Annotated in this window: 36 protein-coding genes and 2 rRNA genes (1 of these 38 running past the window's edge); 25 read left to right on the top strand and 13 right to left on the bottom strand. The window is 71.1% G+C overall.

The window, feature by feature from the left end; genetic code table 11:
• Both N553_RS0118315 and rrf read left to right on the top strand, forming a co-directional pair.
• Positions 1 to 190 (top strand): 23S ribosomal RNA (locus tag N553_RS0118315); the annotation flags it as partial.
• A gap of 82 nt (positions 191 to 272) precedes the next feature.
• Positions 273 to 389: ribosomal RNA gene (rrf, locus tag N553_RS0118310) — 5S ribosomal RNA — on the top strand.
• A gap of 525 nt (positions 390 to 914) precedes the next feature.
• Here the strand turns inward: rrf and glgB are convergent.
• The 6 genes from glgB to glgX all read right to left on the bottom strand — a co-directional run bounded on the left by glgB (position 915) and on the right by glgX (position 12,597).
• A complete protein-coding gene (gene glgB, locus N553_RS0118305; protein WP_028047743.1) occupies positions 915 to 3,098 on the bottom strand; it encodes a 1,4-alpha-glucan branching protein GlgB in 2,184 nt (727 codons plus the stop codon).
• 559 nt (positions 3,099 to 3,657) lie between these two features.
• Positions 3,658 to 4,887, bottom strand: a complete 1,230-nt coding sequence (locus N553_RS0118300; protein WP_028047742.1) for an aminoglycoside phosphotransferase — start codon at positions 4,885 to 4,887, stop codon at positions 3,658 to 3,660.
• Positions 4,884 to 6,635: a maltose alpha-D-glucosyltransferase gene (gene treS, locus N553_RS0118295; protein WP_028047741.1), complete on the bottom strand. Its 1,752-nt coding sequence runs from the start codon at positions 6,633 to 6,635 to the stop codon at positions 4,884 to 4,886. Before treS ends, N553_RS0118300 begins: the two co-directional genes overlap by 4 nt.
• Entirely contained in the window at positions 6,632 to 8,641 is a 2,010-nt protein-coding gene (locus tag N553_RS0118290) for an alpha-1,4-glucan--maltose-1-phosphate maltosyltransferase (RefSeq protein WP_028047740.1), read from the bottom strand. Before N553_RS0118290 ends, treS begins: the two co-directional genes overlap by 4 nt.
• A 73-nt stretch (positions 8,642 to 8,714) precedes the next feature.
• Positions 8,715 to 10,361 (bottom strand): FAD-binding dehydrogenase, encoded by a 1,647-nt coding sequence (locus tag N553_RS0118285; RefSeq protein ID WP_028047739.1) that lies wholly within the window; start codon positions 10,359 to 10,361, stop codon positions 8,715 to 8,717.
• A gap of 49 nt (positions 10,362 to 10,410) precedes the next feature.
• Positions 10,411 to 12,597 carry a glycogen debranching protein GlgX gene (gene glgX / locus N553_RS0118280; protein WP_028047738.1) on the bottom strand — a complete coding sequence of 729 codons (2,187 nt, stop codon included), beginning with the start codon at positions 12,595 to 12,597 and terminating at the stop codon, positions 10,411 to 10,413.
• 103 nt (positions 12,598 to 12,700) lie between these two features.
• On the opposite strand from glgX, the gene N553_RS0118275 reads away from it, so the two are divergent.
• The 3 genes from N553_RS0118275 (at position 12,701) to N553_RS0118265 (ending at position 15,076) form a co-directional block, all read left to right on the top strand.
• Positions 12,701 to 13,495: an electron transfer flavoprotein subunit beta/FixA family protein gene (locus N553_RS0118275; protein WP_028047737.1), complete on the top strand. Its 795-nt coding sequence runs from the start codon at positions 12,701 to 12,703 to the stop codon at positions 13,493 to 13,495.
• A gap of 18 nt (positions 13,496 to 13,513) precedes the next feature.
• Complete coding sequence (locus tag N553_RS0118270) at positions 13,514 to 14,500, top strand: electron transfer flavoprotein subunit alpha/FixB family protein (protein WP_028047736.1); 987 nt, start codon at positions 13,514 to 13,516, stop codon at positions 14,498 to 14,500.
• Between the two features lie 180 nt (positions 14,501 to 14,680).
• Complete coding sequence (locus tag N553_RS0118265) at positions 14,681 to 15,076, top strand: PLD nuclease N-terminal domain-containing protein (RefSeq protein WP_028047735.1); 396 nt, start codon at positions 14,681 to 14,683, stop codon at positions 15,074 to 15,076.
• 46 nt (positions 15,077 to 15,122) lie between these two features.
• Here the strand turns inward: N553_RS0118265 and N553_RS0118260 are convergent, their stop codons facing one another.
• On the bottom strand, positions 15,123 to 16,124 hold the full coding sequence (locus tag N553_RS0118260) for a phosphotransferase family protein (RefSeq protein WP_231505315.1): 1,002 nt from the start codon (positions 16,122 to 16,124) through the stop codon (positions 15,123 to 15,125).
• 84 nt (positions 16,125 to 16,208) lie between these two features.
• On the opposite strand from N553_RS0118260, the gene N553_RS0118255 reads away from it, so the two are divergent.
• The 6 genes from N553_RS0118255 to N553_RS0118230 are packed head-to-tail and all read left to right on the top strand — an operon-like array spanning position 16,209 to position 23,461.
• Positions 16,209 to 17,384 (top strand): cysteine desulfurase family protein, encoded by a 1,176-nt coding sequence (locus tag N553_RS0118255; protein WP_028047733.1) that lies wholly within the window; start codon positions 16,209 to 16,211, stop codon positions 17,382 to 17,384.
• Entirely contained in the window at positions 17,384 to 18,502 is a 1,119-nt protein-coding gene (gene mnmA, locus N553_RS0118250) for a tRNA 2-thiouridine(34) synthase MnmA (RefSeq protein WP_028047732.1), read from the top strand. Before N553_RS0118255 ends, mnmA begins: the two co-directional genes overlap by 1 nt.
• Positions 18,499 to 19,524 (top strand): hypothetical protein, encoded by a 1,026-nt coding sequence (locus N553_RS0118245; protein ID WP_028047731.1) that lies wholly within the window; start codon positions 18,499 to 18,501, stop codon positions 19,522 to 19,524. Before mnmA ends, N553_RS0118245 begins: the two co-directional genes overlap by 4 nt.
• Positions 19,524 to 19,868, top strand: coding sequence for a hypothetical protein (locus tag N553_RS0118240; RefSeq protein WP_028047730.1), 345 nt, complete (start codon positions 19,524 to 19,526; stop codon positions 19,866 to 19,868). The genes N553_RS0118245 and N553_RS0118240 overlap by 1 nt, the downstream gene beginning before the upstream one ends.
• A 55-nt stretch (positions 19,869 to 19,923) precedes the next feature.
• The gene (gene ligA / locus N553_RS23550) at positions 19,924 to 22,137 is read left to right on the top strand and encodes an NAD-dependent DNA ligase LigA (RefSeq protein ID WP_051640335.1); all 2,214 of its coding nucleotides are present in this window, start codon (positions 19,924 to 19,926) and stop codon (positions 22,135 to 22,137) included.
• A 43-nt stretch (positions 22,138 to 22,180) separates the two neighbouring features.
• A complete protein-coding gene (locus tag N553_RS0118230) occupies positions 22,181 to 23,461 on the top strand; it encodes a GNAT family N-acetyltransferase (protein ID WP_028047729.1) in 1,281 nt (426 codons plus the stop codon).
• Between the two features lie 46 nt (positions 23,462 to 23,507).
• Here N553_RS0118230 and N553_RS0118225 read toward each other — a convergent pair whose 3' ends face one another.
• Together N553_RS0118225 and N553_RS0118220 are read right to left on the bottom strand one after the other, a co-directional pair.
• Positions 23,508 to 24,179: a ThuA domain-containing protein gene (locus N553_RS0118225; protein WP_028047728.1), complete on the bottom strand. Its 672-nt coding sequence runs from the start codon at positions 24,177 to 24,179 to the stop codon at positions 23,508 to 23,510.
• 10 nt (positions 24,180 to 24,189) lie between these two features.
• Positions 24,190 to 25,374 carry an ROK family protein gene (locus tag N553_RS0118220; RefSeq protein ID WP_028047727.1) on the bottom strand — a complete coding sequence of 395 codons (1,185 nt, stop codon included), beginning with the start codon at positions 25,372 to 25,374 and terminating at the stop codon, positions 24,190 to 24,192.
• Positions 25,375 to 25,483: 109 nt separating this feature from the next.
• On the opposite strand from N553_RS0118220, the gene N553_RS0118215 reads away from it, so the two are divergent.
• The 5 genes from N553_RS0118215 (at position 25,484) to N553_RS0118195 (ending at position 31,442) form a co-directional block, all read left to right on the top strand.
• Entirely contained in the window at positions 25,484 to 27,013 is a 1,530-nt protein-coding gene (locus N553_RS0118215; RefSeq protein WP_051640334.1) for a sugar ABC transporter ATP-binding protein, read from the top strand.
• A complete protein-coding gene (locus N553_RS0118210; RefSeq protein ID WP_028047725.1) occupies positions 27,010 to 28,080 on the top strand; it encodes an ABC transporter permease in 1,071 nt (356 codons plus the stop codon). The genes N553_RS0118215 and N553_RS0118210 overlap by 4 nt, the downstream gene beginning before the upstream one ends.
• A gap of 62 nt (positions 28,081 to 28,142) precedes the next feature.
• On the top strand, positions 28,143 to 29,192 hold the full coding sequence (locus tag N553_RS0118205; protein WP_028047724.1) for a substrate-binding domain-containing protein: 1,050 nt from the start codon (positions 28,143 to 28,145) through the stop codon (positions 29,190 to 29,192).
• A 70-nt stretch (positions 29,193 to 29,262) separates the two neighbouring features.
• Positions 29,263 to 30,438, top strand: coding sequence for a Gfo/Idh/MocA family protein (locus tag N553_RS0118200; protein ID WP_028047723.1), 1,176 nt, complete (start codon positions 29,263 to 29,265; stop codon positions 30,436 to 30,438).
• A 2-nt stretch (positions 30,439 to 30,440) separates the two neighbouring features.
• Positions 30,441 to 31,442 carry a sugar phosphate isomerase/epimerase gene (locus N553_RS0118195; RefSeq protein ID WP_028047722.1) on the top strand — a complete coding sequence of 334 codons (1,002 nt, stop codon included), beginning with the start codon at positions 30,441 to 30,443 and terminating at the stop codon, positions 31,440 to 31,442.
• A 143-nt stretch (positions 31,443 to 31,585) separates the two neighbouring features.
• Here the strand turns inward: N553_RS0118195 and N553_RS0118190 are convergent, their stop codons facing one another.
• Positions 31,586 to 32,557, bottom strand: a complete 972-nt coding sequence (locus N553_RS0118190; RefSeq protein WP_028047721.1) for a glycoside hydrolase family 16 protein — start codon at positions 32,555 to 32,557, stop codon at positions 31,586 to 31,588.
• A 252-nt stretch (positions 32,558 to 32,809) separates the two neighbouring features.
• Between N553_RS0118190 and N553_RS0118185 the strand changes: the two genes are divergently transcribed.
• From N553_RS0118185 to N553_RS0118155, 7 genes are all read left to right on the top strand, one after another.
• The gene (locus N553_RS0118185; protein ID WP_028047720.1) at positions 32,810 to 33,220 is read left to right on the top strand and encodes a hypothetical protein; all 411 of its coding nucleotides are present in this window, start codon (positions 32,810 to 32,812) and stop codon (positions 33,218 to 33,220) included.
• 115 nt (positions 33,221 to 33,335) lie between these two features.
• On the top strand, positions 33,336 to 33,851 hold the full coding sequence (locus tag N553_RS23545; protein WP_051640347.1) for a VOC family protein: 516 nt from the start codon (positions 33,336 to 33,338) through the stop codon (positions 33,849 to 33,851).
• 40 nt (positions 33,852 to 33,891) lie between these two features.
• Positions 33,892 to 34,191 (top strand): Asp-tRNA(Asn)/Glu-tRNA(Gln) amidotransferase subunit GatC, encoded by a 300-nt coding sequence (gatC, locus tag N553_RS0118175; RefSeq protein WP_028047719.1) that lies wholly within the window; start codon positions 33,892 to 33,894, stop codon positions 34,189 to 34,191.
• Positions 34,188 to 35,699: an Asp-tRNA(Asn)/Glu-tRNA(Gln) amidotransferase subunit GatA gene (gene gatA, locus N553_RS0118170; RefSeq protein ID WP_028047718.1), complete on the top strand. Its 1,512-nt coding sequence runs from the start codon at positions 34,188 to 34,190 to the stop codon at positions 35,697 to 35,699. Before gatC ends, gatA begins: the two co-directional genes overlap by 4 nt.
• Positions 35,696 to 37,192 carry an Asp-tRNA(Asn)/Glu-tRNA(Gln) amidotransferase subunit GatB gene (gene gatB, locus N553_RS0118165; protein WP_028047717.1) on the top strand — a complete coding sequence of 499 codons (1,497 nt, stop codon included), beginning with the start codon at positions 35,696 to 35,698 and terminating at the stop codon, positions 37,190 to 37,192. Before gatA ends, gatB begins: the two co-directional genes overlap by 4 nt.
• Positions 37,193 to 37,244: 52 nt before the next feature.
• Positions 37,245 to 37,790, top strand: coding sequence for a GNAT family N-acetyltransferase (locus N553_RS0118160; protein ID WP_028047716.1), 546 nt, complete (start codon positions 37,245 to 37,247; stop codon positions 37,788 to 37,790).
• 28 nt (positions 37,791 to 37,818) lie between these two features.
• Positions 37,819 to 38,169: a hypothetical protein gene (locus tag N553_RS0118155; RefSeq protein WP_028047715.1), complete on the top strand. Its 351-nt coding sequence runs from the start codon at positions 37,819 to 37,821 to the stop codon at positions 38,167 to 38,169.
• Between the two features lie 30 nt (positions 38,170 to 38,199).
• Here N553_RS0118155 and N553_RS0118150 read toward each other — a convergent pair whose 3' ends face one another.
• Positions 38,200 to 39,525: a deoxyribodipyrimidine photo-lyase gene (locus N553_RS0118150; RefSeq protein ID WP_028047714.1), complete on the bottom strand. Its 1,326-nt coding sequence runs from the start codon at positions 39,523 to 39,525 to the stop codon at positions 38,200 to 38,202.
• An 85-nt stretch (positions 39,526 to 39,610) separates the two neighbouring features.
• Between N553_RS0118150 and N553_RS23540 the strand changes: the two genes are divergently transcribed.
• Positions 39,611 to 41,131, top strand: coding sequence for a peptide MFS transporter (locus N553_RS23540; protein WP_034623295.1), 1,521 nt, complete (start codon positions 39,611 to 39,613; stop codon positions 41,129 to 41,131).
• A gap of 37 nt (positions 41,132 to 41,168) precedes the next feature.
• Complete coding sequence (locus tag N553_RS0118140; RefSeq protein WP_028047713.1) at positions 41,169 to 41,834, top strand: 4a-hydroxytetrahydrobiopterin dehydratase; 666 nt, start codon at positions 41,169 to 41,171, stop codon at positions 41,832 to 41,834.
• 58 nt (positions 41,835 to 41,892) lie between these two features.
• Here the strand turns inward: N553_RS0118140 and N553_RS0118135 are convergent, their stop codons facing one another.
• Together N553_RS0118135 and N553_RS0118130 are read right to left on the bottom strand one after the other, a co-directional pair.
• On the bottom strand, positions 41,893 to 42,498 hold the full coding sequence (locus tag N553_RS0118135) for a polysaccharide deacetylase family protein (RefSeq protein ID WP_028047712.1): 606 nt from the start codon (positions 42,496 to 42,498) through the stop codon (positions 41,893 to 41,895).
• A protein-coding gene (locus N553_RS0118130; RefSeq protein ID WP_034623294.1) for a LacI family DNA-binding transcriptional regulator crosses the window boundary here: on the bottom strand, positions 42,495 to 43,467 show its 3' portion. It continues 53 nt past the right edge of the window; only the last 973 of its 1,026 coding nucleotides appear in the window; its start codon lies beyond the right edge, outside the window; the stop codon is at positions 42,495 to 42,497. The genes N553_RS0118135 and N553_RS0118130 overlap by 4 nt, the downstream gene beginning before the upstream one ends.

The raw sequence follows: 43,467 nt of genomic DNA, 5'->3' as shown, positions 1-43,467 counted from the left end.
TTGGCTACGTTCGGAAGGGATAACCGCTGAAAGCATCTAAGCGGGAAGCCTGCTTCAAGATGAGGTTTCCATGGGGACTTGATCCCCGAGAGGCTCCCAGCTAGACCACTGGGTAGATAGGCCGGATGTGGAAGAGGGGACTAACGACCCTCGCAGCTGACCGGTACTAATAAGCCGACAACTTCATCACATTCATTCAAGTCAATGTGCTACGCGTCCACTGTGCCGTTCCCGAGAGACGAACGGGAACCCGTTTGACAACTCGACAACGTTACGGCGGTCATAGCGAGGGGGAAACGCCCGGTCCCATTCCGAACCCGGAAGCTAAGCCCCTCAGCGCCGATGGTACTGCACTCGCCAGGGTGTGGGAGAGTAGGACGCCGCCGGACATCATTCAGGAAAGCCACCCCTCCGGGGGTGGCTTTTCCTGTTTCTGGACGCATCGTTCCGTGGCCTTGGCGGCAGGGGCCAGCCCTGTCCGCGCGGTCGGAGACCTCGTTGTTCTCGGTCGGGTGGGCCTCGCCAGATGCTGGCTGCAGCGACGCGATTCTCAGCTGCCGGCCGCAAGGACGACGCGGTCGTCAGATGCCGGCCGGAGGGACGCAGGCGGTCCTCGAGCGTCGGTTGTTGCGATGAAGCGGTCCGCGGTCGTCGGCTGTGATGATGACCTGATCGTCATATGGTCAGCGGCGATTCGGTCTTATGGCCCCGGAGGCTCGCAACGACTATGCCCTGCACGTGGGGGAGGGCCTGCGACGCGCGGGGGTTGATCCTGGGTCGCCGGACACGCGCAGCCGTGATTGCTGTCTACGGCGCGGCGTTGCCGGTGACAGCAATTCACGGTTGCGAGCGGCGTTGCCCTTTCGCGTCGGACATGTGCCGAGGGCACGGTCGTGCGTGTGCGGGCGCGACGATCAGCTGGAGGCTTCGAAGACGACGATCCCCAGCGGGGGAACGCGGATCGATGCGGACGCGGGGCGACCGTAGTGCTCGACGTCCTCGGCCTGGATCTGACCGAGGTTGCCCACCCCGGAGCCACCGTAGGCGACGCTGTCTGAGTTGTAGATCTCGCGCCAGGTCCCGCTCTTGGGCAGGGCGAGCCGGTACTCCTCGTGCGGGACGCCGGCGAAGTTGACGACGACAGCCACGGGCGGGACGCCGACACCCTTGCGGAGATAGGCGAGGGTGTTGCGGAAGGCGTCGTCGGAGTCGATCCACTCGAAGCCGTCACCGCTGTGGTCGAGCTGCCAGAGAGCCGGCGTCGCACTGTAGATGCGGTTCAGGTCGGACACGGACCGCATGACGCCCTCGTGCGCCGGGTCGTTCAGGGCGTGCCAGTCGAGCGAGCGCGACTCGGCCCACTCGGTCTGCTGCGCGAACTCGCTGCCCATGAAGAGCAGCTGCTTGCCGGGATGTGTCCACTGGTAGCCGAACAGCAGCCGGACGCCCGCGAGCTTCTGCCAGTGGTCGCCGGGCATCCGCTCGTAGAGCGAGCCCTTGCCGTGCACCACCTCGTCGTGGCTGATGGGCAGGACGAACCGCTCGGAGTAGGCGTAGACCATCGAGAAGGTGATCTCGTTGTGGTGGTAGCGCCGGTGGACGGGCTGCTCCGCCAGGTACCGGAGGGTGTCGTTCATCCAGCCCATGTTCCACTTCAGGCCGAAGCCGAGACCGTTGGCGTCGGTGGGTGCCGTGACACCCGGCCACGCTGTCGACTCCTCGGCGATCATCATGATCCCCGGGGTGCGTCGGTAGGCCGTCGCGTTGGCTTCCTGCAGGAACGAGATGGCGTCCAGGTTCTCGCGGCCGCCGTACTGGTTGGGGCGCCACTGGCCGGCCTTGCGCGAGTAGTCCAAGTAGAGCATCGACGCGACGGCATCGACGCGCAGGCCGTCGACATGGAACTCCTCGAGCCAGAACGTCGCGTTCGCCACCAGGAAGTTCCGCACCTCGGCACGGCCGAAGTTGAAGACGTAGGTGCCCCAGTCGGGGTGCTCCCCGAGCAGGGGATCGGGGTGCTCGTAGAGGGCGGTCCCGTCGAACTGGGCCAGCGACCACTCGTCCTTCGGGAAGTGCGCAGGCACCCAGTCGACGATGACGCCGATGCCGGCGCGGTGCAGGGTGTCGACGAGGTACCGGAAGTCGTCCGGATGGCCGAACCGCGACGTCGGGGCGAAGTAGGACGACACCTGATAGCCCCACGAGCCGCCGAACGGGTGCTCGGCGACCGGCATCAGCTCGACGTGCGTGAACCCGAGCGCGAGGACGTGCTCGGTGAGCTGGTGCGCCAGGTCGCGGTACGACAAGCCGATGCGCCAGGAGCCGAGGTGGACCTCGTAGACGCTCATCGCTGACGTGTGCGGATCGCGGGTGGCGCGGGCGGTGAGCCAGTCCGCGTCACCCCACTCGAAGCCCTCCTCGACGACCACCGAGGCGGTGGCGGGCGGGATCTCTGTGCCGCGGGCGAGGGGGTCTGCCTTCTGCCGCCACGAACCGTCCTGACCCAGGATCTCGAACTTGTAGCGCGCGCCCGCCCGGACTCCCGGGGCGAAGATCTCCCAGACGCCGCTTTCGCCCAGCGAGCGCATGGCGTGCGACGCACCCTGCCAGTAGTTGAAGTCGCCGACCACGCGCACGGCGCGGGCGTTCGGGGCCCAGACGGCGAAGGACGTTCCGCTGACCTCGCCGAGCTGACCGGGATAGGTGCGCACGTTGGCGCCCAGCACGGTCCACAGCTGTTCGTGGCGTCCCTCGCGCACGAGGTGGCGGTCGAGCTCCTGCACGGTCGGCAGGAACCGGTACGGGTCGTCGACCGTCGTGGTCAGCGCGTCGTACGTGACCTCGAGGCGGTAGTCGGGCACCTCCGCGACAGGCAGGACCGCGACCCAGATGCCGTCCTGCTCGTGCCGGGCGGGAATCCGACCGGTCGCCGTGACGACGACGACGGCGTCCGCGAGCGGCCGCAGCGTACGGATCGTGATTCCGCTGCCGCCTGGGTGCGGACCCAGGACGTCATGGGGCGCGTAGGACACCCCGTAGGCGACGCTTCGCAGCACGTCGGTGTCGACGGGGACCGGGGAAGGGGCGGCCGGGCTCATCCCCCTACCCAACCACCCGCGCGGTGTTTGCGCAGGTACGCCGCGTAAGTGACCTGTGCCATCTGCGGGTTCGCACCTGTGCGCAGGGCCTTTCGCGGGTCGGCGCGGGGATGACGCGGCGGGCATGGCCCAGCCGTGGTGCTGGTCGCCGATCGCCGCCGGACCAGCGAGCAGCGTCGGTCAGACGCCTGGCTCGTGCTCGACAACCGGACGGCACCTAGGGCGAGAGGGGCACGTGAGGGCGGACGACGCGGTGAGAGAGACCGGAGACGCCGGACTGGCGCTCGACGACTGGTCGGCACCTGGGGCGAGAGAGGTGGACGTGAGGGCGGACGACGCGGCTGGAGAGGCCGGAGACGCCGGACTGGCGTTCGACGACCGGGCGGCGCCTGGGGCGAGAGGGGCACTGAGGGCGGACGACGCGGTTAAGGAGACCGGAGCGGCGCCATGGATGCAGCCAGGGGCCTGCCGGCTGGCAGGTTCAGAACTCAGTCGGCCACCTGCATCGCGGCCGGGCGGCGACTCGTCTCCGACAAGCGTCTACCCGGCGGCCCCTGGGCTAATCGGACGTCAGGCGTTCGAGCCCGGCCAACGGGATGGGCAGCCAGGTGGGCCGGTTGCGGGACTCGTAGACCGCCTCGTACAGGGTCTTGTCCAGCTCGAGCGCCCGGACCAGCGTCGCGTGCTCGTCCAAGCCATAGCCGGCGAGCAGTCCGTCGCGCGCCTCGGAGGTCCACTCGCGCGCCGACGGCCCGGTGAGTCCGCCGACTGCGGCGGCGTAGTCGATGGAGCGCAGCAGCCCCGCGACGTCCCGGACGGCGAGGTCGGGCCGGGTCCTCTGGGCGAGCGGAGCCAGCGGCTCACCCTCGAAGTCCGTGATGAACCAGGTCCCGTGCGAACGGAGGACCTGGCCGAGGTGCAGGTCGCCGTGCACGCGCTGCCTGGCAGGCACGTCGGGCAGCGCGCGGACGTCGGCGACGACGGCTGCCACGCCGGGGGCGAACCGCGTCAGCGACGGCACGGCGGACAAGGCCCACGCGAACCGGTTCTCGACGGCCCGGGCCACCTCCTCGACGCTCGACGACGAGACCCCGTACGACTCGACCATGGCCTCGTGCATCCCCAGCGTCACGCGGCCGAGGTCGGTGGCGGGTCCCACGAAGGACGATCCGATGCGTGCGAGGTCGCAGGCAAGCTCGAAGCCGTCCTCGGCGTCGTCGACGAAGGCGCTCAGCACACCGAGATACCCAGGCTCGTCGGCACCCGGCCAGGTCGCCTGCAACCAGGCCAGCGGCGTCGGGACGTTCGGCCACCCGACCGAGACCAGGTGGCGGGGGACGTCGACGTCCGGGTTCTCGCCGGGGGCGACCGCCCGCAGGACCTTCAGGATGCCGCCGCCGAGGATCACCGACGTGTTCGACTGCTCCCCGCTGACCACGCGCGCCGTGGCCGGGTCAGCCGTGATCCCCGGGCCGTCAGCGGCAGCGAGCCAGGCTCGTAGGAACATCGGGTGCGCGGCACCGTCGCAGACGGGCCGTCCGTCGAGCGATCCGATGACCTCACCCTCGGACGAGCCGAGGACCAGCGGCACCTGCAGCACCGCGTCGATCGAGCCGGCGTGCACGCGCACCAGGAGGATGCGCACGCCCTCACCCAGATCGATCCCTGCGACGGCGGACAGCTCCGCGCGCACGCCCTTGGCCGGGAACCAGCGCTGCGCCGGCAGCCAACCCTGCACCACCTCGAGGAGGCGGTCGTCGTCGGGCGTGGTGCGGGCGGTCAGGATCACGGAGAGGTCAGCTCCAGCCAGTAGAAGTCGCGCGAACCGAGCGTGAACGTGCAGGTGCCGTCCGCGCGGATCGACGGGAAGTCGGCGCCGCCGAACACGTCGTGCATGCTCCACCCCGCGCGTTCCGGCAGGTGGATCGTGGCGGCTCGTGCGGTCGCGGCCATGTTCGCGACGATCAGCAGGGTCTCGGTCTGTGTGTGCCGACAGAATGCCAAGATCGAGTCGTTGTCGCACGTCAGGACCTCGAACTCACCGGCGCCGAGTGCCGGGTGCTGGCGCCGCACGGTGAGCATCCCGCGCACCCAGTGCAGCAGCGACGTCGGCTGGGCGAGCTGGGCCTCGACGTTGGTGTGGCCGTAGTGGTGCACCAGCGACTGGACCAGCGGCAGGTAGAGCTTGCCCGGGTCGGCCGTCGAGAAGCCCGCGTTCCGGTCCGGGGTCCACTGCATCGGGGTACGGACCGCATCCCGGTCGGGGAGCCAGATGTTGTCGCCCATGCCGATCTCGTCGCCGTAGTACAGGCACGGGCTGCCCGGCAGGGACAGCAGGAGGGCGTGCGCGAGCTCGATCTCCTTGCGCGAGTTGTCGAGGAGGGGAGCCAGCCGTCTGCGGATTCCCACGTTGGCACGCATCCGCGAGTCCGGAGCGAACCAGCCGTACATCGACGCGCGCTCCTCCGTGGACACCATCTCGAGGGTCAGCTCGTCGTGGTTGCGCAGGAACGTGCTCCACTGCGCACCGTTCTTCGGGATCGGCGGGGTGTCGGCCAGGATGTCGACGATCTGCGTGGCCCGCTGGTCCCGGATGCTGTAGTAGATGCGCGGCATCACCGGGAAGTGGAAGCACATGTGGCACTCGGGCTCGTCCTCGGTGCCGAAGTAGTGCACCACGTCCTCGGGCCACTGGTTGGCCTCGGCCAGCATGATCCGGCCCGGGAACTCGTCGTCGATCATCCGACGGACCGACCGAAGGAACGCGTGCGTCTCGGGCAGGTTCTCGCAGTTGGTGCCCTCGGCCTCGAACAGGTATGGCACCGCGTCCAGGCGGAACCCGTCGACTCCGATGCCTAGCCAGAACCGTCCGACGTCGAGCATCGCCTCGACGACGCGCGGGTTCTCGAAGTTCAGATCGGGCTGGTGGCTGAAGAACCTGTGCCAGAAGAACTGCCGACGCACGGGGTCGAACGTCCAGTTCGACGTCTCGGTGTCGACGAAGATGATGCGCGCGTCCGGGTACCGCGTGTTGTCGTCGCTCCACACGTAGAAGTCGCCGTACGGCCCCTCCGGGTCGGAGCGCGACGCCTGGAACCACGGGTGCTGGTCGCTCGTGTGGTTCATGACGAGGTCCACCACGATGCGCATGCCGCGAGCGTGCACCTGCTCGATGAGCTCGGTGAAGTCGGCCATCGACCCGTACTGGGACGCGATCGCCGTGTAGTCGGCCACGTCGTAGCCGCCGTCGCGCAGTGGGCTCGGGTAGAAGGGCGGCAGCCAGAGGCAGTCGATGCCGAGCCACTGCAGGTAGTCGAGCCGGTCGATCAGGCCGCGCAGGTCACCGCTGCCCTGGCCGGAGGAGTCGGAGAACGTGCGCAGCATGACCTCGTAGAACACCGCCGTGCGGTACCACTCGGGGTCGTTGACGAGGCCGGGGGTCTCGGGGGAGGGGACGACGGGCTGGCGTCGGCCCGGCAGCGAGAGCTGGGCCGTGGTGGGAGCAGGCTCGCGAGGGTGCCGGCCGAGGGGTGTCATGTCGACACCAGGCGGATCACGTGCGCGACGCGCACCACGGGGTCCAGCCGGACGTAGGCCGGCGACGACCACTCGTAGGCGTCGTCGGACAGCACGTCGTGGGCGACGACCGGCCGGCCGTGCCCGAGGCCGAGCGCGTCGAGGTCCAGGTCCACCCACCCCTCGCGGGCGCTCGACGTGTCCAGGTTGACGATCACGAGGATGGTGTCGTCCCGACCGGTGGGCGAGTTCTCGGCGGACAGGTGCCGGGAGAACGCCACGAGCGCGTCGTCGGACGTCGGGTGCACGTGCAGGTTGCGCAGCTGCTGCAGAGCCGGGTGGTTGCGACGGATCTCGTTGAGACGGCCCAGCAGCAGGCTGATGCCGAGGCTGTCGGCGACCCCCCAGACGCGGGGCTTGAACTCGTACTTCTCGTTGTCGATCTGCTCCTCCACGCCCGGCCTGGGGACGTTCTCGACGAGCTCGTAGCCCGAGTAGATGCCCCAGGTCGGCGCGCCGCAGGCCGCGAGAACCGCCCGCACCGCGAAGCCCGGTACGCCGGTGGCCTGCAGGTACGGCGGGAGGATGTCGTGCGTCGTCGGCCAGAAGCTCGGCCGCATCCAGGAGCCCTGCTCGCCGGACACCTCGGCCAGGTACTCCGTCAGCTCGGCCTTGGTGTTGCGCCAGGTGAAGTACGTGTACGACTGGTGGAAGCCGATCTTGGCGAGCGTCTGCATCATGGCCGGGCGCGTGAACGCCTCGGACAGGAAGATCACCTCGGGGTGGTCGGCCCGGACCGAGGCCAGGATCCGCTCCCAGAAGTCGAGGGGCTTGGTGTGCGGGTTGTCCACGCGGAACAGCGTGACGCCGTGGTCGATCCACACCTGCAGGACCCGACGGATCTCGCGGTAGATGCCCTCGGGGTCGTTGTCGAAGTTCAGCGGGTAGATGTCCTGGTACTTCTTCGGCGGGTTCTCGGCGTAGGCGATGGTGCCGTCCGCACGAGTGGTGAACCACTCCGGGTGGGCGGTCACCCACGGGTGGTCCGGTGAGCACTGCAGAGCGACGTCGAGCGCGACCTCCATCCCGAGGGCGCGGCTCTGGGCGACGAAGTAGTCGAAGTCGTCGAACGTGCCGAGCGACGGCTCGATGGCGTCGTGCCCGCCGTCCTTCGACCCGATCGCGTAGGGCGACCCGGGGTCGCCCGGCTCCGCGTCGAGCGCGTTGTTGCGGCCCTTGCGGTGCGTGGTGCCGATCGGGTGGACGGGCGTCAGGTAGACGACGTCGAACCCCATCCCGGCGATCCGCGGCAGGTCGAGCGCCGCTGTGCGCAGCGTGCCGGACGTCCAGGTGCCGGTGTCGTAGTCGTAGGTGGCCCCGGCCGACCGCGGGAACAGCTCGTACCAGGAGCCTGCGAGTGCGAGCGGCCGGTCGACCACGAGCGGGTACGACGGCGAGCGCGTCACGGCCTCACGGAACGGGTGCGCGTCGAGCGCTGACCGCACGGCCGCCGACAGTCCCGCCGCGAGCCGGTCGGCGGGCGGCCGGGTGTGGTCGCGCAGGCCGACGACCGCGTCCAGCAGCACCGGCTGGATGCCCTTCGTGCCCTTGCGTCGGCTCGCCCGCTCGAGCAGCAGTGCGCCTTCGGTGAGCATGAGCTCGACGTCGACACCGGCCTCGACCTTGATCGACGCGTCGTGCGCCCAGGTGCCGTAAGGGTCCGACCAGCCCTCGACGCGGAAGGTCCACCTGCCGGTGCTGGTGGGGACCACGCGGGCCTCGAACCGGTCGAGCCCGGGCGCGATGTCGACCATGCGCACGCTCGCGCGGTCGACGCCGGAGGGGTCCGTGAGCACGGCCGTCGCACCGACCGCGTCGTGACCCTCGCGGAACACGGTCGCGCGGATCGGGACCGCTTCACCGACGACGGCCTTGGCCGGGAAGCGCCCCGCCTCGGCGACGGGGGAGACGTCCACGACAGGGATGCGGCCGATGTTCGGGCTGTTCTCGCCCGGGAGAGTCGTCACAGTCCCGAACCTATCCGTAGGTGCAGGTGGCAGGCATCTGGTAGCGGAATGTGGGACGGGCCACGAGCGCCTCTCAGCGCATGGTGGCCGCGAGCGCCCTGCCGGTCGTGCGGCCCGTGTACAGGCAACCTCCGAGGAACGTCCCCTCCAGGGCCCGGTGACCGTGCACGCCACCGCCGCCGAAGCCCGCGGCCTCGCCCACGGCCCACAGGCCGGGCAGCACCTGGCCGTCCGGCCGCAGCACCCGTCCCTCGAGGTCGGTATGCAGGCCGCCCAGTGTCTTGCGCGTGAGGACGGACAGCCGGACCGCGAGCAAGGGGCCGTGTGCAGGGTCGAGCAGCCGGTGCGGCTTGGCCACGCGGATGAGCTTGTCCACGACGAACCGGCGGGCCATGGCGGTCGCGACGACCTGCGGGTCCTTGCCGAGCCCGGTCGCGACCTGCTGGTCGCGCGCCTCGATCGTGCGGGTCAGCGCTGCCGCGTCGATCCGGGTGGTCCCGGACAGACCGTTCATCTTCGCGGCCAGCTCGGCGGGGGTGTCGGCCCACAGAAACTCGTCGGACTTCTGCGCGAACGTCTCCACCGGACCGACGGCCCCCGGCTTGACGCGCTCGAGGAGCAGGCGCAGGTCCTTGCCGGTGAGGTCAGGGTTCTGCTCGGAGCCCGACAGTGCGAACTCGGCGCCCAGGATCGTCTTGTCGAGGACGAACCACGAGTGGTCGTCACCGCGCTGGGTGATGTGGGTCAGTGCGCCGAGGGAGTCGAAGCCCGGGAACAGGGGTGTGGGCAGGCGGTTGCCGTCGGCGTCGAGCCACAGGCTGCTCGGGCCGGCGAGGATGCGGATGCCGTGCTCGCTCCAGACGGGTGAGTGGTTCGTGATGCCTTCGGGGTAGTGCCACATGCGGTCCTCGTGCACGACGGCGGCGCCGCTGTCCCGGGCGGCCTCGATGCCTGAGCCGTCCACGTGGTCGGGGACGCCGGAGAGCATGCGGGCGGGCAGGGCGCCGGCCGCGGAGGGCCATGTGGCGCGGACGCGGTCGTGGTTCGCGCCGATGCCGCCGCTCGCGACGACCACGGAGTCGGCGGCGAGCTCGAACGGGCGCACCACTGTGCGGCTGCTCGGGACTGCGCGGTCGACGCCGTCGGAGGCGAGCACCTCGCCGCGCACACCGGTCACGACGCCGTCCGTGAGGACCAGTCCGGTGACGCGGTGCCGGAAGCGCACGTCGACCCGGCCCGAGCGACGGGCGTCGAGCAGCGCGCGGACGAACGGCTCGAGGATCCCGGGGCCGGTGCCCCAGGTGACGTGGAACCGCGGGACCGAGTTGCCGTGGCCGCCTGCCTGGTAGCCGCCCCGCTCGGGCCACTGCACGAGCGGGAACCACTTCACACCCTGACCGGCCAGCCACGACCGCATCTCCCCGGCGGCGAAGGACACGAACCCCTCGGCCCAGGCGCGCCCCCAACGGTCGGCGTCGCCGAACTGCGCGGATCCCAGCCAGTCGGCCAGCGCGAGGTCGGCGGAGTCCTTGACGCCGAGGCGTCGCTGCTCGGGTGAGTCGACCAGGAAGAGGCCGCCGAACGACCAGAACGCCTGGCCGCCGAGGCTGGCTCCGTTCTCGGCGTCCAGCAGGGTCACGTGGTGTCCGGCGGCGAGCAGCTCTGCGGTGGCGACGAGCCCGGACAGGCCTGCGCCGATGACAACGACGGTGTTGGTCATGACACGTACCGTACGCCTTCTGGACGGTTGTTCAGAAGGCGTCGACGGCTCAGACGAGCACGTACACGCGCATGCTCATGGGCTCGATGACGGACGCCTCGCCCGGCTCCGCGTACAGGCCGCCTTCGATCGCGACCGCGGACTCCTCGTTCGGGTGCTCCCACACCGAGTCCCACGCCAGGCGCCAGCGTCCCCCGTGGTCGTCGGCCAGCACGAGGTGCATCGCGTCGAGAGAGCCGTTGATGACGATCATGACCGTGTCCTTCTCCGGCAGCGCGGCCGTGCGCACCATCTGGAGGGTCCGCACGGACGGGTCGTACCAGCGGTCGTGGTCGAACAGGTTGCCCAGCGCGTCGTACCAGGCCAGGTCCGGCCGGCGGCCCGGCCCTACCGGGCGCCCGGTGTAGAACTGCTCGGTCCGCAGCGCGGGGTGGTCTCGGCGCAGGGCCAGCAGCGACCGCGCCGTAGCGAGGAGGTCCTTGCGCCAGGGCACCAGGTCCCAGCGCATCCAGGAGATCTCGGAGTCCTGGCAGTACGCGTTGTTGTTGCCCTTCTGCGACCGGCCCATCTCGTCGCCCGCCGTGATCATGGGAACGCCCGCGGCAAGCACCAGGGTCGCGAACAGGTTGCGGATCGAGCGGCGACGCAGGGGGACGATGTCGGCCGCTGGGGAGTCCACGGTGACCTGCCCCTCGATGCCGTGGTTCCACGAGCGGTTGTCGTCGGACCCGTCCCGGTTCTGCTCGCCGTTGGCCGCGTTGTGCTTGTGGTCGTAGGCAACCAGGTCGGCCATCGTGAAGCCGTCGTGCGCGGTGATGTAGTTGACCGACGCGATGGGCCCGCGGACGAGCGGTGGGTCGCTGTGGCCGAACAGGTCCACAGAGCCGGACAGACGCGTCGCCAGGTCGCGCGCGCGGTGCCCGGGCAGCCCGTGCGCGGCGCGGGCCGGGTCGGCGAGCCAGAAGGAGCGCACGGCGTTGCGGAACCGGTCGTTCCACTCGCCGAACGGCGGCGGGAACTGGCCGGTGCGCCACCCGCCAGGTCCCACGTCCCACGGTTCGGCGATGAGCTTGAGGCCGTGCAGGCTCGGCTCGGTGGCCATCGCGACGATTGCGGGGTGGTCCGGGGAGTAGCCACCGCCGTCCCGCCCGAGGGTCACGGCCAGGTCGAACCGGAAGCCGTCGACCCCCACGACGTCCGCCCAGTAGCGCAGCGAGTCCAGGGTCATCCGGACCACCTCGGGGCGGCGGAAGTCGAGGGTGTTGCCCGTGCCCGTCACGTCGTCGAGGGCAGCCGGGGCGCCTCCGTTGTGCCGGTAGTAGGCGGCGTTGTCCAGACCGCGCCACGAGACGTGCTGGCCCGGGAGGCCGCCTTCGCACGTGTGGTTGTAGACCACGTCGAGAAGCACCTCGAGGCCGGCCTCGTGCAACGCGTGCACGGCGGTACGCAGCTCGTCGAGGATCGCCGCCGGACCGTCCTGGCGGGCCGCGGCCGTGGCGAACGCGGCGTGCGGGGCGAAGAACCCGAGCGAGCTGTAGCCCCAGTAGTTGGTCAGGCCCTTCTCGATCAGGTGCGGCTCGGAGGCGAACGTGTGGACCGGCAGCAGCTCGATCGCGGTGACGCCGAGGGAGAGCAGGTGGTCGACCACCGACGGGTGCGCCAAGCCGGCGTACGTACCGCGCAGCTCAGGCGGCAGATGGTCGTTCAGGAGCGTCAGACCGCGGACGTGGGCCTCGTAGATCACGGAGCGCGACCACGGCACCCACGGCCGGTTCGCCGTCGGGTCGGGACTGGTCAGGTTGCGGGTGTCGACGACGACCGAGTGCGGCACGGCGTGCGCAGAGTCGATCGAGCTGGCCGGACCGTACGGATCGCCGGTCAGGTCGGGACCCACGACGTGGCCGTAGGTCTCGGGGCCGTACCCAAGCTCGCCCACCAGCCCGCGGGCATAGGGGTCGACGAGCAGCTTGGCCGGGTTGTACCGGTAGCCCGCGCTCGGCTCCCAGGGGCCGTGCGCCCGGAACCCGTAGCGCTGGCCGGGCAGCACTCCCGCCACGCTCGCGCTGAACACCCCGTGCACCGGGCCGTCGAGGGAGACGCGTCGTTCCTTGGGACCGTCGAACAAGCACAAGTCGACGGCCGTGGCGTGCGCGGCGTACACCGCGACGTCCACCCCGAGATCGGTCACGTGCACGCCGAGGCGCGGTGGGCGACTGCGCGTAGGGCTGGAGGTCACCTCGACATTGTGGAGGAACACGCGCGCCGATGTGCGGCCGGCGCGTTCCCGGCAGGCGGAACGGGCGTCGGGCCGGACCGCCGCGGCGGGTAACCTTCCCCGCGTGAGGATCGTCGTGTGCGTGAAGCATGTCCCGGACATCCAGTCGGAGCGGGCCCTCGGCCCGGACCGCCGCGTGGTGCGCGACGGGGGTGACGGCACCATCAACGAGCTCGACGAGAACGCGCTCGAGGCGGCCATCGCGCTCGTCGAGGCGTCGGAGGGCTCCGTCGTGGCGCTGACCGTGGGACCCGCCGACGCGGCCGACGCCGTCCGTCGCGGACTGCAGCTCGGCGCTCAGGAAGCCGTGCACGTCCTCGACGACGCGATCGGTGGTTCCGACGCGATCGGCACCGCCCGAGTGCTCGCCGCCGCGATCAAGCACCTGGACGCCCAGGAGCCCGTGGACCTCGTGATCACGGGCATGGCCGGGCTCGATGCACTGACCTCGCTGCTGCCGACGGCGATCGCCGAGCTGCTCGACGTGCCCGCCCTGCCGCTCGCGGCCGAGCTGACCGTCGACGCCGACGCCCGCACGGTGCGGGTCCGGCGCAACCTCGACCACGCCTCGGAGGTGCTCGAGGCGGCGCTGCCCGCACTGGTCTCGGTCACCGACCAGGCCAACGAGCCGCGGTACCCCGGCTTCAAGGGGATCATGGCCGCCCGCAAGATCCCGATCACGACGCTGACGCTGGCGGACCTCGGCGTCGACGCCTCGCGCGTCGGCGCACCGGGGGCTCGCACCGAGGTCCTCGAGGCTGCCGCCCGACCGGCACGCGAGAACCGCGTGCTGATCAACGACACCGGTGACGCCGGCACCCGGCTCGCGGCGTACCTCGTCGACAACAAGCTCGTCTGAAGAACAGGACCTCTCGCCGTGACTGTCGCTGCACCCGTGCTCGTCCTGCTCGACCACACCGAGACCGGCGCCCTGCGCGCACCGGTCCGCGAGCTCCTCACGCTGGCGCGCGGCCTGGCGGGTTCCGCGCCCGTGCACGCGGCCTGGCCCCTCGACGGGATCGAGCCGTCGGCTTCCGTGATCGACGACGTGGCCTCCCTCGGTGCCACCCATATGCACCGGCTGTCCGCGGACGGCGACCTGCACCTGTCTGCGGTGCTCGCCGAGGCCCTGGCGTCGTTGCTGGACGCGACCGGCGCCGGGCTGCTGCTGCTCGAGTCGTCGTTCGAGAACAAGGAGGCCGCCGCGCGCCTCGCCGTCAGCACCGGCGCGGGTGTCATCACCGACGCCGACACCTTGTCGCTGGTGGACGGGCGCTTCGTCGCGGCCAAGACCGTGTTCGCCGGGACGTGGAACACGACGTGCGCCATCACCGCGCCGCTCGCGATCGTCACCGTGAAGCCGAACAGCGTCGTCGTCTCGACGATCGCCCCGACGACGCCCGTGGTCACGGACCACGCCGTCGCGGTCAGTGAGAAGGCGCGCCGCGTGACGCTCGTCGAGCGGGTCGTGCGCCCGGAGAGCGGGCGCCCGGACCTCGGGAGCGCTGCCGTGGTCGTCGCGGGCGGCCGGGGGACCGAGGGTGACTTCTCGCTCGTCGAGGAGCTGGCCGACGTCATCGGCGGCGCGGTCGGCGCGACCCGCGTGGCCACCGACGAGGGCTGGATCGGGCACGACGCGCAGATCGGCCAGACCGGCGTGACGATCGCTCCGAAGCTCTACGTGGGCGTCGGCGTCTCCGGGGCCGTCCACCACCGCGGCGGGATGCAGGCGTCCGGGACGATCGTCGCGATCAACTCCGACCCCGACGCCCCGATCTTCGAGATCGCGGACTTCGGCGTCGTCGGTGACCTGTTCACCGTCCTGCCGCAGGCCGTCGCGGAGCTGCGTCGACTGAAGGGCTGACGTCAGCCCGACGCCACACGACGGGACACGCGGGCGTTGCCCGACCGGGGTGCGTCGTCGGATGCGCCATCAGGGTGACACCGCCGCCGTCGGGCCCCAACCGCCGGTCGAGGTACCTGACGCTCCGCTAGCGTTCCGCTGACCGTCAGGTGACCGACCTGGCGTCGCCCAGGGGAGCCCATGCTGCGTTTTCTGCCTTACATCCTCGAGCTCGCACTGCTCGTCTACTGCCTGATCGAGTGCATCCAGACGGATTCGCTGCTGGTGCGGAACCTGCCCAAGACGCTGTGGGTCTTCCTGATCATCGTCGTGCCTATCGTCGGCTCGATCGCCTGGCTCGTCGCGGGTCGGCCGGAGTCCTCGACGCGCGGGCGCGCGGTGGCCTGGCCGTCGACGCAGACCGCTGGGTTCCCGGAGTACGAGCGGCCGCGCAACGGGTCGCCGGACGATGACCCGGAGTTCCTGGCGGGCATGCGCGCGTCCGACCGCAAGCACGAGGCGATGCTCGCGGAGTGGGAGCAGCAGCTGCGCGAGCGTGAGGCGAAGCTGCAGAAGAACGGCGAGACCGACCGCTGACGACGCGTCCCGGGACGTCGCTGACCACGCCTCCCGGGACGTCCTGCTAGGACAGGTCGCGCAGCCAGCGCAGGGTGGCCACGGCCTGGGCGGCCTGGAACCGTCGCAGGTTCGGGATGCCGAGCGGCGGCGGCTGGCGTGAGCTCCACGCGAAGTAGCCGGCGAGACCGGCCAGGCTCGAGCGCAGGTTGTCGTCGTGCACGCCGTCCGAGACGGCGTGGCTGCGGAAGTTCGTCGCGGCGTCACCGCCACCCTGCAGCGCGACGCTGGGGAGCATGAACGCGAGGTCGAGCCAGGGCGCGCCCACGCTGGCGTGCGGCCAGTCGATGAGCCAGACGCGGTGGTCGTGGTCGTGGTCGATCATCACGTTGTCGGCGCGCAGGTCGCCGTGCACGAGAGCGTCGCCCGAGCACACCCGGAGCGCTTCCTGCTCCCAGATCACGAGCTGCTCGCGGTTGTCCAACGCCCACCTGCCGAGGTCGCCGGCCACCTCGGCGTACTGCGCCTGGACGTGGTCCGGCAGCGCGGTCAGCTTGCGCCAGCCCGTGAAGTCGTCGGCGAGGAGGTCATCCGTGCGCGGCAGCTGGTGACCGGGCACGGGCTCGGCGTCCGCGAGCGCGCCGAGCGCGTCGGCGACCGCCTCCAGGTCTGTGCGCTTCCACGGGAGCTCCGGGGAGCGGCCGTGCACCACCTCGAAGCCCAGGATGACCCAGTCGTCGTCGTCCGAGAACCACAGGAGCTCGGGCGCGGGCACCTGCGGAGGGAGGCTGCGAGCCGCGCGGATCTCTGCGCGGGCGAGGTGCGGGGAGACGGGGTTCTGCTCACCGGAGACGGCCTTGACGAAGACGCCACGTCCGTCGGCCATCTCGAGGACCGCTGCGAAGCCCGGGCTGAACCCGCTCGTCGCGCTGATCTCGGCGGTGACCTGAGAGCCGGCGAGCTCGGTGATCCGGGCCCGGACGTGCCGCGGGAGGTCGCGCCAGTCCAGCCGCTGGCCACTGAAGGCAAGCGGCAGGGCGATGACGTCGTCGGCACTCACGCGGCACATCCTGCCAGGTCATGCCGCGCCGCTGACGCGTGGTCCACGCACCGGGAGGAAGGCGTGGGCCGGATCCGTTCGTAGACTGGTGCAGTGAGCGTGTATCTCGACCATGCGGCGACCACGCCCATGATCCCGGAGGCCACGCGGGTGCTCGCCGAGCAGCTCGCGCTCACCGGCAACCCCTCGTCGCTGCACGCGTCCGGTCGCGCCGCGCGACGCGTCGTCGAGGAGTCGCGCGAGCAGCTCGCCGCCGCCGTGGGCGCCCGGCCGAGCGAGGTCGTGTGGACCAGTGGCGGGACGGAGGCCGACAACCTCGCGGTCAAGGGCCTGTTCTGGGCCCGGCGGACGCACGACCTGCGGCGTCGCCGGATCCTGGTGTCCGCGGTCGAGCACCATGCGGTCCTCGACCCGGCGTTCTGGATGGCCGAGCACGCGGGCGCCGAGCTGGTGCTGCTGCCGGTGGACTCGGACGGGGTGCTCGTCGTCGATGCCCTCCACGAGGAGCTCTCCGCGCACGGCGACGAGGCTGCGCTGATCTCCGTCATGTGGGCGAACAACGAGGTGGGCGCCCTGCAGCCCTTGGACGAGGTCGTCGCGCTCGCGCGCCGGTTCGGGGTTCCTGTGCACGCCGACGCGGTACAGGCGGTCGGGCAGGTGCCCGTCGACTTCGGCGCCTCCGGGCTGGACGCGCTCACGCTCACCGGGCACAAGGTCGGCGGGCCGGGTGGAGCTGGTGCGCTGCTCGCGCGACGCGGGCTCGAGCTGACCCCCGTGCAGCACGGGGGCGGGCAGGAGCGCGGCGTGCGGTCGGGGACGCTCGACGCGGCCTTGGTGGCCTCGTTCGCGACAGCCGTGTCGTCCGCTGTCGCGTCACAGGAGTCGTTCGCCGCACGCGTCGGCGCGCTGCGCGACGCGCTGGTCACCGGGGTCCTCCAGTCCGTCCCCGGCGCGGTCCTGCGCGGCCCGCAGTCCGGTCGCCTGCCCGCGAACGCGCACTTCACGTTCGGCGGCTGCGAGGGCGACTCGTTGCTCTACCTGCTCGACTCGGCGGGCGTCGAGGCGTCCACCGGCTCCGCGTGCCAGGCGGGCGTGCCCCGTCCCAGCCACGTCCTGCTGGCCATGGGGGTCGACGAGCTGGAGGCGCGCGGAGCGCTGCGGTTCAGCCTCGGGCACACGTCTGTCGCCGCCGACGTGGCTGCCCTGCTGGACGTGCTCCCCGGTGCGGTCGACCGGGCCCGTGCCGCCGGACTGGCGGCGGTCTCCTGATGCGCGTCCTGGCAGCACTCTCCGGAGGGGTCGACTCGGCGGTCGCGGCGGCGCGCGCGGTCGACGCCGGTCATGACGTCGTCGGCGTGCACATGGCCCTGTCGCGAACGCGTGACCAGTTCCGCACCGGCTCTCGCGGCTGCTGCTCCATCGAGGACGCCGGCGACGCGCGACGCGCGGCCGACGTGCTCGGCATCCCGTACTACGTGTGGGACCTGTCGGAGAAGTTCGAGGACACCGTCGTGGCCGACTTCGTCAGCGAGTACGAGGCCGGGCGCACCCCGAACCCGTGCGTGCGCTGCAACGAGCACATCAAGTTCGCGACCCTGCTGGACAAGGCGGTCGCGCTCGGGTTCGACGCCGTCGCGACCGGGCACTACGCGCGCATCGAGCTCGGCGACGACGGCACACGCGAGCTGCACCGCGCCGCCGACGCTGCCAAGGACCAGTCCTACGTGCTCGCCGTGATGGGGCCCGAGCGCCTCGCCCGGTCGCTGTTCCCGCTCGGCGACGTCGCCTCGAAGGAGGAGACGCGGCGCGAGGCTGCGGCGCGGGGGCTCTCGGTGTCAGCCAAGCCGGACTCCTACGACATCTGCTTCGTCGCCGACGGAGACACGCAAGGCTTCCTGCGCTCGCGGCTGGGGTCGCAGCCCGGTGAGATCGTCGACGAGTCCGGAACGGTGCTGGGGACCCACGACGGCGCGTACGCGTACACCGTGGGGCAGCGGCGCGGGCTGTCCCTGGGGCGGCCCGCCCCGGACGGGAAGCCGCGGTACGTGCTGTCGGTGGAGCCCGTGAACAACCGGGTCGTCGTGGGGTCGGCGGCGGACCTGGCGGTCGACGTGGTGCTCGCCGACCGGGCGGTGTGGTTCGTCGCGCCGTCGCCGGAACCGTTCGAGTGCTCGCTGCAGGTTCGCGCGCACGGCGCGGCGGCTCGTGCGCGGGCGACGGTCCTGCCCGACGGGTCCGTGTCCGTGTCCGTGGACGGCGCCCTGCGCGGGGTCGCCCCGGGACAGTCCGCAGTGCTCTACGACGGGAGCAGGGTGCTCGGTCAGGCGACCGTCACGGCCGCGGTGCGGTCCAGCGTCGGCTCGGCCGCCGTCGGCGCCGCGCGGTGAGCCGCCCGTCCGTCACCGGCACCGGGCCGTGGCCGGGTTCCGACGTGCTCGAGGCGCAGAGCGTCGTCGTCGGCGACCTCCTGGACACACCGGCGGAGGTCGCGGGCCTGCCCTTCACCGTGACGCTCGCCGCGCGTGGGCCGTGGGGCGACCCGGTCGGCCGGGCCGCTGCGCTCCTCGCGGACCTGCCGACCGAGCTCGGTGCGCACGGCTGGAAGCTCGCGGCGCACCCGGGTGGCGACCTCGGGCGTGCGCAGTCGTTCGTCCGGGAGGACGTCGACGCGCTGGCCGTCGCTGCGCACGGGTACTCCGGTCCGGTCGTGGTGCCCGTACTGGGACCCCTCACGCTCGCAGCGTCCCTGTACCTCTCCCGCGGCGACCGCGTCGTCTCCGACCCCGGCGCGGTCCGGGAGCTGACCGCGTCGCTCGGCGCGGGACTCGCGGACCACCTCAAGGCGCTGCGCCGTGCCGTCCCCGGGGCCGTGCCCTCCGTGCTCCTGCACGAGCCCCTCCTGGCGCAGGTCATGGCCGGGGTCCTGCCGTCGTTCTCCGGGTACTCGGCCCTGCGCTCCGTACCGGGGCCGGTCGCCGCGTCGCACCTCGAGTCGGTGGCCACGGCCCTGCGGGCTGCCGGGTCGGCCAAGGTCGTCGTGCACGGCGGGACCGCGTGGTCGTCGCTCGGTGCGATCCGGGCGTCGCATGCCGACGGGTTCGCGTTGGCCGTCACCGCGCTCGACGACCGGTCCTGGGAGCGCGTCGCAGAGGTCGTCGAGGGCGGGTTGGCGTTCTGGCCCGAGCTTCCCCCGCAGGCGTCGTCCCAGTGCGCCGGCCCCGATGTGGCAGGTCAGGCGGACCTGCTCCTGCGGCCGTGGCGGTCGGTAGGGCTGCCCGCCGTCAGCCTGCGCGACGTCGTCCTGCTCGCCGGAGACGCCACAGGGGCGGGCACCCCCGACGATGCCCGCGCCGTGCTCGCCGGGCTCGTGCGCGCCGCGCGTCTCGTCGCGGAACGAGCGGAGTCCTGATGCGTCGTCCGCTGGTTCTGCTGGTCGCCTCGGCGTGCGCGCTCGTCGGCCTCGGGCTCCTCGCGGTCGCCTTCATCGGCATCGGGACGCGGACCGCGCAGCTGTCGCAGACCAGCGACTCGCCCTGCATGCAGGCCCTCGCCGCCGGACAGCCCGGCTCGCACGTCCGGTACAGCGTGTTCCCGCCGCAGAGCGTCTGCACGTTCGACGTCGGGGGTGGGTCGAGGTCCGTCGTCGTCGCGGCGGCGTCGCCCACGGGTGCCCGCCTGGGCGCGGCTCTCGCGGTGGGCGGTGCAGCGGTCTGCGTCGGTGTCCTGGTCGCTCCGCGGCTTCGCCGCGCCTGACGTCCGCGCGCCGGCGGAGCGCTCTCGTGTGGGCGGCGCACGCCATGATGGGACCGTGAGCGAACAGATCGACGACGCCCTCGCGCCGGTGAGCGCGTCCGCGGACAACGAGATCCCGGCCGCGGCCCGGCACCGGTGGGCGGAGCTGGCGGACCTGATCAACGCGGACCAGTTCGCCTACTACATCCGCGACGCGCCCGTGTCCTCCGACAAGGAGTACGACGAGCGGTTGCGCGAGCTCCAGGCGCTCGAGGACGAGCACCCAGGGCTACGGACACCCGACTCGCCGACCCAGCGGGTGGGCGGCACGTTCTCCACCGAGTTTGCCTCGGTCAGCCACGTGGAACGCATGCTGTCGCTGGACAACGCGTTCTCCGACGAGGACATCGTGTCGTGGGCCGACCGCGTGCACCGCGACCTGGAGGCCGACGCGCAGCTGCACTACCTCTGCGAGCTCAAGATCGACGGGCTGGCCATCGCGCTGCTGTACGAGAAGGGCCGGCTCACGCGGGCGGCAACACGCGGCGACGGTCGTACGGGCGAAGACGTCACGTTGAACGTCCGCACCATCTCGACCATCCCGGACGTCCTCGGCGGTGATCCCGCGACGCACCCGGACCTCATCGAGATCCGCGGTGAGGTGTTCCTGCCGGTCGAGGCGTTCGCCCAGCTCAACGCGGCACAGGTCGCGGCAGGGAAGGCGCCGTTCGCCAACCCGCGGAACGCGGCTGCGGGATCGCTGCGGCAGAAAGACCCCCGGGTGACCGCGTCGCGGGACCTGCGGATGTACGCCCACGGGATCGGGGCATTGCGGTGGCCCGCCGGTGGCGGCGTCGGCATCGAGCGGCAGTCCCAGGTCTACGACCTGCTCGCGGCGTGGGGGGTCCCCGTCTCGGGACACACGAAGGTCGTGCAGGGGCTCGACGGTGTGCGGGAGATGATCGCGTACAACGGCGAGCACCGGCACGACGTCGAGCACGAGATCGACGGCATCGTGGTGAAGGTCGACGAGATCGCGTGGCAACGACGCCTCGGCGCGACGAGCCGGGCACCGCGGTGGGCGATCGCGTACAAGTACCCGCCCGAGGAGGTGAACACCAAGCTCCTCGACATCCGCGTGAACGTGGGCCGGACAGGACGCGTCACGCCGTTCGGCGTCATGGAGCCCGTGTTCGTCTCAGGGTCGACCGTGGAGATGGCGACGCTGCACAACGCGAGCGAGGTCAGGCGCAAGGGCGTGCTGATCGGTGACACGGTGGTCCTGCGCAAGGCGGGCGACGTGATCCCCGAGATCGTCGGCCCGGTCGTCGACCTGCGGGACGGCTCCGAGGTCGAGTTCGTGATGCCGACGCAGTGCCCCTCGTGCGGTACGACGCTGGCGCCGAGCAAGGAGGGCGACGTCGACATCCGCTGCCCCAACACCCGTTCGTGCCCGTCGCAGCTGCGCGAGCGGCTCTTCCACGTGGCGTCGCGGGGAGCGTTCGACATCGAGGCACTCGGCTGGGAGGCGGCGAACAGCCTGCTCGCGGCCGGTGTGGTGACCGACGAGGGCGACCTGTTCTCGCTCGACGCGGACGACCTGCGCAAGGTCCCGCAGTTCACTCTCTCGACCAGCTCGAAGGTTGCCGGTCGGGTCAGGGAGGCGGGGGACCTGAACGCGGTCGGCCAGGCGCTGCTCGCCAACCTCGAGAAGGCCAAGGACGCGCCCCTGTGGCGGGTGATCGTCGCGCTGTCGATCCGGCACGTCGGACCGAGCGCCGCACGCGAGCTGGCCAAGCACTTCGCCACGCTCGACGCGATCCGGTCGGCGAGCGAGGAGGAGCTCGCGTCGGTCGAGGGGGTCGGTCCGACGATCGCGACGGCGATGCGCGCCTGGTTCGACCAGCCCGAGGACGACGACAAGTGGCACGCAGAGATCGTGCGCAAGTGGGCCGCTGCCGGCGTCCGGATGCGGGACGAGCGTGACGAGTCGATGCCGCGAACGCTCGAAGGGCTGACGGTCGTGGTCACGGGTGGTCTTGAGCGGCTCAACCGCGACGAGGCCAAGGAGGCGATCCTGTCGCGTGGCGGCAAGGCGTCGGGCAGCGTGTCCAAGAAGACCGACTACGTGGTGGTCGGCGAGAACGCGGGCTCCAAGGAGACCAAGGCGCGCGAGCTCGGGCTGCGGATCCTCGACGAGGCCGGGTTCGAGCGGCTGCTTGCACAGGGGCCCGCGGGTGTCGAGGTCTCGGACGGCGGCGCCGACGACTCGGCCGAAGGTTCCGCGTGAAGCGTGGACATCGCGTCGGCGCGACGCTCATGACGGTGGTGCGGTGAAGGCGGCGCAGGCGACCGGTCCGACCGTCCGGTTGGCGCGGGCCGAGGAGATCGCAGGCGCGGGCGCACTGACGGCTGAGGCGTACCTCGCGGACCAGCTGCTCGACGAGGACGACGAGTACGAGGCCCAGCTGCGGGACGCATCGAGGCGTGCCCGGGAGGCGCTGCTGCTCGTCGCGACGGTCCCCTGCGCGGAGTCGGACGGCAGCGAGACGGTCGTCGGGACCGTGACGCTCGCTGCGTTCGGCACCGGCTACGCCGAGATCGCTGAGCCGGGCGAGCTCGAGGTGCGGATGCTTGCGGTGGCTCCTCGGGCGCGCGGCCGCGGGATCGCCGAGGCACTCATGCGCGCCGCGCTCGGGCAGGCCGTCGCGTCGGGTGCTCGGCGCGTGGTGCTCTCGACGCTCGACTCGATGGTCACCGCGCACCGGCTCTATGCCCGACTCGGGTTCGTGCCCGCGCCCGAGCGCGACTGGGGGCACGAGTACGTGCACCTGCGGGTGCAGACCTGGACGGCGCCGGAGGCTCCCGGTGCGCTGGTGGAGGCGCAGACCTGGCCTCCGTTGTCGGTCGTGGAGGTGGACGGCTGGCGGGTCGGCCTCTCGGCTGGGCTCACCCGGCGTGGCAACAGTGCGCTGCCGACCGGGGTGCCGGACGACCCGCCGTCGGCGCTGGACCGCGTCGAGCAGGTGTATGCGGACGCGGGCCTGCCGACCGTCGTGCGAACCCCGCCACCCGGTGGGGACCGGGTCGCGGCGGTCACCGGCCTGCTCGACGCGCGCGGGTACCGGACGGCCGCGGAGACCGCCGTGCTGACGCGCCCGCTCGTCGGCGATCCAGCGCTGCCCGGTCCCCTGGAGCTGCCCGGCGTGCACGTCACCGTGCGCGACGCGCCGGACGACGCATGGCTCCGGCTCTGGCTCGGTGCGAAGAGCGACATCGCGGACGAGGTGACCGGACGCGCGATCCTCACGGGTGTCCCGGCGCTGTACCTGACCATGACAGCCACCTACGACACGACGCCGATCGCCGTCGTCCGAGTCACGCTCGTGGACGACTGGGCAGCGCTGTCCTGCCTCGTCGTCCACGGCTCTGCCCGGCGCCGCGGGCTGGCGCGGGCGCTCACCCTCCGTGCGCTGCACGAGGGGCGAGAGCATGGCGCGCGGCGTGCGTTCCTGCAGGTCGAGGCTCACAACGCAGCGGCCGCGGCGCTCTACTGGGGCCTCGGCTTCCAGCCTGCCGACTGGTACGCCTACCGGGAGCGGGACGTGCGCTGACGCGCACGCGTGCGAGCGCCCCGGTGGAGCGGCACACGTGCGCGCATCACGTGGCAGGCCGCGCGGCCCAGAGCAGACCTCGCTCGATCATCGTGCGGACGGGCGGCAGCTCGAGGTCCGCGAGCTGGTGACCGGGTGCGCACACGAACACTCGCCCCTCGCCCCACTGACGGGTCCAGACGGCCGGTGAGGTCACCGGTGAGTGCCACGGGTCGCCCGGACCGGGCACGATCGTGGTGGTCGCGAGCACGTCGTTGAGGTCGTCGGCGAGCAGCCAGTACTGCTCGGAGCGGAGGCTGAAGTCGACGATGCCGTCGACCACCGGGTGCTCGCTGCGGGACGGCACGACCGAGATCGCGTGGTCGACGATCCCGCCGGGGTGGGCGGCGAACTGGGCGCCGACGAGCTGCAGGTAGTCGGTCGCCATCCGGAACGAGTCCACGATCCCGCCGTGCCAGCCCGCGAACCCGGTTCCCGCAGCGACGGCGTCGCGCAGGCCGTGCAGCTCGTCGGCGAGGATCTCGCCCATGGTCCAGCACTGCACGACAAGGTCGGTCGCCGCCATGAGCGCGGGGTCTGCGTAGACCTCGAGCGAGCCTTCGACGACGACGTCGAAGCCGCTCTCGCGCAGGAACGGCACGAACAGCTCGGCTGCTTCCTCCGGTGCGTGGCCGTCCCACCCGCCACGGACGACGAGCGCTCGACGTTGCTGGGTCACGGGGTGCCTCCTAGGAGATCAGGGCGTCGATTGCGGCGGCGGACAGCACGTGGTCGGAGGCCATCGCGGATGCCCCCAGGACGCCGGCGCGGCCCTTGGTGCGGGAGGCGACGATACGCAGGTGCTGGGTCGCCAGGGGGAGCGACCGGCGGTAGACCACCTCGCGGATGCCGGCCAGGAGGTGCTCGCCGGCCTCGGCGACGACGCCGCCGATGACGATCACCGACGGGTTGAGCATGCTCACGCACGCGGCGAGCACGTCGCCGATGCGGCGGCCGGCCTCGCGGACCTCGCGCGTCGCGTCGGGGTCCCCGGCCCGCACGAGGGCGACGACGTCGGCGCTCGTCGTGGCGTCGACGCCGGTCGCCCGGAGCGCGTCGGCGATGGCGGGCCCGCTGGAGACGGCCTCGAGGCAGCCGGTGTTGCCGCATCGGCAGGGCAGGTCGGGCCCACCAGGGACGGCGATGTGCCCGAGGTCGCCGGCCGCACCTTGTGCGCCGCGCCGGATCCTCGCGTCGGAGATGATGCCGGCACCGATCCCGGTGGCCACCTTGACGAACAGGAGGTGGTCGACGGCGGGCCACTGCGAGGTGTGCTCGCCGAGGGCCATGACGTTCACGTCGTTGTCCACGAGCACGGGGACGTGCTCCAGGCGCCGCGAGAGGTGTCCGGGCACGTCGGCGTCGTCCCAGCCCGGCATGATCGGCGGGTTGATCGGGCGACCGGACGAGTGCTCGACGGGCCCGGGCAGCCCGACTCCGACGCTGACCAGGTCGGACAGGGGCCGGTCGGCGTTCTCGAGCAGCTTGTGCCCGAGCGACACGACACGGTCGAGCACGAGGGCGGGACCCTCGGCGATCGCGATCGGTTCCCCGATCTCCGCGAGCACGGTTCCCACGAGGTCGGTGAGCGCGAGACGCGCGTGCGTGGCTCCGAGGTCGACGGCGAGGACGACGCGGGCGGCGGGGTTGAACGCGAACGTGGCCGGGGGGCGGCCTCCGGTGGACGTCGCCTCGCCGGCGGGCTGCACGAAACCCGAGGAGAGGAGCAGCTCGACGCGTGCGGCGATGGTGGAGCGCGCCTGACCGGTGAGAGTTGCCAGGTCGGAGCGGGTGCGGGGTTGCCCGTCGCGGAGCAGCTGGAACATCTCCCCGGCGCCCGTCGGCTTGGGGGCGAACTTGAGGAGCTCGTCCATGGGCACAGTGAACCATCGCTTCTTGTGTAGGTCACGTTCGCATAACTCTGACACGAGACCGGCGACTTTTGCTTGACGGGCGACAGAAGTACGTCCTAGTTTCTCCGACATGGTCAGTGCAGACCCCACGAAAGCCCCACCGGTGCTGTTGCAGATGCGCGGCATCGTGAAGCAGTTCCCCGGCGCCCGAGCGCTGGACGGCGTCGACCTCGAGATCCGTGCAGGCGAGGTGCACTGCCTCCTCGGCCAGAACGGCGCCGGGAAGTCCACCCTCATCAAGGTCCTCGCCGGGGCGCACCAGCCGGACGAGGGCGAGATCCTCGTCGACGGCACGGCCGTCACCATCCCGCACCCGGTCGCAGGCCTGAAGCTCGGCATCGCGACGATGTACCAGGAGCTCGACGTCGTGGACGGCCTGTCGGTCGCCGAGAACATCTACCTCGGGCACGAGCTCGCGGTCGGGGGGTTCTCCCAGCGGCGGGCCGCCACGGCGCACACCCGCGCCATCCTCAAGCGGCTCGGCCACGGCGACATCTCGCCGCACCGCGAGGTGGGCCAGCTCTCCGCTGCCGGCAAGCAGATCGTCAGCATGGCCCGGGCGCTGTCGCACGACGCCCGCGTCATCGTGATGGACGAGCCGTCGGCGGTGCTCGACTCCGAAGAGGTCGCGAACCTGTTCCGCGTGGTCCACGAGCTCACCAGCTCGGGCGTCGCCATCGTCTACATCTCGCACCGGCTCGACGAGATCCGCCAGATCGGCGACCGGATCACCGTGCTCAAGGACGGTCGCACGGTCGCGACGAACCTCGCCGTGGCGCAGACGCCGACGGCCGACCTCATCCGGCTCATGACCGGCCGCGACGTCGAGTACGCGATCCCGCCGCGCCCGCCCGTCCCCGACGACGCCCCGACGCTCCTGCACGTCGATGGCCTCGGTCTTGCAGGCTCGTTCAGCGACGTCTCCTTCGACGTGCGCGCGGGGGAGGTCGTGGGGCTCGCCGGGCTCGTCGGCTCGGGCCGCACGGAGATCCTCGAGACGATCTTCGGCGCTCGCAAGCGGACCGCGGGCACCGTGTCGGTCGGGGGCGAGACCCTGCGACCCGGCTCCGTGAGCGGCGCCGTCAAGGCCGGCATCGGGCTCAGCCCCGAGGAGCGCAAGAGCCAGGGCCTGATCCTCGACGAACCGGTCTACCGGAACATCACGCTCTCGACCTTCACACGTACGGCGAACGCGTCGTTCCTCGACGAGGCCGCCGAGCGCCGCGTCGCCAAGGAGCAGATCGACGCCCTCGACGTCCGACCGTCCGATCCCGCTCGCGCCGCACGGACGCTGTCCGGCGGCAACCAGCAGAAGGTGCTCCTCGCGCGCTGGCTGGTGCACGGCTGCCGGGTCCTGCTTCTCGACGAGCCGACCCGTGGCGTCGACGTCGGCGCCCGGTCGGAGATCTACGCCCTGATCGCGAACCTGGCGAAGGGCGGCGCCGCGGTCGTCGTGGTGTCCAGCGAGATCGCCGAGGTCATCGGGCTGTCCGACCGGATCCTGGTCGTCTCCGAGGGGCGTGTGGTCCACGACGGGCCCGCAACCAGCATCGACGAGCACCGCGTGCTCGACCTCGTCATGGAAGGAAGTGCCGCGTGAGTGAGCAGACCACCCCGGGGGCAGCCGTACCCGGCCGCTCCGTGACCGAGCTCGCCGGCGACGTGCCCGTCCACGCCGACCGTCCCGCTCAGGCGCCCCGCCGGGGGCTCCTGCACGGCCCCGCCGGGCGGAACCTCGGCCTGGTGATCGCCCTCCTGGCCATCTGCATCTTCGGGGTCGCGACGGCGGGAGAGCGGTTCGCGAGCCCCGAGAACGCGCTGACCATCCTGCGTCTGGCCTCCGTCACCGGCGTGGTGAGCATCGGGATGACCTTCGTCATCATCGGCGCCGGGATCGACCTGTCCGTCGGTTCGGTGATCGGCCTGGCCTCGGTGTGGGCCTCCACGCTGGCCACCCAGACCATGGCGCAGGACCTGAACTGGGGCGTGATGGTCGTGACCGCGCTCGCGGTGGGCCTCTGCGCCGGGTTGGTCAACGGGGTGCTCATCGCGTACGGCAAGGTCGTCGCCTTCATCGCGACCCTCGCCATGATGGTCGCCGCCCGTGGCCTTGCCGAGATCATCGCCCAGCGCAAGACCCAGGTGGTCTCGGTCCAGGGCTTCCTCGACTTCTTCCGGGGCGACCTCATCGGGATCCCGACGCTCGTCTGGATCTTCGTCCTGGTCTCGGTGGCCGGGTGGATCCTGCTCAACCGCACCACGTTCGGCCGACGCACCATCGCGGTCGGCGGCAACCCCGAGGCGGCCCGGCTCGCGGGCATCAAGGTCAAGCGCCACACGATGTACCTGTACGCCCTCTCCGGGCTGGGGGCCGGCATCGGCGGCGTGATGATGCTCGGCCGGACCACGGCCGGCAGCTCCACGAACGGCCTGTTCCTCGAGCTCGACGTCATCGCCGCCGTCGTCGTGGGCGGCACGCTCCTCGTCGGCGGTCGTGGCACGATCGTCGGCACCGTCCTGGGCGTCCTGATCTTCACCACGCTGTCCAACGTGTTCACGCAGAACAACTTGTCCAGCTCGGCGCAGGCCGTGGCCAAGGGCGTGATCATCGTCGTCGCCGTGATGCTCCAGCAGCGCATCGCAGGTCGCACCCCCGCAAAAACCTGACGACACCGACGTCGTCGACAGGCATCACGTCACCCCGCACGTCCGATCAAGGAGGATCAGCCATGTCCGCACCCCTGCACAGGCGGTGGCTCGCCGTCGCCGGCGCCACAGCAGCCTTCGCGCTCATCGCCGCCGGTTGCACGTCCAACACCCCTGAGGCGGACGACACCGCCGCCGCCGTGGCGCCGGCCGCAGCGGGAAGCAACGACGAGCCGGGGGACAAGGTCACCATCGCCTTCTCCGGCCCCGCGGCCGACCACGGCTGGCTGGGCGCGATCAACTCCGCCGCCAAGGCCGAGGCGGAGAAGTACTCCGACGTCGACTTCGTGATGGCCGAGGGCACCAACGACGTCAGCGTGCAGATCAGCCAGATCGAGCAGTTCATCAACGACGGCGTCGACGCGATCGTGCTGCTGCCGAGCGACGGTGCGGCACTGACCGAGGTCGCCACCAAGGCGATGAACGCGGGCATCCCCGTGGTCAACGTCGACCGGGAGTTCAGCGACCCGAACGCGGCCCGCACCACGGTGCTCGGCGACAACTACGGCATGGGCGTCAGCGCCGGCGAGTACATCTGCGAGCAGCTCGGCGGCACGGCCGGCGCCAAGGTCGCGGAGATCGCGGGCGTCGACTCGCTGCCGCTCACGCAGGACCGGAGCCGGGGCTTCAAGGACGCGCTCACCAAGTGTGGCCTCAAGGTCGACGCCCGTGTGGCAGCGGGCTTCACGGTCGAGACCGGCGAGGAGGCCGCGTCCGAGCTCCTGCAGGCCAACCCGAAGCTCGACGCCATCTGGAACCACGACGACGACCAGGGCATCGGCGTGCTCGCGGCCATCGACGCCGCGGGTCGCGACGAGTTCTTCATGGTCGGCGGCGCCGGCTCGAAGAACGCGATGGACGCCATCAAGGCGGACGACACGGTGCTCAAGGCGACGGTCATCTACCCGTCCACGCAGGGCGCCGACGGCGTCAAGCTCGCCCGCCTGCTCGCCCAGAACAAGGGCATGAGCGACCTGGTGGACGCCGCGGTCCCGCGCACCGTCCAGCTGTACGCGCCCATCGTCACCAAGGAGAACGTGGACGAGTACCTGCCCATCGGCTTCGCGTCCTGATCTGCGACCACACCGTGCCGGGCGGGTCGTCCGCGGCCCGCCCGGCTGCACAGACAGGAAGGCAAGAGACATGACAGAGCGTCTCGGCGTCGGCATGGTCGGCTACGCGTTCATGGGCGTCGCGCACTCGCAGGCCTGGCGCACCGCACCGCACTTCTTCGACCTGCCCCTGCATCCCGACATGGCAGCGATCGCCGGCCGCGACCACGCCGCGGTCACCGCTGCTGCCGCGCGGCTCGGTTGGTCCAGCGTGGAGACGGACTGGAAGGCGCTCGTCTCGCGTGACGACATCGACCTGGTCGACATCTGCACGCCTGGCGACACCCACGCCGAGATCGCGATCACTGCGCTCGCGGCGGGCAAGCACGTGCTGTGCGAGAAGCCGCTCGCCAACAGCGTGGCCGAAGCGGTGGCGATGGCCGAGGCGGCGGAGGCGGCGCGCGCCAACGGCCAGCTGGCCATGGTCGGGTTCACCTATCGGAGGGTTCCGGCGATCCAGCTGGCTCGACAGCTCGTGGCGGACGGCCGGATCGGCACCGTGCGGCACGTGCGGGCGCAGTACCTGCAGGACTGGATCGCCGACGCGAACGCGCCGCTGTCCTGGCGCCTCGACAAGCAGAAGGCCGGCTCGGGCGCCCTCGGGGACATCGGCGCGCACATCGTCGACCTCGCTCAGTTCGTCACGGGCGAGAGGGTCACCGGTGTGTCGGCCCTCCTCGAGACCTTCGTGCACGAGCGGCCGGTGGCTGCGTCCTCGTCGGGGCTGCACGGGACGGCCGGCACCGAGACGGGTCCGGTCACGGTCGACGACGCGGCAGTCTTCCTCGGCCGGATGTCCGGCGGCGGGCTCGCGACGTTCGAGGCGACCCGGTTCGCGTGGGGCCGCAAGAACGCGATCCGCCTCGAGATCAACGGGTCGGCGGGCTCGCTCGCGTTCGACTTCGAGGACATGAACGTCCTGCACTTCTTCGACGTTGCCCAACCCGCGGCCGAGGCCGGCTTCCGACGCATCGTCGTGACGGAGCCGGAGCACCCGTACGTCGGAGCGTGGTGGCCCGCCGGGCACGGGCTCGGCTACGAGCACGGGTTCACGCACCAGGCCGTGGACCTCGTGACGGCGATCGCCGAGCAGCGGCAGCCGGAGCCCAGCTTCGCGGACGGGCTCGTGATCCAGCGTGTGCTCGACGCTGTCGAGCGGTCGGCCGCCTCACACAGCATCTGGACCCCGGTAGACGAGGAGAGCTGACGATGGCACGACCGATCACCCTGTTCACGGGCCAGTGGGCCGACCTGCCGTTCGAGGAGGTCGCGCGGCTCGCCTCGTCGTGGGGCTACGACGGCCTCGAGATCGCCTGCTGGGGCGACCACCTGGACCCGTGGCGCTGGGACGACGACGAGTACGTGGCCGGCAAGCTCGCTCTGCTCGAGAAGTACAACCTCAAGGTGTGGGCGATCTCGAACCACCTCAAGGGTCAGGCGGTGTGCGACGACCCGATCGACCAGCGGCACCGGGACATCGTCTCGGACCGCGTCTGGGGCGACGGCGACCCGGAGGGCGTCCGGCAGCGGGCCGCCGAGGAGATGAAGCACACCGCCCGGATCGCCGCGAAGCTCGGTGTCGACACCGTCGTCGGGTTCACCGGGTCGAGCATCTGGAAGTACGTCGCGATGTTCCCGCCGGTGTCGGCGGAGACGGTCGAGGCGGGCTACCAGGACTTCGCCGACCGCTGGAACCCGATCCTCGACGTGTTCGACGAGGTCGGTGTCCGGTTCGCGCACGAGGTGCACCCCAGCGAGATCGCCTACGACTACTGGACCACCGTGCGCACGCTCGAGGCGATCGGGCACCGTCCCGCCTTCGGGCTCAACTGGGACCCCAGCCACTTCGTCTGGCAGGACCTGGACCCCGTCGGCTTCCTGTGGGAGTTCCGGGACCGGATCTACCACGTCGACTGCAAGGACACGAAGAAGCGTCTGGGCAACGGCCGCAACGGCCGGTTGAGCAGCCACCTGCCGTGGGGGGACCCGCGCCGGGGGTGGGACTTCGTGTCCACGGGCAACGGGGACGTGCCGTGGCAGGACGCGTTCCGGGTGCTCAACTCGATCGGCTACGCCGGACCGATCTCGGTGGAGTGGGAGGACGCGGGGATGGACCGGCTCGTCGGGGCACCGCAGGCTCTGGAGTTCGTCCGCCGCAACGCGTTCGACGCACCCGCTGCGTCGTTCGACGCGGCATTCAGCACGAGGTAGTCCCGGGGGGAGGTGCGCGCGGATCGGGAGTGCGCGCGCGTCTCGCAGAGCAGGGCGAGCGTCGTCTGCACCGCGGTTGAGGGGCCACGGGTGCGGACGGCGCTCGCCCTGTGTCGAGCCGGGCCACCCACCCGGTGGCGACGTCAGCGGGTGCTGGTGGTGGTGGACGCGCCGCACGACCCCGAGTCCAGCGTGTCCAGGTGGGTCGTTCCGGCCGAGCGCAGGGCCGTCGCGGTCGCGGTGACCTCGCTCGGCGCGATGACCTGGTCCTTGGCGTAGTAGAACCAGTCGACGTCCTGGGTGTACGTGCTCCGGCCGCCCTTGTGGCCCGCGGTGTCGATGAACCAGAGGTTGAAGTTCACCGACATAGGGGCCCGCGGCGCGACGGGGAACTGGCCGGTCTGCTCGTCGACCGTGTGGTCACCGAGCAGCACACCGTCGATGGAGTACGTGACGTGCCCGTCGGACACCTGCGTCACCACGGTGTGCCAGCCGTTCAGGCTGCGCGTCTGCTGCGAGTGCGCGTTGTGCGGGTCCCAGGGGTCAAGGCGGTAGCCGTTGTAGCTCGTCTGGTACGCGATCGGACCGGCGGCACCCCAGCCGCCGTTGGGCAGGTACTCCGTGAAGTCGAGCTCGCTGTACTCGGGGTCGTAGTCGAAGCGCTGCTGCGGACCGATGGCGAAGAACGTCTCGTTGACGTGGTCACCGTCCTTGCCCGACGTGGGGCTGTCGGTGAACCTGATCCGGCTGGCGTAGGTGCCGTCCTTGAACCGGCGCTGACCGGTGAGGAGCTCAGCCTGCGAGGTGCCGGCGGCATTCCCGTTGGTGGAGGCCGTGAGTCGCGCCACCGTGGAACCGTCGACGGTCGGGAAGGTGATGTTGCTCGACGACCACCCGGCGCCCACGACGCCGGGACCGCCCGCGTTGGTGCGTGCCTGCCAGCCGTTGCCCGTGAAGCGACTGTCGCTCGGGGAGGTGTAGCTGAAGTCGTCGAACAGAGCGCTGCAGGTGCTCGTCCCGGACGCCGTGGCGGCGCTCGCGCCGAGCAGGCTCATGCTGAACATCGTCGTGCCGAGGATCATGGCGGACACCGTCGTCCGGCGCAGTCGCGTCATGTGATCAGGTCTTCTCGTTCGGGAGGGTCGCTGTCCTGACGGATCAGCGCTGGTCCGGGCGGGAGGCGCATTCGCATCGGTCTATCGACGCCCATGACCCCGGCATTCGGGTTTCCTGGACGAACCGCAGGACCGAATCGGCCGGCAACCGGCCGACGTCGCACGATTCGGGCACGATACGAAGATGACTGGCGTGCGCGCGGTACCCGACGTCCGTGTCTTGAGCCGGCGTGCGTCCGTGCTGGCCCTCGGATGATCAGCGTCGCGCTCGCCCAGCGGCTCCACGATGCAGGGCTGCGGTGGCACCCCCGGCCGGGTGACGCGTTCGCCGTGCGCGTGCTGGACGACCAGGTGTTCACGATCGCGGACATGGTGGTCGAGCCGCGCGAGTACCCGACCGGCACGATCCTGGGGTTCAACGGCACCACGGAGTGGGCGCTCGACTCGGTGCGGCAGGAGGACGCGCTGTGGCTGCCGCGCGAGGACCAGCTCCGCGAGCTCCTGGGCGGGACGTTCCGCAGCCTCGCCCGCTCCACGTTCGGCGGCTACCAGGTCCTCGTCGAGGTCGCCGGACGGCCCGAGCAGGTGTTCAGCGCCGACGACGCGGCGGACGCCTACGCACAGGCGCTGCTCGCGCTCGTCCTCGCGGCAGCGTCGGGCTGACGTTCGGGAAGAACGCCTGCGACAGGGATGTCGAGATCGTCGCGGCGGCTCCGACCACCTCGTGAAGGACGACGCAGGCACCCGGCCGCGCGTCGCACACACCGGAGGTACCGAGATGTCCATCACCCCGTTCCTGTGGTTCGACGACGCGGCGGAGCAGGCCGCAGAGCGCTACGTCTCCATCTTCGCGAACTCCCGGATCGTCGACGTCGCCCGCTACGCAGAGGGCGGGCCTCAGCCGGCGGGCACCGCGTTCAACGTGACGTTCGTGCTCGACGGGCTCGAGATCCAGGCGCTCAACGGCGGACCGGGGCACCCGCACAGCGACGCGTTCTCCCTGCAGATCATGGTTCCGGACCAGGAGGAGTGCGACCGTGTGTGGGACGCGCTCCTCGCGGACGGCGGCACGCCCGGGCAGTGCGGGTGGCTGGTCGACCGGTGGGGTCTGTCGTGGCAGGTGATCCCTGAGGCCCTTCCGACGCTCATCTCCGACCCCGACCCCGAACGTGCCGGCCGAGCCCTGAACGCGATGTTCACGATGAGCAAGATCGACGTCGCCACGCTGCGTGCCGCCGCCGACGGCGTGTCGCGGGTCGGCGCGGGTGTGGAGCACCCAGGCGCGCGCGTCTGAACGTGGGGAGCGGGTGAGCGGGCACGTCTAGACTTCGGGCATGTCCACCCTCTCTCGCGACGAGGTCGCGCGCGTGGCGGGCCTGGCACGGATCGACCTGACGTCGGCGGAGCTCGACCGCCTTGCGGGCGAGCTCGACGTCATCGTCGAGTCGGTCGCGCGCGTGAGCGAGATCGCCACGCCCGACGTGCCGGCCACCAGCCACCCCCTGCCGCTGACCAACGTGTTCCGTGCCGACGTGCCCGAGGCCCCGGTGGACCGGGACCTCGTGCTGGCGTCCGCGCCCGCGTCGATCGACGGCAAGTTCGCGGTCCCGCAGATCCTGGGGGAGGACGCGTGAGCGACCTGACGAGGATCTCAGCCGCGGCGCTCGCGGACGCCCTGGCCAAGAAGGAGGTGTCCAGCGTCGAGGCGACGCAGGCACACCTCGACCGCATCGCCGGTGTCGAGCATGCGGTCCATGCGTTCCTGCACGTGAGCGGCGAGGAGGCGCTGGCCGTCGCCGCCGACGTGGACTCGCGCCGGGCCGCAGGGGAGTCGCTGCACGCGCTGGCGGGCGTCCCGATCGCGGTCAAGGACGTCGTCGTGACCAAGGGTCTGCCTACGACGGCCGGGTCGCGGATCCTCGAGGGCTGGGTGCCGCCGTACGACGCGACGCTCGTCGAGAAGATCAAGGCCGCGGGTCTGCCGATCCTGGGCAAGACGAACATGGACGAGTTCGCCATGGGCTCCTCGACGGAGCACTCCGCGTACGGGAACACGCACAACCCGTGGGACCTCGACAGGATCCCCGGCGGTTCGGGCGGCGGTTCGGCCGCGGCCGTCGGAGCCTACGAGGCGCCGCTGGCCATCGGCACGGACACCGGCGGCTCGATCCGTCAGCCGGCCGCCGTCACGGGCACGGTCGGCGTGAAGCCCACCTACGGCGGGGTGTCGCGCTACGGGCTCATCGCGCTGGCGTCGTCACTGGACCAGGCCGGTCCCGTGACGCGCACCGTGCTGGACTCGGCGCTGCTGCACGAGCTGATCGGCGGCCACGACCCGCGCGACAGCACCTCGATCGACGAGCCGCTCCCCGGCCTGGTGGACGCCGCCCGTCGGGGTGCGACCGGGGACCTGTCCGGGGTGCGCGTCGGCGTCATCACCGAGCTGCAGGGTGAGGGGTACCAGCCCGGCGTGCTCGCGCGGTTCCACGAGTCGCTCGAGGTGCTGCAGAGCGCGGGCGCGGAGATCGTCGAGGTCTCCTGCCCGCACTTCACGTACGCGCTCGCGGCGTACTACCTGATCCTTCCGGCCGAGGCGTCCAGCAACCTGGCCAAGTTCGACGGTATGCGGTTCGGCCTGCGGGTCATCCCCGAGGACAACCCGACCGCCGAGCGCGTCATGGCAGCCACGCGTGGCCAGGGGTTCGGCGACGAGGTGAAGCGCCGCATCATCCTGGGCACCTACGCGCTGTCGGCGGGCTACTACGACGCCTACTACGGCTCGGCGCAGAAGGTCCGCACGCTCATCCAGCGCGACTTCACCGCCGCGTTCGAGCAGGCAGACGTCCTGGTCTCCCCGACCGCGCCGACCACGGCGTTCAAGCTGGGGGAGAAGCTCGACGACCCGCTGGCCATGTACCTGAACGACGTCGCGACGATCCCCGCCAACCTCGCCGGGATCCCGGGGATGTCGCTGCCGTCCGGCCTGTCCGACGACGGCCTGCCGGTCGGGTTCCAGATCCTCGCGCCGGCGAAGGCGGACGACCGGCTGTACCGCGTGGGCGCGGCCCTCGAGATGCTTCTCGAGACGTCCTGGGAAGGTCCGCTGCTGCTGAAGGCACCTGAGTTGGAGATCGCGCGATGAGCACGCTGGTGGACTACGACGACGCCGTCGCGCGCTACGACACGGTCATCGGGATCGAGGTGCACGTCGAGCTCGGCACGCGCACCAAGATGTTCGACGGCGCGGAGGTCACGTTCGGCGCCGAGCCGAACACCCAGGTCACACCCGTCTCCCTCGGGCTCCCGGGCGCTCTGCCGGCCGTGAACGCGACCGCGGTCGAGTACGCGATCCGCATCGGCCTGGCGCTCAACTGCTCGATCGCCGAGAGCTGCCGGTTCGCGCGGAAGAACTACTTCTACCCGGACGTGCCCAAGAACTTCCAGACGTCGCAGTACGACGAGCCCATCGCGTACGAGGGCTGGGTCGACGTCGAGCTGGACGACGGGAGCATCTTCCGTGTCGAGATCGAGCGCGCGCACATGGAGGAGGACGCCGGCAAGAACACCCACATCGGCGGTTCCGACGGGCGCATCCACGGTGCCGAGTACTCGCTGGTCGACTACAACCGTGCGGGCATCCCGCTGGTGGAGATCGTCACCAAGCCGATCGAGGGCGCCGGTGCGCGTGCGCCCGAGGTTGCCCGCGCCTACGTGCAGACGCTGCGCGACATCTTCCGTGCCCTGGGCGTCTCCGAGGCCAAGATGGAGCGCGGCAACGTCCGTGCCGACGTCAACGTCTCGATCCGTCCGACGCCCGAGTCGGTACTGGGCACCCGCACCGAGACCAAGAACGTCAACTCGTTCCGGTCGGTCGAGCGGGCCGTGCGCTACGAGGTCAGCCGTCAGGCGGGCGTGCTCGACGACGGCGTCGCAATCATCCAGGAGACGCGTCACTGGCACGAGGACACCGGGACCACCGCGTCCGGCCGCGTGAAGTCGGACGCCGAGGACTACCGGTACTTCCCGGAGCCCGACCTGGTGCCGATCGCCCCGGACCGCGCCTGGGTCGAGGAGATCCGTGCAGGCCTGCCCGAGATGCCGGCCGCGCGCAGGAGGCGGCTGCAGGCGGAGTGGGAGTACGCCGACGCCGAGATGCGTGACGTGGTCAACGCCGGCGCGGTCGAGCTGATCGAGACGACGATCGCCGCGGGCGCGAGCCCCGCCGCCGCACGCAAGTGGTGGATGGGCGAGCTGGCGCGCACGGCCAAGCAGCAGGACGTCGAGCTCGAGGCGCTCCCCGTCACGCCCACGCAGATCGGCCAGCTGCAGAAGCTCGTCGACGAGGGCGCGATCAACGACAAGCTGGCCCGACAGGTGCTCGAGGGCGTGCTCGCGGGCGAGGGAGACCCGGCCGAGATCGTGGCCGCCCGCGGCCTCGGTGTCGTGTCCGACGACGGCCCGCTCCTCGACGCGATCGACGCCGCGCTCGCCGCGCAGCCCGACATCGCCGAGAAGATCCGCTCGGGGAACCTCGGACCCGTGGGCGCGATCATCGGTGCTGTCATGAAGGCGACGCGTGGGCAGGCCGACGCGGGTCGCGTCCGGGAGCTGCTGCTGGAGCGGATCGGGTCGTAACACCGCGTCCACAAACCGGCCGTAGTCTCGGCGGACGCGAGAGGAGCGGACGATGGACAAGCCCACGCTGCAGGGCGAGATGATCGTGCTCCGGCCGATCCGCCCGAGCGACGCGGACGCGATGTGGGAGATGCTCGAGGACCCGGAAGGCACCCGCCTGACGGGCACGACGGCGACGTTCACACGCAAGGAGGTCGATGCGTGGTGCGCGAGTCGCGCAACCGCGCAAGGCCGCTATGACTTCGCGGTGACGGTGGACGGCGACGACACGTTCCGCGGTGAGATCGTGCTGAACGAGGTCGACGAGGTGGTCGGGTCCGCCAACCTCCGCATGGCCATGCACCCGCACTACCGCGGTCGCGGCTACGGCACGGAGGCCATCCAGCTCGTGCTCGGCCTGGCGTTCGACGGGCTCGGCCTGCACCGGGTCGAGCTCGACGTCCTCAGCATCAACGCGCGCGCCAAGTCGCTCTACGAGAACATCGGCTTCCGCGTCGAGGGCCGCAAGCGGGACGCGTACCGCGACGGTGACGGCTGGTGCGACGCGATCATCATGGCGATCCTGGAGGACGAGTACCGCGCGGCCCAGCTGGGCTGAGAGGGCTCCGTCGTGGAAGGGGCGCCGAATGAGCCGCGACACGCCACCGCCGGTCACCGCCGAGATCGTCGTACGGCGCAGGGGTGACACCGCCGCCGTCCTGCGGGACGTCCGGATCAGGGTCGACGGTGCGTACGTAGGAGGCCTTCGGCCGACCCAGTCGTTGGTCGTGCCTGTGGGACCGGGCCTGCATGAGGTGCGCGCGCGGCTCGACTGGGCTCGGTCTCCCGTCCTGACGATCGACACGTCGGCCGGCGGTGCGCATCGGCTCGTCGTCTCCTTCCCCTGGTCAGCGTTCTGGCGGATGCTCTGGGCGCCTGGCTCGGCGCTCACCATCACGCTCGACACCCGGCCGGTCGGGGCGATGTACCCGCGTTGACGGGGCGGCGTCACGCGACGCCGGGCACGCTCAGGTGCGGCCGCGGTGGAAGTCGTCGAGGGCGACTGCGCGTTCGATCGCGTGGTCGACGATCGGGGCCGGGTAGCCGTCGGGCGGTGTGCGCAGCTTCCACGGCTCGTGCACCTCACGCCCGGGGACGCCTCGCAGCTCCGGTATCCAGCGGCGCACGTAGTCACCGGACGGGTCGAACTTCCGCCCCTGCGTCACCGGGTTGAAGATGCGGAAGTATGGTGCGGCGTCCCGACCGGTCCCGGCCACCCACTGCCAGTTCAGCTGGTTCTGGGCGATGTCGCCGTCGAGCAGCCAGGACATGAAGTGCTCTGCGCCGCGCTGCCAGCGGACGTGCAGGTCCTTGACGAGGAACGATGCAACGACCATGCGGACCCGGTTGTGCATCCAGCCCTGCGCACGCAGCTGCCGCATCCCGGCGTCGACGATCGGGTAGCCCGTGCGCCCCTCCGCCCAGGCGGCGAACGCGACGAGCTCCGCCCGGCCGGCCGCCCAGGAGTCGTCGGGCACGACCTCACGCAGCGACGCCCGGGTGGCGTCGGGATGGTGCCAGAGGACGTCGGCGTGGAACTCCCGCCAGGCCAGCTCCGAGCGGAACGTCGACGCAGCATCGGACCGGGGCAGGTCTGCGAGCAGCGTCCGCGGGTGCAGCTCGCCGAACTTGAGCGGGACGGACATGCGTGAGGTGCCGTCGACATCGGGTCGGTCGCGGTCGGTCGGGTAGGTCGACAGACCGTCGCGGAGGAACTCGTGCCAGCGTCGTAGCGCGGCAACCTCACCGGCGGGTGGGAGCCGCACGTCGGTCGGCGGTTCGGCCGGAATGCCGTCGGAGCGCAGCGTCGCCCACGAGGCTCCGGCCGGACGCGGCGCCGGGGGAGCCCAGCCGTGATCCACCCATGCCCGGCGGAACGGCGTGAAGACCTGGAACGGTGTGCCGCCCTGGGTCCTGAGCAGACCTGGACCTACCGCGTACGGCGAGCCGGTGCGGATCAGAGTCAGGCCTTCGTCACGACGGCGACCGAAGGGCTCGGTCGACGCGGTGACGTGCACCGCGTCGACTCCGGCCTCGGCGGCGACCTCCGGGACCACGTCGCGCGCGGGCCCGTGCCGGAGCACGAGGCGTCCGTCCAGCGCGTCGTCGAGTGCGCGCAGGGACCGGACGAGGTAGGCCAGCCGTGGTGCGCCGGCCGTGGCCCACAGCCCAGGATCGACGACGAACAACGGCACGACAGTGCCGTCGTCGGCGCGAGCGGCCTGGATCGCAGCCAGCAGCGACGGGTTGTCCGCCAGGCGCAGGTCACGGCGGAACCAGTGGATCGTCGGCACCCGGCGACGCTATCGGCGCCTGCACGCCTGCGCTTCCCGGGATGCGCCACTGGTGCGCGGCACCGGTCCGGTCCACGATGAAGGCATGACCGGGGTCGAGAACACGGCACCCAAGCGCGACACGCTTCCACGTGACCGCGGGTTCTTCGGGCATCCGTACGGGCTGTTCACGCTCTTCAACACCGAGCTGTGGGAGCGGTTCAGCTACTACGGGATGCGCGCCATCCTGCTCTTCTACCTCACGGACGAGGTCGTCGACGGTGGCCTCGGGATCAGGGAGGCGACGGGCGAGGCGCTCGTCGCCATCTACGGGTCGTCGGTCTACCTGCTCTCCGTGCTCGGCGGCTGGCTCGCCGACCGCATGATCGGTTCGCGCCGCTCGGTCCTCTACGGCGGGATCGTCATCGCCGCCGGGCACATCTTCCTGACCGTGCCGAGCGCCGCGTGGTCGTACGCCGGCATCTGCCTGGTCGCGTTGGGCACCGGCCTGCTCAAGCCGAACGTGTCGAGCATGGTGGGCGAGCTGTACGACCGTGACGACCCGCGGCGTGACTCCGGCTTCTCCATCTACTACATGGGCATCAACATCGGCTCGCTCGCCGCCCCGTTCCTCGTCGGGCTCGCCCGCGAGTGGGGTGGCTACCACGCAGGCTTCGCGGTCGCTGCGGTCGGGATGGGCTTCGCCCTCGTGTTCTTCGTCGCGGGTCGCAAGTACCTCGGCGGCGCGGGGGACGCCGTCCCCAACCGGCTCACCCGAGCCGACCGTCCCGCGGTCGTCCGCCTTCTCCTGATGGTCTTGGGTGGCATCGTCCTCGCGGTCTTGATCGCGGTCTGGGTGCGAGGTGGTCTCGGGCCCGAGGCGCTCGTCGACTCCGTGTCCTACCTCGCCTTCGCGGCCCCGATCGCGACGTTCATCGTCATGTTCCGGTCACCCAAGGTGACGTCGCACGAGCGGTCCCGCCTCCGTGCCTACATCCCGCTGTTCATCGCCGCGATGCTGTTCTGGATGATCTTCGAGCAGGCAGCCAGCACCCTGTCGTCGTTCGCGAAGGACCGGACCGACCTGCACATCTTCGGCATCCCCATCCCGCCGGAGTTCTTCCAGTCGGTCAACCCGGCCTTGATCATCCTCCTGGCGCCGTTGTTCGCCTGGATCTGGCTGAAGCTCGACGACCGCCCGCCGACGGCCGTGAAGTTCGCACTCGGACTCATGTTCGCTGCTCTGAGCTTCGTGTTCCTGGCGGTTGCGTCGGCGGCGTTCGAAGGAACCAAGGCGCCGTCGTGGGTGCTCGTCCTGGTCTACGCGATCCAGACGATCGGTGAGCTCTGCCTGTCGCCTGTCGGCCTCGCCGCGACCACCTTGCTGGCGCCGCGAGCGTTCCGCGGGCAGGCGATGGCGCTCTGGTTCCTGGCGTCCGCGGCGGGCAGCGCGATCACCGCGCAGCTGATCCAGGCCACCGAGGGCACGAGTGACACTGTCTACTTCGGCGCGATCGGCCTTGTTGCTCTGGCCTTCGCCGGCGGGATGTTCGCACTTGCGCCGTGGGTGACCCGGCACATCAAGGCTGGCGCAGAGACTGCGGGCGAGGCCGCGCTCCAGCGCTGAGCCACCGATGTCGGTGGCCGGTGGAAGGGTGTTCTCCATGACTGAGGTTCTGAAGTGGTCCGTGGTGACCGACCGGGTCGACGCTCGTCACTGGCGCGTCATCGCTGGGCGGTTGCGGGCGACGTTCGGTGCCGACGACTTCGCAGCCGCTGCCGCGTTCGTCTCGCGCGTCGCTCAGGCCGCCGACGCGGCGAACCATCACCCGGACGTTCTGCTGCGCTGGGGCGAGGTGGCGGTCACCACGGTCAGCCATGACGCGGGAGGGCTGACCCAGCGGGATGTCGACCTGGCGGCCACGATCAGCGCCCTGGCCGACGAGCTCGGGCTGGCCGGCAAGCCGCCGAAGTCCGAGACCCTTGAGATCGCGATCGACGCGATCGACATCCCCGCGGTCCGGCCGTTCTGGAAGGCGGTCCTGGCCTATGTCGACGACGGCGGCGACGATGACAATGCGATCGCCGACCCTGCCGGCGTCGGGCCGGCGTTCTGGTTCCAGCAGATGGACGCACCCCGCCCGCAGCGCAACCGGATCCACCTCGACGTGATCGTTCCGCACGACGAGGCCGAGTCCCGCGTCGCGGCCGCGATAGCGGCCGGTGGGCACCTGGTCAGCGACGACGCAGCGCCACGCTTCTGGGTGCTCGCGGACACGGAGGGCAACGAGGCGTGCGTCTGCACGTGGGAGGGGCGCTCGTCCAGCTGAGCAACCCGAGGGAGCGTCGCGGTGCAGGTTGCCCGGGCGAGCGCAGGAGGCGGTCGCACTACGCGGGGAGCGTGAACGTCCAGCCCTGCGCGAGACGCTCCTCGACGACGGCTGTCACGGCGGCGAGCGTGCCGTTGCGATGGTCGCCACCGCCGTCATGCGTGAGCACGAGCTCGCCAGGTCGGATCGCCGCCCGCAGGTTCTGCGTGAGCGTCGGGACGTCCTGCGTGGACCAGTCGTCGATCGTGTTCAGCACTCCGAGGGGCTGCATGCCCAACGTGACGGCGACCTCCGCGGAGACTCCCCAGCTGCCGTTCGGCGCACGGAAGTACGGGACCTGCGCGTCGGGCGCCGCTGACCGGATGATCCGCAGGTTCTCCACGAGGTCCTCCCGGACCCGGTCGGCTGGCCAGTCGCCGAGGTCCTCGTGGCGCGTCGTGTGGTTCCCGATCAGGTGCCCTTCGCGCACGATCCGCCGGAGCACCGCCGCGCCACCCGGCGCGGTGACGTTCTGACCGATCACGCAGAACACGGCAGGGATCTGGTGCGCGGACAGGAAGTCCAGCAGAGCCTCGGTGGTCGCACCGTTCGGGCCGTCGTCGAAGGTCAGCGCCGCGACCAGCCCCGTGCCGGCGGCCCGAGTGACATGGGGCGCGTCAGTCACGATCTCGGTGGCGCGCACGACGCGCGGACCACGAGCTCGGTGGGCAGCCTCACGTGCGGCGCGCGCTCGCGGCCGCCGATCAGGTCGACCAGCAGGCGCAGCGCCTCGGCGCCCATCCGCTGCAGGGGCTGGTTGATCGTGGTGAGGGCGGGGGAGGCCAGCACCGACTCGGGTACGTTGTCGAACCCGATCACGGACAGGTCGGCCGGGACGGACAGCCCACGCTCGCGTGCCACGGCCAGCACCTGGATCGCGGAGAGGTCGTTCGCGGCGAAGAGCGCGGTGGGTGGGTCCGGCCGGTCGAGCAGGACCCGCGCGGGTTCGTCGGCAGTCTCGCGGCGGTAGCCACCGACACGCACGAGGGACTCGTCGACCGGTACGCCCGCCGCAGCCATGGCCTGCCGGAAGCCGGCCTCGCGCAGGCGGGCGGACTCGAGGTCCGGGCGGCCGCCGAGGAAGGCGATGCGGCGGTGCCCCAGATTGAGCAGGTGCTCGGTGGCCAGCACCGCACCGCCGAGGTTGTCCGAGTCTACGGTCGGCATCCCGGTCGGACCTGTGTGCGGGTCGACCGCGACGACGGGGATACCGGGGTTGGCCTCGACCACGGTCGGCGTGACGATGATCGCGCCGTCGATGAGCGTGCCGGAGAGCCTCGACAGGTAGCGCCGCTCCCAGCCGACGTCGGCCCCGGGCGCGCCGCCGCCGGAGTACGCGAGCAGCTCGTAGCCCGTGGGACCGACCGCCGAGGACGCCCCTTTGAGCAGCTCGGTGCTGAACGGCTCGAACTCGGCGACGAGGATGCCGATCACGTTCGTCCTGTGGCTGCGCAGGGACCGCGCGCCGAGGCTCGCCTCGTAGCCGAGCTGGTCGATGACCTCCTGGACCTTGGTCAGGGTGCTCTGCGCGACGCCGTACCGGCCGTTGACCACCTTGGACACGGTGGCCACCGATACGCCCGCGGTACGGGCC

Origin of the sequence: Cellulomonas sp. URHE0023, assembly GCF_000688475.1 — a bacterium.
Taxonomy (GTDB): domain Bacteria; phylum Actinomycetota; class Actinomycetes; order Actinomycetales; family Cellulomonadaceae; genus Cellulomonas.
Note: the sequence above shows the minus strand (reverse complement) of the source record. Positions and strands in the feature narration are given on the sequence as shown.

Coding starts and splice junctions, on each gene's coding strand:
- treS (WP_028047741.1), bottom strand. CDS start 6,635: ATGACACCCCTCGGCCGGCACCCTCGCGAGCCTGCTCCCACCACGGCC.
- N553_RS0118260 (WP_231505315.1), bottom strand. CDS start 16,124: ATGTGCCGCGTGAGTGCCGACGACGTCATCGCCCTGCCGCTTGCCTTC.
- N553_RS0118220 (WP_028047727.1), bottom strand. CDS start 25,374: ATGGACGAGCTCCTCAAGTTCGCCCCCAAGCCGACGGGCGCCGGGGAG.
- N553_RS0118215 (WP_051640334.1), top strand. CDS start 25,484: ATGGTCAGTGCAGACCCCACGAAAGCCCCACCGGTGCTGTTGCAGATG.
- N553_RS23540 (WP_034623295.1), top strand. CDS start 39,611: ATGACCGGGGTCGAGAACACGGCACCCAAGCGCGACACGCTTCCACGT.
- gatB (WP_028047717.1), top strand. CDS start 35,696: ATGAGCACGCTGGTGGACTACGACGACGCCGTCGCGCGCTACGACACG.
- N553_RS0118195 (WP_028047722.1), top strand. CDS start 30,441: ATGGCACGACCGATCACCCTGTTCACGGGCCAGTGGGCCGACCTGCCG.
- N553_RS0118140 (WP_028047713.1), top strand. CDS start 41,169: ATGACTGAGGTTCTGAAGTGGTCCGTGGTGACCGACCGGGTCGACGCT.
- N553_RS0118190 (WP_028047721.1), bottom strand. CDS start 32,557: ATGACGCGACTGCGCCGGACGACGGTGTCCGCCATGATCCTCGGCACG.
- gatC (WP_028047719.1), top strand. CDS start 33,892: ATGTCCACCCTCTCTCGCGACGAGGTCGCGCGCGTGGCGGGCCTGGCA.
- N553_RS0118205 (WP_028047724.1), top strand. CDS start 28,143: ATGTCCGCACCCCTGCACAGGCGGTGGCTCGCCGTCGCCGGCGCCACA.
- N553_RS23545 (WP_051640347.1), top strand. CDS start 33,336: ATGTCCATCACCCCGTTCCTGTGGTTCGACGACGCGGCGGAGCAGGCC.
- mnmA (WP_028047732.1), top strand. CDS start 17,384: ATGCGCGTCCTGGCAGCACTCTCCGGAGGGGTCGACTCGGCGGTCGCG.
- N553_RS0118160 (WP_028047716.1), top strand. CDS start 37,245: ATGGACAAGCCCACGCTGCAGGGCGAGATGATCGTGCTCCGGCCGATC.
- N553_RS0118155 (WP_028047715.1), top strand. CDS start 37,819: ATGAGCCGCGACACGCCACCGCCGGTCACCGCCGAGATCGTCGTACGG.
- N553_RS0118185 (WP_028047720.1), top strand. CDS start 32,810: ATGATCAGCGTCGCGCTCGCCCAGCGGCTCCACGATGCAGGGCTGCGG.
- glgB (WP_028047743.1), bottom strand. CDS start 3,098: ATGAGCCCGGCCGCCCCTTCCCCGGTCCCCGTCGACACCGACGTGCTG.
- N553_RS0118285 (WP_028047739.1), bottom strand. CDS start 10,361: ATGACCAACACCGTCGTTGTCATCGGCGCAGGCCTGTCCGGGCTCGTC.
- N553_RS0118240 (WP_028047730.1), top strand. CDS start 19,524: ATGCGTCGTCCGCTGGTTCTGCTGGTCGCCTCGGCGTGCGCGCTCGTC.
- N553_RS0118200 (WP_028047723.1), top strand. CDS start 29,263: ATGACAGAGCGTCTCGGCGTCGGCATGGTCGGCTACGCGTTCATGGGC.
- N553_RS0118265 (WP_028047735.1), top strand. CDS start 14,681: ATGCTGCGTTTTCTGCCTTACATCCTCGAGCTCGCACTGCTCGTCTAC.